We start from the raw sequence: 56,709 nt of genomic DNA on the forward strand, positions 1-56,709 counted from the left end.
TGAGGGTGGGGCAACTGCTGCTGCACGGCGGCAGGGTAGGCAATACCCAGGTCATTCCCTCAGCCTGGATTCGGCAAATGCTGGGGGAGTCGCCCCTGTCGGCTACCTTTGGCATGCATATCTGGCTGAGGGCGCGCACGATTGACTATCCCGAGGTGAATGTGGCCTCCTCGGCCCCCTTTGCGGCCGCCGACACCTTTTACCTGGACGGCCGCCACCACCAGCGGGTCTACGTGATTCCGTCGGAGGAACTGGTGATGGTGCGCATCGGCGAAGAGCCCCCCGCCTGGGACGATGCGGTGATTCCGAATGCAATCGTAGAGGGGCTGCGGAAGCCGTAGATCAAGGCCCCGGTGTTCCCGAGGGTTTGCCAACCTGAGCGGCTGTCCCTAATCAACATTGCTCACGGAGACGAAGCTTTGGTTTTCCTTAAGGCGAACTTTCCGGAGGACCGAATGTGGTTTGCTAAAGGTCTCCCATTGCCATGGTGATCGCTACCGATGCTACCGTCTCCCGATTCAGGCCTGCCGCCGCGCACCCGCCGCTTGCTCCAGCGAATTGCTCTAACCGTTGCTTTGACTTGCCTCCTGGGGCTGCTGGCGACTACAGCAGGCGGTGCTGCACCGCCGCCTGGTCCGTTCCCTGCCCAGGCGTCATCTCCAGAATAGCCCCCGTTTTAGCTCCAACATGCTGTTTGGCGATGGTTTTGTTCTGAGGCTGGTAGCCCAGCGCCTGGCCGAGGCCTGGGCCACCGGCCTAACTTGGCCCATGGGGTTGCAGGGGCTGGCGGGGCTGGTTCTGTATGGCCTGGTGGCGCTTCCCCTGGGGCTTAAAAGCGGTTTTCTGGTGCGTCAAAACGCGATCGCTGGGCCGCTGGAACTGGGGCTAGACGCGCTGCGCCGCTGCATCGCCCCGGCCCTGGTCGAAGAAGCAGTATTTCGGGTGATGCTGCTGCCCCACCCCTCCGAGGCGGTGCCCGGCGATCGCTGGCTGCTGTGGAGCACGGTCAGCCTGGTGGTGTTTATTTTGTATCACATAGCGCTCGATAAAACGTTGTACAGCGGGGCCGAAGCGGGCCTGGCTGACCCGCGTTTTTTGGCGCTGGCGGGCGGACTGGGGCTGGTGCTCATTGGTCTGTACTGGATGAGCGGATCGCTGGGGCTGGTGGTGCTGGTGCACTGGCTGGTGGTGCTGGCGTGGATCTATGGCTTTGGCGGCTGGGCGCGGCTGGGCGGGGCGGCGTTGGCTAGGCGGGGGCACAAGGCCCCTGAGGTCGATCGGTAGCGGCGGCTACAATTGTCGCGCCTGCGACGTTACGGGCGTTTGCTCCGCGATCGCGCAAAATTTTCCTGGGCACTCCTAGATTCCTGTGGCACAATACCCAGCGGAGCGCCGCAGACTGATTTTTACCGTACAGAAAGCAAGGGTGTTCCCTATGTCTTCTACCGATTTGTCCGTTCTTTCGGCTGACCAAGCTAGCTCCAGCGGGAACGAAACCGCCGCTGAGTTTACGCCCAATTCAGCCTTTTTTGGCAGCAACAGCGTGCTGAGTCTGCTGGCCGCCTTTGACCCCAGCTTTGCCGATTTTGTCGCTGATGCCGCCGCTGCCCTGCCCGAAGCAGCGGGGCAGGTGACGGTGACCGACGGCCTGTTCGACGCCAATCTGGCCCTGGCCGACGGCACCACTCTGACCGGCAGCTTCGACGCCCCAGCCACGCTGCGAGACTATGCGGACCTAGCCGCGGTGTCTGACGGCAGCGTGACCCTGAGCGGGGGAATTTTGGAGGCCGCGATCGCGACCGATGGCCAAACGGCCTCGCTCCCAGCCTTCGACCTGTCTGCCGCCGTCAGCAACCTGGTGCTCGACAGCATCAACGCCATCGATGCTACGGTGCCTTTCTCCAACGGCGCGTTTGCCCTCGATCTGGCTACGGCCCTAGGCCCCGTCAGCGGCACCATTGACGTGGCCGGGGGCGACCTCAACCTCGATTTGGCCACGCCCTTTGGCCAGCTTGTCGCCGCCATGGACTTTAGCGACGATGCCGTTATCCCCTTCACCGCCCCGGTAGCCGGGTTGGGCAACATCGACGGCGCGGTGGATTTCAACAGCGGCAGCATTGTGGCCGATGTCGGCCCATTTGGAAACTTATCCGTGCCGATTTCAGCCGTGAGCGGGGCGTTTACCCTGGCAGACGGAGTAGGTCACCTGGATGCCACACTGCCCATTGGTTCAGGCCTCAACCTGCCCGTAACCGCCGACCTCGACGTTGGCCCCTTGGCCAGCGAGTATGCAGCCGGGTTTGTTCAAGACCTCGACGGCGCTGGCACGCTCACCGACGGCGTTCTCGACGCCACCCTGGCAAGCCCCATCGGCGTATTCGACACCACCTTTGACGTAGCGGCCTTTGCCAACCAGGGGGCCGACTTCTTTGCCGGTATCGACGGCACTATCGATGTGGGCGGCGGTATCGCTACGGCATCGCTGACTACGCCCCTGGGCGATATTAACGGCAGCGTTGATCTGGCGGCAGCGGCCCCTGCCCTGGAAACTCCGATCGCGGAACTGGGCTAGTACTCGGAGGCGGAAATATGCCGATTATTCCAGCTCGCTTGGCTCCCTAGCTCCCCTGCTCCCTCGCGATTGGCAATAGTCGTCACACTTGTGCCGCAGTCTACTAGCTTGCGCTCAAGCATTAGTCAGCCAAGTAAAAGGGGAAGGCGATCGTCTTCTCCTTTTGACTTAGGCGTTGCATAACTGAACGATAAATTAGGGGAATCTGTGATGCAATGTCCGAAATGTGGGGCCACTCATAAAGTTCGAGAATGTTCCAGTCTTGTCAGGTTTATCCCTTAATTCAGCAAAGCCTTTTGTTTGCTCGGCTGTCTAGTTTGGCTCTGGGTTTGAATCGGCTGCACTACCCACAAATCTAGCGAAGGCAATGCCAAAATTGTTGGGATTGTGATTATCTTGTTTGCCAATGGAATAGATGCGCTCATTTAATTTTTCCTCAGCCGTCCCCAACACTGCCCAAAATTAGGACAATGAGAGCTGACGGTTCCCTTGCGGAGGCTAGAGGCGATCGCTCACCAACCCCATTTCACCCGGAGGACCTATGGCAGACATTCCACACGTTGTGAATATGGCCGAACTGATCTGGAAAGACGAACACCACTCCGAAGATTACACGGGTTGGTCAAAACGTCTCACCCCCGCCATGGATCATCGTCGGGGTCACATTGGGGTTGTAGTTGAGCGGTTAAAGCCCAAGAGTCTCTCCTGCCCGCACCACTACCATGTCCATGAAGATGAATTTTGCCTCATTCTCAAGGGCAAAGCGAGGCTGCGCTACGGGCATACAACCGTCGAAGTTAAGGAGGGAGACGCCATTTCTTTCCCGCGAGGAGAGCGGGTGGCCCACCAGTTTTACAACCATACCGATGATGTAGTCGATATTTTAATGGTGGGAGAAAATCTTCCCTATGAGGCCTGTTATTTCCCCGATTCAAACAAGTGGTTATCTCGATCGATCAGGGGGGTGGGCAAATTTGAAGCCACCGATTACTGGGCAGAAGAGCCTGAAATTCCGGTCATGAAGCGCGATCAGCCCGCTTCTTAAACCTGCCTGAACCGAAACCGAATACCCGAGGGCTGAAACATGCCCACCGTTCCGGATCGCTGGCTCCCTAGCTGCCCTGCTCCCTAGCCCGAAGAGATAGTCTCTAAACTTGTGCCACAGAGTACTAGCCCATGGATCGACCCATCTCAGTGATTGATCACCGGCAGCCCCAAATCATCGGCTACTGTTGGGTGACCCTGCGCTTTACCTAACCTAAATTGGACCAACCTATATTGGAAATATATTGGGCAGTCAGGTGCTAAACTCCCTGGGGCGTTTCCTGCCAGAGCTGGGTGGTCTGGCGCAGGCTGCGGAAGTCGCCGTTGCCGATGATCAGGTGGTCGAGCACCGGCACGGCGAGGATTTGCGCCCCCTGCAAGAGCTGCCGGGTCAGGGCCAGATCGTCGGGGGAAGGCTCGAGGTTGCCGCTGGGGTGGTTGTGCGCCACGATGCAGCGCACCGCGCCGTGGCGAATCACGGTTTTGAAGATTTCTCTCGGGTGGGCCAGGGTTTCGGTGGCGGTGCCGATGGTGATCACCTTGGTGCCCATGAGCCGGTGGCGGACATCGAGCAGCACCACGGCGAAGCGCTCCTGGGTCTGCCACATCAGCTCGTGGCTGAGGGCGGCGGCGGCAATCGCCGGATCGTCCACCACAGTTTTCTCGGGCGGAATCGCCTGCAAGACCCGCTTTCCCAGCTCAATGGCGGCTAATATGGTGGTGGCCTTAGCCGGGCCAACGCCGTCAATGGCCGTCAGGTCGTGGGCTGAGACATCCCGCAGGGAGGTCAGCGGGTCGCGCTGATTCTGCCCCATTTCTTGCAGAATCAGCTGGCCCAGCCCCACCGCCGACAGTTTGCCCGGCCCCTGGCCCGTGCCCAGCAAAATGGCCAGGAGTTCTGCGGTCGATAGGCTTTTCGCCCCGGAAGATAGCAGCCGTTCGCGCGGGCGATCGCTAGACGGCATGTCCAACACGCGGACATGGTAGGTCATGGTGGCACCTCTGACAGTTGGGCCTTTAGCCCACTGCTAGTAAGCCCAAACGCGCCCTCCCCAAAAACACCCAGCCCTACCCCAGCGAGCTATTTCTATGACCGTGCCGAACCCAACCGCCACCGCTGCTACCGCCGCCCGTCAGCGGCTGAACCGCTTTAGCTGCCTGACCACGCCCCCGGCCCTCAGCGACGCCGAAGCCGCCCAGGTGCGAACGGATATATGCAACTTTAACGAGTGGTCCGACTATCAAACCCTGGGCATTTGCGCCAGCACCCTGGCTGAGGGCAAGCGATCGCTCGAATCATTTCTCGCCGCCCTGGGCATTGCTGTCGATCTGGACCTGCCCGATCGCGAGGGGGCGGTGTACGTCAAGTTCAACACCCTCAAAGGGGCCTGGTACCTGGATGACTACAGCGGCCTGTCGCGAGGCGTGCTGATTACCTTTCACACCTCCGAACCCGAGATGACTGAGCTGGCGGGCACCTACGGGCCGTTTCCCTTCGATCTGTTTACCGGGTAGGGCAACATCAAGCCGCTGGGGATGCGATCCGACAGCTGGATCGCATCCCAGGGGCAGGGGACAGGCCAGAGCTACCAGCCACCACTGCCCCACTCGCGGCTGTTCTCGGGCGCGGCGGCGATGGGGATGGCGCGGGGGATATCCTGAATCACCTGCACCTGAATCACCTGGTTTGGCTCAATGACAACGGTTTGGGGAGAGGTGCCCACCACGGTGGTGGCTCCTACCAAGGCGCCGCCCACTAAACCAATGCCGCTAAAACCCGTCAACAGCAGCAGGGCCAGGGCACCCAAGCCAGCCCCGGCGGCCAGACGCGGCGTGCTGACCTCGGTGTTCCCCACGATGTAGTCGGTGGTGCTGGCAAAGGCAACTTGCTGCCCGGCGGGGGCAATCAGCATTTTGCTGACCCAGCGCTGGCCCTGGAGAGAAGGCTCAAACTGGCCAATCAGCTGGCTGCCGGCCGGGGCCACAATGCCGTTAGTAATTGGATCGCGAATATCGTGGGCCAGCAGCAGCACCTGGTTTTGGCTGGAGTTGGTGCTGAGATCGAGGGGCTCATCGCCCACGTATTGCAGCTCTAGAACCGTGCCCGCAGCCACCAGGGTATCGGGGGAGAGGGGGCGATCGGCGGGGGCAGGGTTAACAGAGCTGGGTAAGGCCGCCTGGCTACCGCCGGGCAGCGGACTGCCAAACAAAATTGGCTCTCCGGCAGAGGCAATGATGACTGGCTCATCCGGGGGCACTACGGTGCCCTGGCTGGTGGTGGTCGGGGCGGCAGGAACGGTCAGCAGGTTGGGGTCGGTGCCAGTCAGCCCCACCGGCACCGTGGCGACTGGCGGCGGCTCTTGGCTGATGGAGCTGCCCCCCTCAATGGTACTGGGCTGGGCCGCGATCGCGTCGGCAGGCTGCCCTGGCTCTGGCGATGCTGTCACGGTCGAGGGCACGGCAGCATCGGCGCTCAAGTCTGGCAGGGCCGGAGGGTTTTCGGCAATTACTGGGGCAGGGCGGCTAGACTCGGCGGCGGGGGCTGCCGGGGGATCCACCGCGATCGCCCCAGGCGATGGGGTGGGTAGGGCTGGGGCAGGCAGGTCTGGAGCGGTAACCGCCGGGGTCGCTGGTGCCGGGGCCGCTGCCGGGGCCGCTGGTGCCGCTGGTGCCGCTGCCGTCACCTCTGGCGGCGTTACCGCAATGGGCACACCGCTGGCCTCGCTATCTCGATCGATGGGGGATAAATCCGCAGGCTGGGCTGCCGGGGGCGCAGCAGGGCTGGCGGGCTGGGCTGCGACGACTTCGGATTGAGGGGCGGCGGTGGGCGGTTCAGGGGCCGCCGGAGCGGTACCGGGGGTAAGGGGCGGCTCCTGGGTCAGGACCGAACCTGTCCCGCCAGCGGGGGAGGCAACCGGCGATCTGGCGATCGCCCCCGGCTGGCCGGCGGCCCCGCTGGTTGGCGGTTCCAGCTGGGCCGGACTGGCTCCCTGGGGAAGGGCCGCCACAGGGCCGACGGCGGCATCGAGTTCGGCCAGGCTGGGCACCGAGACTTGCTCCCCAGGCCGCCCCAGGTTGAACGGATCGACCGGCAGAGCATCGGGCAAATTTGCCAGATTATCGATGTCGCTGGGCAGCATCAGGTTGGCTGCCGAGGTGCTCAACCGCCCGGCCCCTGCCTCTGGAAAGCCCAGCCGAGGGTCATTTCCCGGAATTATCGGTAGCTCTACAACCATGTCAGCAGTGCCTGGGGCAGCCGCTGCTGGGGTACCGTTGGAGTCAGGGGCCAGGGCCGTGAGTATCCAGCGGGTTTGGCCTTCAGCGGCGACGGACACCAGGCTTGGGCCATCTGCTGCGATCGCGCTGTTTGCCGCCAGTTCGAGCACCACCACGGTGTCGCCGCCGACCTGGCTGAGGCTGATCTGACTCACAGCACTACCGCTGTAGGTCTGCTGGGCTGGCACCGCCCCCAGCTCAGTTTGGGGCAGGGTGAGCACGATGCGGGCCGGGTCCGTCTCGACGGTGTAGTGAGGGGTAATGCCGCTGGGCAGCGTCAGGGTCAGCTGCTGGGTGGCCGGGTCAAACTGCCAGGCAGATAGGGTCTCTGCCCGTGCGGCAGGGCTGATGACCAGCAGGGTAGACACCATAAGGCCCGCCCCGGCCCAGTTACCCAGGCGATAACCCGTTGTGGGTCGGTCCGTTGTGGGTCGGACCGCTGTGGGTCGGCCCGCTGTTGGTCGGCCCGATCGAGCGAAATGGTGGATTGGGTGTTCCATGGGTGATGTCTCCCTCTGGGGCGGTGTGAGTGTGGAGTGAGCGGGTAGCCAGCGGTTTCTCGGCGCAAACGCTAGATGCAGCGTTAAGGCCGGGTCGAGCTAGCCTAAATACAGCGTGAACCCAAAGCCTAACTAAGGATACGCACAATCTTGAAAATTGCAAGTGGGGCGCTGAAGATTTTGAGGCCATGACAGGACTCAGGCCGGTGGAGCAGATCCGGCGAGCGGGGGAACTTGTGGGGCGGCGATCGCGTCGCGAACTACTGGAGAATCGCTGTGATTGGGTTAAGCACCGTTGCGGGCTGGTCCACGCTTCAGCCGCCGGGGCACCCTGGGCAAAGATATCCTCACACCCAATGATCGATTTTTGGAGGCAGCACACCATGGCCCGTTCTATGACCGGTACGTTGACTAGGTTCCTCATGGGCGGGTTAGCCACCGCGCTACTGACCGGGCCGCTCGGGGCCGTAGGGCAGGCCCAGACCCCCGAGAGCAGCCCCGAAAATACCCCCGAAAATACTCCAGAAAGCGCCCCTGAAACGACGCCCACCGAGGCCGATGCCACCCCTCGCTTTACCTGTCAGCTCCAGAACGGGCAGTACACCGTCATGTATTCTCCCACCAGCCAGCCGGGTCAGGCCTACCCCTGGGCCGTCCCCGAGGACATGGGTAGCGCCTGGCCCGCCGAGCGCCGCTGCGCCACGATCAGCGATCGCCTCGAGCAGTACCGCCCCGACGGTCTGCTGGCCCTGGAAACCGCCGTGGAAAATGGCTACAACACGGTCTGTGTGACCACCGAAACCGTACCCGGCTGCCGCATTGTCTTTACCGTGCCCCCAGGGCAAGACCCCGCGCAGACCCGCGATCGCGTCTTTGACAACCTAACCATCGCCGATCGGGGCGACCAGACCCAGGGGGTGAATACCTTTACCGGCGGCAATAGCGACGTGCTAGGGCAACTTGGCAATATCCTGGGCCTGCCCGGCACCACCCCTGGCAGCTCGCGCCCCGGGGGCATTAACCTGAAACCCTTTTTAGATCCTGCCGATGGCGGAACCGGCGCTCGCCTGGGCGGTGGCACTTCCTCCGGTCGTTCCCTCAATCCCGACGCCTTTCGCTAGGGGCACCCCCCCCGGCGATCACGGTGCCTGGGCCATGCCTCCACGAACGGGCATGGCCAGAGCCTGGCTCCGACCAAAAGCCCGGCTAGGGGCTAAAGCAGTTGAGGTTGGGGCCATCTGCCGCCAGCTGATGACAGCCCCTCGCTCCCAGGGTAGTGGGCAAGCGGGCGGGCTTCGTGGTAGTCAGAAGGCAGTAACACCATGGTTTTATGTTTATTCCCCCCGGTTTTAGCCAGCGATCGGTGCCCCTCAGCCTGGGTACGGTAGCCTACGTCGAGGCCGACGCCGATTTTTGGGCGACGCCCCCAGCCGATGCGGTGCCGCTGCTGTTCGTCCATGGATTTGGCGGTGGGTCGTCGAGCTACGAGTGGTCAAAGGTGTATCCGGCCTTTGCGGCAGAGCACCCGGTGCTGGCCCCCGACCTAATTGGCTGGGGCCAATCTGACCACCCCGATCGCCCCTGCACCACCGACGACTACCTGGCCCTGCTGAGCGAGATCATCGAGAAGCTCTGCCCCCGACCGCCGGTCGTGATCGCCTCTTCCCTCAGCGCGGCGATGGTGGTTCGGGTCGCTGTCAAGGCTCCCGATCGCCTGCGCGGGCTGATTCTGGTGGCTCCGGCAGGGCTGGCCGACTTTGGTCAAGATCCCAGCGGCTCGGTCATCAACCAGATCGTCAAGCTGCCGGTGGTCGATCAGCTAATCTATCGCGGGGCGATCGCCACCAGCGAGGGCATTCGGCTGTTTCTAGCCCAGCGCCAGTTTGCCGACTCCAGCAAAATTGCCGACGATATCGTTGCGGCCTACCTCCAATCGGCCCAGCAGCCCAATGCCGATGTCGCTGCCCTGGCCTTCGTGCGGGGCGATCTGAGCTTTGATCTAGCTCCCTACCTGACTCAGCTCACAACTCCCACCGTCATCCTTTGGGGCGAGGCCGCCCAGCTAACGCCGGTGGAAACCGGACGCCGTCTGGCCGCCCTCAATCCCACCGCTATTCGCCGCTTTGAGGTTCTGCCCGGCATAGGCCTAACCCCTCAGCTGGAGCAGCCCGGACTCACCAGCGGGTTGATTCAGCAATGGCTAAGGAGTGATCTTGGGGGTCTCTAAAAATATTGGCAGGGTATTGGGCCGCCAGGGCTATTCCAAATCCTTGAAGCCAGATCCGGTGAGTAAATTGCCCTCAGGGTCGATAAATCCCCAGCGGTTGTCAATCTGCACCCGCGCCCGCCCCTCCGAAAACGGTCCGGCATTGCTGTAAAAGGGGGCGATCGCCCAGTCCCCCTGGGGGGTGATGTAGCCGTAGCGACCATCCTGCTGCACAGCGGCCAGGCCCTCCGAAAAATCGGCGGCGTAGGCAAATTGGGGGGTAATAACGACCCGGCCAGTGCGCTCGATATACCCCCACTGGCCCTCGATCAGCACCGCAGCCAGCCCCTCCGAAAAATCTGAGGCAAAGGATAGGGAAGGCTCAATGACCATGGTGCCAGCGGAGTCGATAAAGCCAAAATGCTGGCCCTGGCGAACCCGCCCCAGTCCGTCAGAAAAGCTAAAGGCGCCGTCGTAGCTGGGGGGAATGACCATCGCGCCGCTGGGGTCGATGTAGCCGTAGAGCCGGTCTAACCTGGCCACCGCCAGACCGCCGGAAAAGCTCCAGGCATCCTTAAGCGTCAGCGGGATAGCCGGGCGGCCGTCGGCATCGACGTAGCCGTAAGCGTCCCCCAGCTTAACCATGGCGCGACCGTTCACAAACTTTTCGGCCAGGTCAAACTGGGGCTCAATCACCCATTCACCCTGGAGATTGATGTAACCGTATTTGGTGCCTCCCTGTACCGCCGCCAGATCCTCCGAGAACGACCCGGCCTGGCGAAACTGCACGGGTATTGCCCACTCTCCCCGGCGGTCAATGTAGCCAAAGTAGCTGCCCGCCTGGGCCACCGCCAGCCCTTCGGAATAGTCGGCAGCTACGGTGATATTGCTGTCGGCCACCCGGATATCGAGCCTGCCGTCGCGATCGATATAGCCCAAGTTTGATTTGAGGCGAACATGGGCCACTCCTTCGGAAAAGTCCGACACCGTATCGAAGAGTAGGGGGCTGATCATGGCGCTGGCCAAGGCAATGGGCTGAGGGTTTATGAACTGTATCATTGTGGTGGCCTGCCGGGACAGGCGATCGAACCCCTCCGCCAGGAGGCCCCAGGCCGCCACCGCCGTCAGTCCCAGACCAATTAAGCCTCCCCTTCCCCAGCGCCAAGCCCGGTGCGCCATAGTTCCCCCTCAGCCAGCCAAATGCCCTGGGCAAAACAGATCTGCTCTGCAGTATTGCTCTCGCTTCTGTCACCATGACGGATCTTTCTGCCGTCGTGGAAAAATTTCCAAAAAAAGCTAGGATTGGCGCGCCAAAGACCGATTAGCTGGGCCGTCGTTACTGCCGCCCGGCGCTGCCCGTGCGCTCAGCCGCCCAGCCTCAATCGCCCAAATTCAGCGACAGCTGGGGTGGGTGCAGCTCTCGGTAGAGGGCTTCCAGGTCGCGGCGGCGGTACATGTGGCGGTTGCCGCGCCGCGAGGTGCGCCGCTCGCAGTCCTGGGCGTCTAGCCGTTGCTGTAGCTCAAGGCGCGGGTGGCCAAAGACCTTGGCCGCCTCCCTCAGGGGCACCCACTGGTCTTCAAACTGCTGGCGCAGCGTTTCGTCAGAGGTGTTGTCTAGGCGTTCTAGCAGCAAGTTGGCCAACAGCCAGCAGGCTTTGGTGTCGGCCATGGCCCGATGCGATCGCCCCACGTCAAAACCAAAGTGGCGCACCAGCTGGGGTAGACTGCGGGAGGGCAGATCGGCCAGCAGCAGCCGCGACAAAATCACGGTGCAAAATTGCTCTGCCTGGGAGCGTTGATACCCCTGGCCCAAGCGCTGGTACTCCGCCTGGATAAAGCTGTAGTCAAAGGCCAGGTTGTGGCCGGTGAGCACCCCCTGCGCGAGGGGCGATCGCAGGGCCTGCCACACGGTATCGGCCGCGGTGCCCTGCTCAACCATGGCCGTAGTTATGCCCGTCAGGCGAGTAATGGTGGCTGGCACCCGCACCTGGGCGTTGACCAAGAAAGTCGCTTCATAGGTAATCCCCTGCGCCAGGGACCCCTGCACTACGGCAATTTCAATCACCCTCGATTCTGGGGGACGAGAGCCAGTAGTTTCCACATCGACTACCGTCAGCACGGCCTTGGGCAACTGTCGGTAGTAGGCCAACAACTGGTCTGTAAAGAGCGCAGACTGAGCAATGCCGCCCACCGACACAGGAACCATAGTTCTACTACCGCAGGGAACCCTCCTAAGGTGCCACATTTTGTCCAGCGTCATCGCCCTAGGAGACAAAAAATTGCTCCGGCAGACGTGGAATCTGCCGGAGTCGGAGCGGCGGCATGCCGCCGCTGAGTTTGTCCTGCCTAGACCCGGCGAGACACAATTTCGTCAGCCGCAGGTTTACGCTGTAGGCGGGCCAGGCGCTCCTTAACCAGCAGCCACAGAAAGGGGAAATCGTCTAGCAGATAGCGCTTCCACAGTCTGCCTGGCTCAGTGCTAAGCCGATAGAGCCACTCCAGACCCAGCTTGCTAAGGAGTTCGGGCGACCGAGGTTTGTTGCCCGCCTCAAAGTCAATAGCGGCCCCTACGGCCAGGAAAATATCGATATTGGGCAGCTGATCGCGGTATTTGGCAATCCACTTCTCCTGCTTGGGTGCCCCCACACCCACCACCAGAACATTGGCGGGCGACTGGCGAATCATGTCTAGAATGCGATCGCATTCAGCCTCGTCTTTTTCAAAGCCGAAGGACGGCGAGTGGGCCTGCACAATGATCTGTCGGCCAATGCGGGCGTTGATGCGCTCCATGGCCTGATCGGCAATGCCCTCAGCACCGCCCATCAGGAAGATCTTAATCGCTTCGTTGTGGCGGTGATGCTCACAGAACATCGGAAACAGGTCGGAACCCGAGATCTTGGCCTTTAGGGGCGTACCTAAGAACTTGGAGGCAAACATCAGCACCTGGCTATCGCAAACGCGGTAGTCGGCTTTGCTGTAGGCCTTCACAAAGTCCATATCTTTTTGCAGCTTCATCAGGTGGTCGACGTTGGGGGTAAACACCACACCGTGCTTGAGCTGGCTTAAAAAGTCGTTAACCGAAATATTGTCAATGGGGATGCTGAGAATCTCGACCTGATTTTGAATGTGCTCGTACTGCTGTTTACGCAGTTCTCGAGCAGTAGACTCAAGGGCGGCCTTACGAAACTGCCTGTAGAGCTGCTTTACCTCCGTTGCTGGAACCGGCTGCTTGGTTTGCCCGCCTCCCGTGCCATCGACAGCTGGCGAAACAGGGGCAACGTCCAGTCGCCCATGGCTGATCCCAAACCTTTGCTCTACAGCGCCATTGACTACCGCGTCATTGATTACCGCGTCATCAACAGCTGGCGTAAATACCTGTCCGGTAGACTGTGACTCCATAGGATTATCCAACTTCAAGTACCAGAGAGATAACCGATTAGCTAGAGCGCTTGGACAGGGCCAACTCCGTGTCAGGGTGGACCCACTCCACGACTCAACTCTGCGGTCCGTTAGTCGGGGCAGATACGATTGTTGCTCCAGGCTAACTCAGTGTTACATAAATAACCAGCCATCTCAGTATAATTGCGGGCTTCAGGGAAGGTGCTCATCGAGCTGAGCTATATCCAAGGGAAAACCCATTGACCATCGCCCTTTGACCATAGATTGAGCGGGTTGCCAACCATATCGGCTGGCTCATTCATACTAGGGTAGGGTGCGAGAAAGCACGGGCATTCCCAAGGCGGTTCATGAAAGCTGAATACCTCTGTAAAGCTGACACTGACCCTGCGGCGAGCCTAAAATCTAGGCCATAGACACCCTCTCAACCAGGATGCGGCTCCTGATCCTTTAAAATTGCAGCAGCCCTACCCGTTGGGTTTCTGTGCCGCCATGCCGAGTACAGATTGCCCGGAGTGCCCCCTAAACCTGCCCTTACCCACTGCCCATGACTTCCCCCCCTCGCGACGTTCAGCTTTACGCTATGGCAGCCGGCACGACGGTACTGCGCTGCCGCAGCTGGAACCGCCTCAGGTTTGAGATTGAATACGGTCTCGAGCGAGGCACCACAGCCAATAGCTATCTCATCCAGGCCGATCGCACAGCGCTGATCGACCCACCTGGAGAGTCATTTAATGAAATATTTTTGGCAGCCCTAGAGCGCCATATTGACCTGCATCAGATCAATTACATAGTTTTGGGGCACATCAACCCAAACCGAGCCGAAACATTAAAGATTTTACTAGAACGGTTGCCAGAAGTTACGGTAGTGTGCTCAAACCCTGCTGGGCTGGCCCTGAAAGATCTGTTGCCCGATGTATCACCCCGCCTGCGCATAATTCGCGGCGGTGGCGATCGCCTCGATCTGGGTCAAGGACACGATCTTCAGTTCGAGCTAATCCCGACGCCGCGCTATCCCGGTGGACTGGCCACCTTTGACCCCTACTCCGGGGTGCTGTACTCCGACAAGTTTTTTGGTGCCCACCGCTGCGATGACACGGTCTTTGATCTCAGCTGGCATGACCTCTTAGAGGACCGGCGTTACTACTTTGATTGCCTGTTTGCCGCCAGTGCTCGCCAGGTGTTGGCGGCCCTAGGGCGACTGACTCCCCTGCCGTTCCAAATTCTGGCTCCGGGGCATGGCCCGGTGGTGCGCTACAGTCCCCGCGAACTGGTGCAAAGCTATCGCGACTGGGCCCAGGCCCAAACGAGCCAGGATCTCTCGGTGGCACTCATCTACGCTTCGGCCTACGGCAACACCGCCACCATTGCCCAGGCGCTGGCCCGGGGTATCACCAAGGCGGGGGTATCGGTGGAGTCGATCAATGCTGAGCAGGCTAGCCCCGACGATATTAAAGCCGCTGTAGAAAACTCTGCCGGGTTTCTAATGGGCTCGCCCACCCTGGGGGGCCATGCCCCTACGCCCATGCAGACAGCCCTGGGCATTGTGCTGTCGACCGCCTCTAAGGCTCAGCCCGCCGGGGTGTTTGGGTCGTTTGGCTGGAGTGGTGAGGCCATTGATCTGCTGGAGAGCAAGCTCAAGGACGGCGGCTACAGCCTGGCCTTTGACCCCATTCGGGTTAAGTTTAAGCCCACCGATGTCACCCTCAAGTACTGCGAAGAGGTGGGTACCGACTTCGCCCAGGCCCTGAAAAAAGCCAGGCGCGCCAAGCAGCCCCGCACCCCGGCCTCGGCGGTGGAGCAGGCCGTGGGGCGAATTGTCGGCTCGCTGAGCATTGTCACGGCCTGCCAGGGGGAGGTTTCGAGCGCCATGCTGGCCTCCTGGGTGTCGCAGGCGTCGTTTACGCCGCCGGGGTTTACGGTGGCGGTGGCCAAAGATCGGGCGATCGAGTCGCTGCTGTATCCGGGCCATCCTTTTGTCCTGAATATTTTGGCGGAGGGGCGGCATCTGGGGCCAATGAAGCATTTTCTCAAGCCGTTTGCCCCCGGTGAAGACCGCTTTGCAGAGGTTGAAACGGAGATGGCTGAGAACGGCGCGCCAATTTTAACCGAGGCGATCGCCTATCTAGAGTGCACCGTAGACCAGCGCATGGAGTGTGGTGATCACTGGTTGGTCTACGCCACGGTGCAGGCAGGGCGGGTGCTAGACGGCGAAGCAAAAACAGCCGTTCACCACCGCAAGACCGGCACTCACTATTAAGCTGCGTGAACGACTGGCGCTGAATTGGCTACGCCATAACTGAATATGCTACCAGTAGGGATACTGGCTAAAGGGCTGAGCGGCTTAACTGGAGCACGTTTCAGCCCGTTATAGGGCCTAGGCCTTAGGCTCAGTGGGTCAGGGTAGATGTGGTCATGGCGCTGGTGGTTTGGGCCTTCAAGGCCTGGGGCACCGGGGCGGTTCGGCACGATTTAGCCCACACCGCCCAGCCGTGACGTTAAGCAAACCGCTTTAAAATCCCAAGGTGTATGCCCGTTGTTTCTCACTGCTCCGATCGCGGCCAAACGCTGCAATCGGTATATCGGTTTTTAGATCGTCGGCTCGGTCAGGCGAGGCAGAGCCATCAGCCCCAGCTGGTGACGCTGAGTTTTGATATTCCTCTGGTAGACCCATTGCAGGTGCTGGCCCAGTTGGCCCCCGGCGGCGATCGCCACCTCTACCTGGAAAATCCTGTGGCCCAGACTTCGGTGGTGGGCTTTGGCACGGCGCTGGTGTACGAAACCGCTGGCATCTATCGGTTTGCCCGAGCCCGTCGGTTTATCGAGCAGTGGCGCGACAAAACCCACTGCTACAGCGCAGCGGGCTCAACCACCTCCCTTAGCGGGGCCGACTGGGCCCGATTTTTTTGCGCGTTTACCTTTTTTGCGGACCAGCGGCGAGCTGAGTCGATCTTTCCGGCCGCGCTGGTGCTGCTGCCCCAGTGGCAGATCGTGCGTCAGGCACACCAGGGCGTCTTAACGCTAAACCACCTGATTACCGCAACCACCGATGTGGGGGCCATCATCGATAGCCTGGCCGACCAGTTGCGGGCGTTGGAGCGTCTGGGCGCTACGCCCTGGCGAGATCCCCACATCCTGGCTAGGCGGCCTGTGCAGCCGGCCTCTGGGGCAGGGCAGCGGTTTAGATCGACGGTAAACCGCGCTCTGGGCCATATGACCCAGCACCCAGTGCAAAAAATTGTGTTAGCCCACGCCCTTGACTGGGTCAGCACCGAACCGATTCAGCCCCTGGCCGCCCTGGGCCGTTTGCGACAGCGCTATCCCGACTGCCATATTTTTTCGGTGGGGCAGGGCAATGGCAAAACTTTTATGGGGGCGAGTCCTGAACGGCTGTTGAGCCTCACCCAGGGACAGCTGGTGACCGATGCGCTGGCGGGGTCGGCCCCTCGGGGTACGACCCCGCCCCAGGACGACTGCCTGGCCCAGGGGCTGCTGCACAACCCCAAGGAGCGGGGCGAGCACCGCCTGGTAGTGGAATTTTTGGCGCGGCAGCTCCAGGGGGTGGGGCTGTGGCCCCAGTACCAGCCCTGGCCTGGAGTACGGCGACTGTCCAATATTCAACATTTGCATACCCCCATGCGGGCCAGAGTCCCCCGCCATATCCATCCGCTGCAGATCGTGGAGGCGCTGCACCCTACCCCTGCTGTGGCCGGTGTACCCACCCGAGAGGCCTGTGCCCAAATTTTGCGCTTTGAAGATTTTGATCGGGGCCTGTACGCGGCTCCGCTGGGGTGGGTGGGAGCCAACGGCGACAGCGAATTCATCGTGGGCATTCGCTCGGCCCTGGTGGCCGATACCTGGGTGCGGCTGTACGCTGGGGCTGGTATTGTGGCAGGGTCTGACCCCCATCGCGAGTGGGCTGAAATCAAGCTCAAACTGCGCGCCCTGGGCGAGTCGCTGGTGTAGGCCATTTGGCCGCTGTTCCCTGGCCGCTGTCCCCTGGCCTCGACCCTGATCTATGACCTTTGACTTTCGCAATACCAACACCCTGTGGGCGTCGGTGCTGGCGGCCACCCTGGCCCGGCTAGGGCTGAGCACAGCGGTGATTTCCCCTGGCTCGCGCTCAACGCCGCTGACCGTGGCGCTGGTGGCCCATCCTGGGATCGAAGCGGTGCCAGTGCTGGATGAGCGATCGGCGGCCTTTTTTGCTCTCGGGGTGGCCCGGCGCACAGGGCTGCCGGTGGTGCTGGTGTGTACCTCCGGCACCGCCGGGGCCAACTACTACCCCGCAGTCATTGAGGCCAGGGAAAGCCGTATTCCCCTGCTGGTGTTGACCGCCGATCGCCCGCCAGAACTGCGCGACTGCGCCTCGGGGCAAACCATCGATCAACACAAGCTGTTTGGATCGTTTCCGGTTTGGTATGCGGAGCTGGCGGTGCCGGTGGCGGAGGAGGGTATGCTGCGCTACCTGCGGCAAACCCTGGTGCAGGCCTGGGAGCGATCGCTGTATCCGGTGGCGGGGCCGGTGCACCTGAACTGTCCCTTTCGCGATCCCCTGGCCCCCATTGCCGACAACTCGGTGGCCCATCTGGCGGGAGCGCTGGGCGAGGGTTTTCTGGCGGCAGTGGGGCCGCTAGCGGCGGCGATCGCCCCGGCGGCAGAGAGCATGTTAGCCCCGGAATCGACCATAGCGCGGCTGTTAGAAACCTGGCAGGGCTGCGATCGCGGCCTGATCGTGGCTGGCCCGGCCCAGCCCGTCGATCCCGCCGCCTACTGTAAAGCGGTCGCCGAGCTGTCCCGCCGCCTGGGCTGGCCGGTGCTGGCCGATGGACTTTCTCCGCTGCGCAATGCGGCGGCCCTCAACCCCTATTTAGTCAGCACCTACGAGCTGGCGCTTGAGCCAACCCACCTAGCCGCCAAAACCCTGGTGCCCGACCAGGTCGTTCAGCTCGGCCCGTTACCCACCGGCAAACGCCTGCGCGAGTGGCTACAGATAAACCAGCCCCGCCGCTGGGTAATCGACCCCCTGGGGGCTAACCTCGATCCGCTCCACGGTCCCGCAACGCCAGTACCCCTATCCCTAGAGGCGCTGGTGGAGAGGCTTTCCTCCGGGCCTGCCAGCACCGGTTCTGCGTACCTGGAGCGGTGGCTGCGCCTAGAGCAAAGGCTGCGCCACCATCTCGATGCTGCCCTGGGTCAGCTGGAAACGCTTTTCGAGGGAAAGGTGCCGTGGCTGCTGGCCCACTGCCTGCCCGCCACTACCCCGGTAGTGATTGCCAACAGCATGCCCATCCGCGATGTGGAGTGGTTTTGGCCCCCCGGCGATCGCGGCCTGCGCCCCTACTGCAACCGGGGCGCCAACGGCATCGACGGCACCCTGTCCACGGCCCTGGGCATTGCCCACGGTGGCCCCCCAACGGTGCTGGTGACAGGCGATCTGGCCCTGCTGCACGACACCAACGGCTGGCTCAGCCTGCCCCGCCTGCGGGGGCACCTCACCGTAATCGTGCTCAACAACCAGGGCGGCGGTATCTTCGATCGCCTGCCGGTTGCCACCGTGCCCGCCGCGGGCGAACGCTGGTTTGAAGATTTCTTTACCACCCCTCAGAGCGTCGACCTCAATCGCCTCTGCGCCGCCTACGGAGTCAACTACGAGCGGGTCGAAACCTGGGGTCAGCTGGAGGCGGCTCTCAGCAGCCCGCTGGAGCGGGGCGTTCGGCTGCTGGAGGTGCGCTGCGATCGCAAACAATCCCATGCCATCCGCCAACGGCTTCTGACGCCGCCCGCAGATCTTCTGCCCTCAGCCCCGTAGGGCCACTATTTACCCACTCCTCAAAATGCGGTCGCCTGGGGCAGCCAAAACGTAAACTCGCTGCCCTGCCCCAGCTGGCTCTTGACCTCGATCTTGCCCCCCTGCACCTCCACGAGGCGACGGCAGATGGTCAGCCCCAGCCCCGTTCCTCCAGAGCTGCGGGTGCGAGAGCGATCGGCCCGCCAGAACCGCTCAAAGACGTAGGGCACATCTTCCTCGGCAATGCCAATGCCGGTGTCGGCCACGCTGACGTAAACGCGCCCCGGCTGAGCCCAGGCGTTGACGGTGACCGACCCCTTTTCGGTGTAGCGCAGCGCATTGCCCAGCAGATTGATCACAATTTGCTCAATGCGGCTGGGATCGGCGTGGACAAGGGGCAAATTGGGCGGGCACTGGAGGGTAATGGCCACCCGCTCGGCACTCACAAACTGATCGGCAAAGGGACGCACCACCGCCGTCAGGAGGGGGCACAGCGCCACCATTTGGGCCTGAATGGGGAGATAGCCTGCCTCTAGCTTTGAAAGCTCCTGGAGGTCGTTGACAAGGCGCTGAAGGCGCGTCGTTTCACCCGCTAACCGCTGATAAAGCTCTGGCTCGGGAATAACGGTGCCGTCGGCTAGCCCTTCCAGGTAGCCGTGAATGATGGTTAGCGGCGTGCGCAACTCGTGGGTGAGGTCGCCAATCAGCTCGCGGCGATGTTCCTCGACCCCCTCTAGGTCGGCGGCCATCCGGTTAAAGCTGCTGGCCAAGCGCTGGATCTCTAAAATTTCTGAGGGCGGCACTCGGGCATCCAATCGCCCCGACGCAAATGAGCGCGTGACCTCAGTCATTTGATCCAGGGGGCGAATAATTCGCCGCGATACCCAGTAGCTCAGCCCACCCGCTGTACCACCACCAACTAGAATGGCCCACAGCATGCCCCGGCTCCAGGCGGCCTCAAACCCCTTCACCAGCTGGGTGCGGCGCTGCACGCTCAGCACCCCATTCTCGTAGCGCTCTAAGGAAATGATAAACAGCCTTGGTGTGTAGAGGCGGCCAATTACAGCCAGGGTTATGATGCCAATTCCCATCACCGCCAGGTGAGAGAGAAAAAGGCGACTGCGCAGGCTAACTTTGGCCATAGTTTAGAGACTTCAAGGCTGAGCCTAGGGCATCGGTATCTGAGCCCCCCAGACTAGACCAGGCTAGCTAGGGGTGTTTTGTAAATCGGGCTGCTCGTCAGGCAAAATTGCCCCCTCTACCGGGCATACCTGGAGACAAATGCCGCAGTCAATGCAGGTCGAAAAATCAATCCAGTACCAGTCGGTACCCTTGCTATTTTTGCCTGGACCCGGCTGAATACAGGCTACCGGGCAGGCATCGACGCAGTCGGCTACCCCTTCACAAACGTTTGTCACAATAGTGTGGGCCACAATCTCTCCTTACGGGCACAGCTCAGTCAACGGGAACCTAAAATTCCCTGGTGCAAATGATTAACCACCAAGCCTTATCCCCATGGGGAATTGAGCCAGGGGGCAGTCACCCCCTACGTTAGTTCAGGGCTTCGATATCTGGCAACCCGTCAGGGCCAATCCAGGCGATGCGACTGATACGGCGCTGGCGAGCCAGTTCGCGGGTGGCGGCAGGGGCTTCGTGGGTAGCCAGGTGCACCTCTGCGCGCACGAGGCTCGCAGAGGCCCGCAGGGTTTGGGCATAGGTAAAGGCTGCCGCCACCGCCTGGGGCGCCGTAGGGACCACGAGCCAGTCGCTGGGAGGCGTATCCTGGGGCAAATGGCTGGTAGTCAGCAGGGCCTGGTGGAGGGCGTCGATGTCCAGCACAAAGCCGATGCCTGGAAACCCCTGCCCCTGGCCCTGAAATACCTCTAGCAGGTGGTCGTAGCGGCCCCCCTGCCCCAGCACCTGACAGCCCTGGTCGGGGCCAGTTACGACTTCGAACACCAGGCCGGTGTAGTAGTCGAAGGGCTGAATTAGGCTGAGGTCTAAGGTCAGGGCTGGAATCGACTGGGGGCTGCCCTGGGCTGGCCTTTGCCCGTTACCCGAAGAACTGTTGCCTGAAGAACTGTTGTCCGGACCAGTATTCGCGCCCTGGGTTACCTCTCGCACCAGGGCTACCAGCGACTTCAGCCGCTCGACTGCCGCTTGGGTGTCGCCGTCTAGGGGCAATTGCCCCAGGGCCTGGAGGACATCCTCTGGATGCCCCCGCAGATCGAGCAACTTGAGCGCGTGCTGGTGTAGCGCCGCGGGCAGATCCATGGTTTCCAGGGCAACGCGATCGAGGGCGGCCAGGGCCTGGCGTACCGCCTGCCGCTGGTCGACGGCAAAGGGGGCCAGCAGCGCCTGTGTGAGCTGGGCATCGCCCAGGATCAAACACCAGGAGTCAAGGCGAAGGCTGCGCAAACAATCGAGCAGCAGCAGCACAATTTCGGCATCGGCTACCGTAGCTCCGGCCCCCAATAGCTCTACGCCAGCCTGGTAAAACTCCTGCTGGCCGCCGTGGCTGGTCTGGGTGGCCTGGCGAAAGACATTGGCATTGTAGTAGAGCCGCTGGGGATAGGTGACTCGGGCCAGACGGGTGACGGCTGTACGGGCGATCGATGCGGTAAGCTCGGGCCGCAGCCCCAAACGCTTGCCGGCTACCGGCTGAAGCTCAATTACCGCAGCCTGATCGATGGCTCCACCCGCCATCAGGGTATCCATGCGCTCCAGGGTAGAGGTGATGATGCGGTGGTAGCCCCAGCGCTGAAACACCTGTTCCAGGCGGTTTTCAATCCAGTGCTTCTGGGCTACATCCAGGGGCAACAGGTCGCGCGCCCCGGCGGGAGGGTGGTAGGTGGTCACTTCTTCTTGCCTCCAAACAGACCAAAGAAACCGCCGCCCTTATCCGCTGGTTTAGGGGCTTTTGCACTGGCAGCCTTAGCGCCGCTGGAGGAGGACCCCGCCCCCGATTTATCGACCCGGCTCTGAACCGCGATCGCCCGCTCGTCCTTGGGGTTGATCTCAAGGGCACGCTTGGCGTGGATGCGGGCCATGGTACTCTGACCTGCTTTCAGGTACAGCGCCGACAGGTAGCTGTGGCAGGTGCCGTCGTTGGGATAGGTTTTGAGAGCCTCCCGCAGCTCTAGAATGGCGCGGCTGTAGTCTTTGTCGATCTCGTATTCCTGGGCGCGGTTGACGTAGCTATCCAGAATAGCGGCCTTGTTTTGGCGCGGCGGGGACGAGACGCTGGGGCTGGTTGCAGAGGGCTGGGTCTGCCCCGAAGCGGCGGTGGCTGAGGCAGCGGGAGGCCTTGCTGGCGCGCGATCGCTGGCGCTGCTGCGGTACAGGTAAACCAAATTCAGCTCGCTGAGCTTACCAATCACGTCAGATACCGTCTCTAGCTGATCAAACTGCCGCTCGGCCAGGCCGTTGACGGCTTGGCGGTAGGCCGCTTCGACGTGGGCAGCCTTGAGCAGGTCTTGGGCAGGCGCTGAGGTCACCGACGGGGCCGTTCCCACCTGGCGGAGGGACTGGCTCTTGAGCTTGAGCATCAGCATATGCTCGGTGTTTGATTTCTCTTGGTTGAGGGCTTCGTAGGCGGGATTGACCAGCTTGGAGAGCACCTCACTAGCTCGCTGAGCCTCTGCGGCCGAAGCCCCAGACAGGCTGTCGGGATGCAGTTTGCGCGCAATGCTCAAGTAGCGCTTGCGCACGACTTTAGTATCGGCGTTGATGGGGACTCCCAGCACCGCATGATGGTCATCAAAATCAGATTGAAACAACCCTTGATCTGGTTTCATGGTCACCTACCGGAGGGACGGCTCAGGATATACGCGATTGCGGCTTATAAGTACTCTTCACTCTACCCAGCCAACCTCAGTTTAACCAGCCCCAGGAAGTTTATTGGGTCTAGAGCTGACTAAACTTATCAGCGATCGCTGGCGAACCTAGCTCAAGGCGGGCAGCGTCAGGGGTTGAATCTGCCCCAGCGTGTGGCTCATGGCCTGGTGCAGGTGGCCATTGGTGGCCAGCAGGCGACCGGCCATAACGTCCACGGGGGCACCGTCGTAGGCGGTAACTTTGCCCCCTGCCGCTTGCACTAGGGCAATGCCAGCGGCAATATCCCAGGGGGACAGCCCCCGCTCCCAGTAGCCATCCAGCCGCCCGCAGGCCACGTAGGCCAGATCGATGGCGGCAGCCCCGCCCCGACGCACGCCCTGGGTGAGGTGGGTAAAGTGGCAAAACTCAGCGTAATTGTTGTCGGAGGTTTCGCGGCGATCGTAGGCAAATCCGGTAACCAGGAGGCTGTCGGCCAGGCGATCGGTGGCCGACACATGGATGGGGCGGCGGTTGAGGGTGGCCCCCAGCCCAGCCGCAGCGCGAAACAAGTCCTGGTGAACGGGGTCGTAGATAACCCCCAACACTGGCTCCCCCTCGGCGAGCAAACCAATGGAAACCGCGCAGAACGGGTACTGGTGGGTGTAGTTAGTAGTGCCGTCCAGGGGGTCGATCGCCCACAGCAGGCTGGCTTCGCCACCTCTAATCACCCCCGACTCCTCAGCCAAGACGCCATGGGTGGGGGGTAGATGGCGTTCTAGAACCGCCATCACTGCCGCTTCGGCTTTCCGGTCGGCCTCGGTGACCAGATCGCCCGATCGCCCCTTTTCGTCAATGCTATCCAGGTTGCCCCAGTGGTGTTGGAGCACGGCTCCGGCAGCCAGGGCGGCTTCGGTAGCGCTGTCTAGCCAGCGCTGTAAATCGGACTCAGGGGGAAGTGCCATGACACAAGCGTAGGGAGGACTCTGAAAACAGCAGCTGGAGAAAGGCCAAGGCAACAGCCGTCGAAGGAGTAGTCATCTAGTCATCCTCCAGCGGCAGGCCCATGCGGACTTTGCCCTTGCCAAAGTAGCGCCCAAACTGGAGCTCGTAGACCTCATCTTCGTCCTGGGTTTCAGCCTGAATGCTGCTGCGGGCATAGCTGACGCACAGCAGAGCGTAGCCCTGGCGGCGCAGATCGGGCGAAAGCCCCATGGCCTCTGGCTGATCGACCTCGCCTTCTAGCAGGCGGACGGCGCAGGTGGTGCAGGCGCCGTTGCGGCAGGCAAACGGCAGCTCTACCCCCTGGCTTTCAGCGGATTGGAGAATATAGCGGTCCTCGGGCACCTCTACGGTATAAATTCGCCCGGTTTGGCGATGGTGAATTGTCACGGTGTGAGTGCGGGCCATGGCGTATCTAGGGAGGGGCGTTGGGGAAATGGGCACGGCGTGGCCTGGCATCACCGTCAGCTTAAGGCGCGATCGCGGCTCTGCCTGCCGTTGCTATGCTCTCACGAAAAATTGCCCGGCGGCAAATTGCCCCCTCTGCCGCCCGAATCCAGCCCTGCCCCTGTTATCGCGCCTCATTGTTTGCTACGATAGCCTCTGCGGTAAAAACCGCCCCCTGGAGAGATGGCCGAGCGGTTGAAGGCGCAGCACTGGAAATGCTGTTTAGGGGTGACTCTAACGAGGGTTCGAATCCCTCTCTCTCCGTTTTACTAGTTTGGTACCGCAGCTCAATGCCATTGCCCGGTGTTAGCGGGTACGGCGCTGCGCCGTTTGGCCTGGCGCCGCTGGCTGGCCAAGCGCTCTAGGCTGAGCGAAATTACCCCCAGGGTAACCAGAATGACCCCCATCCACTGAATAAACAGCAGAGCTGACTTTTCGCCGGGGGTGAGGATATAGGCCAGAATGGCGGTCACCACTGGCCCGCTGGCGGCCACAATCGACGCCTGCGAAGCCCCCAGCAGCTTAACGCCGTAGTTGTTGAATAAATACCCCAGCAGGGTCAGCAGCCCCAGCAGCCCAGCTCCAATGTAAAGCCCCAGAGAACTGGTGGGCGCACCGGGGTCAAGCCCAAAGAACGAGCCCACGATCAGAATCAGGCTCGTGAGAATGAAAATGGTCGAGAACTGTAGCAGGCTCACCGATACCGGGTGAAGCCGCTTAAAGCTCAGCTGCATAGCGATTAAAAACAGCGCGAAGGCAACACTGGCCAACAGCGCAGCCCCTACCCCCCACAGCGACACCTCGCTGCCAGCCAGATCGTTATAGATCCGAGGCAGGGCGGTAAACACAATGCCCATGCTAATCGCAAACATCACCACCAGTCGCAGGGGAGTGGGGCGATCGCCAAACAAAAACCAGGCCAAGGGCACCGTGATTAGGGGATACATAAACAGCAGCGTCACGGCTACCCCCGGTCCTACATCGGCAATGGCCTTATAGATCAGCACCTGGGATAAAAACAAAAAGCCACCGCTGGCCACCACCTGAACCAAAGGACGCTTGTCGGCATTTTGGAACAGCTGCCGCAGATCGCTCCCCACGCGGGGATAAAGGCGAGGGGCCACCAGCGCTAGCAGAGGTACTACCACCACCATGCGCAGCCACAGCAGCAGCAGCGAGCTGGGAATGGTCAGGGGCAGTATCCCCTCCACGGGAATTCGCCCCAGGATTTGCCCGCCGTAGCCAATGACGCCTACGACTACATTGTGCAGCGATAGCGCCAGGGTAGAGAGCACCACCATTAGCAGCCCCGTCTGTAGCTGGGCCTGGGTTGGGGCGCTGCCCGCCTCGGTGGCTCCAGGGACGCCGGTCTGCGGTTGGGGACGAGGCTGGGGCGCCGGGGGATAGAGAGGCGCGGGTGGCGGCGCTGGATTTCGGTAGGCCTCGGCTATCTCTGGACCTGGCTGAGGCAGGGGACCACGGTAGGTTCTGGGCGGCAGTGCTGGCCCCGACAGAGTACCGCCGCCGGCAGGCGCGTGGCCATTGCGGATTGCTGGCGGCGGCACCATCTGCCCCTGTAGCTGCTGGCTGAGGCGAGCGACAAGGGCTTCTAAAATGGCCTCCCCCTGCTGCTCTACGGTCTGCATGCGATTGATTTGCTGGGAGAGGTTGCTGTGGTAGCTCGTCAGATCCTGCTGTAGTGAGGTCAGGGTGCTCTGGAGGGTCGCATCTAGGGCGGCCAACCCCTGGCTGGCGGTGGTCAGAGGGGAGATGGCCTCTGCATAGGAGGTTGACGCCTGAAGGGCGCTGGGATGAGCCGTGGCCAGGGCAGCCTCTAGGCGGCCTTGCAGATGGGTAGCCAGGGCTATGGCTAGGCGCTTGGCCCAGGCCTGCTGCTGGGCAAGCTGCTGCTGGGAGAGACCTTCTGCGTGCGTGGTTTGGAGCTGCCGATGCTGGCTCTGGAGTGCTTCGTAGTCCCCCTCTAGGGCCTCAATGTCGGCCATAAGCTGCTGCTTTTTGGCCTGAAGATGGGCAATATCGTCGGTCAGGTAGCCTGAAACCTGGAGGCGCAGTGCCTCTAGGTCGTGGCCTAGAACCTGCAAAACAGCCTCAGCCGACGGTGGATCAGGCTGGGGAGTCGAGGAATCAGGTAGATGGTCAGAGGGCCCCATGGGTATCTGTCTCTCAGGGTGCGATCATCGAATACGGCAGTTAGCGCATCACTGGCGAATCACAGTCTGCATTGTTGCGAATGCTAGTATTGTGCTCAAAAAATCCAAAAAGATCTCTAGTAGAGCCACATTTAAGATGGGTTGGCCAGGTCCGAAGTTAAATACTATGGGCGAGTTTTTAAGTGCAAGGCTTTCTAAACGCATTGCCTACTGGGTCTTTTTAAGCATTGTTGTAATCGAAGCCGTGATCTTAGTGCCTTCGGTCATGCGGCGGGAGCGCGAACTTTTGAACTACCTCCGATCGCTGTCTACGGCCCAGGCGCTGGGACGGCTCGATGCGACTACCCTGGCCAACCTGAAGGACGCCATGCTGATCGACTACCTCAAGGGCCTGCAAACTAACCAGGTCATTTTGGGGGGCGCCATCTATGACCTAGACGGTACCCAGGTTGGCACCTTTGGCGAAGCTCCCCAGCTCACCCTAAAAGAAAGCGAGCGCGGCTGGACCCCCGATCGCTACTATCGACTCCAGCAGCGCTACGACGCCCCCTGGGATATGCCCCCCCTGCGCGATCGCTACGTGCTGATTGTGCGCCACGATGCCACCGGGGTGCAGCGGGAGTTCTTTGCGTTTATCGGTCGCATTGCCGGACTGGTGGTAATTATTTCGGTGTTTGTCACCGGGGCCACGCTGGTGGTACTGCGGCAGCTGCTGATTAAGCCCATTATGCTGCTGCGGCAGGATTTAATCACCGCAGGGCAGGCCATCGGCAATGACTCCGACACCCAAACTCTGACCTTTGCCTCGCTGCCCTACGCCCGAGCCGACGAGCTGGGCGATGTGATTGCGGCCTTTGAGCAAATGTTTGGCCAGATTACCGCCGCTGTGGCCACCCGCAAGCAGAGCGAAACACGCTTTCGCACCCTGGTCGAGCAGGCGGTGGACGCTTTTTTTGTCGTCGACGCCACCGGCCGAATTAGAGATGTCAATCAAAATGCCTGCGACAGCCTGGGCTACAGCCGCGATGAGCTGCTGCGTCTGTCCGTCGCCGACATTCAAACCACCCACAGTCAGGCTGACTTTGAGGCCATTTGGCCCCAGCTGAGGCCTGGGATGCCCTACACCCAGGAGGGCTGGCACCAGCGCAAAGATGGCACGGGCTTTCCGGTGGAGGTGCGGCTGGGGCTGCTCGATCTGGGTGGGGAGCGCTACGGGCTTGCCCTGGCCCGCGACCTGCGCGATCGCAAAGCCTCCGAAGCGGCCCAAGCTCGCCTGGCCGAAATTGGCGAGCTGGCCGCCATGATTGTCCACGAAGTGCGCAGCCCGCTGACCACGGTGCTGCTGGGGCTCAACGCCTTTCGGTCCCTGGAGCTTCCCGAGCGCTTTCAAACCCGCCTCAGCCTTGCCCTCGAAGAGTCCGAGAGATTGCAAAAGCTGCTCAACGGTATTCTGCTCTACTCCCGCGACCCGGCGCTGGAACCAGAAGCCATTGAAATCAATGGGTTAATCAAGCATCTGGCCGCTACCCTATGGCAGGAATCAGAACAGGGCTCCGGCGAGCCGCCGCCCCTGAGGGTAGAAACGCTGCCCTACTCTGTCACCGTGCAGGGCGATCGCGACAAGCTCAAGCAGGTTTTCATCAACCTTCTGGCCAACGCCCGTGAGGCCAGCCCCGTAGCAGGGGTAATCACCTGGAGAGTGAGGCCGCCCGCCGCTGGCAGCGTCATCGTCAGCATCCACAACAGCGGCGAACCGATTGATCCTGAGGTGCTGCCCAAGCTTACTCAGCCCTTCTTTACCACCAAATCCACCGGCAACGGGCTGGGGCTCGCTATCACCAACCGGATTGTAGAAGCGCACCAGGGCCAATTGATCATTACCTCCACCGCCGCCGCTGGAACGGAAGTCATGGTGAAACTACCCCTACTCAGCCCTGACTGACAAGCGGGGCACAGGCGCACTGAGGCGGAATAGGGGTGTGGTGGTTAAAAAGCGTCTAGATCGAGCGCTTTAGAGCCGCCCTCTTCAATCATCAACAAAATCTTGCCGAGCTGCGACCAGATCAGCCAACCGCTCAGCACGGTCATGGGTATGCCCATGGCGTAGGCTGCCTTGGCTGAAAAGCCAAACAGCTCAATTCCAGAGGCCAAAAACACGCATACGCCCGCACAGATGCCCAAAAAAGGAACCTGTAGCTGAGGGCCCCGCAGGGTTGCCAAAATACGGGTCGAGCGTTTGCTGTTCCATTCGCTGACAGACTGTTGCAGTGCGGTGCTAAAGGCATAGCCTGACGTTACCGCAGCTAAAAAGCCAGCCAAAAGCAAAACGTAGGGCGGTTGTGGATACACAGGCTTAGGAAAACGAAACAATAATTTACTCCCCTGATTATAGAGGAGAGCGGCCCCCTGGCCGATAGCTGCCGACAGCTAGGGAGGCGAAAAACCTACCCCTGCCCCACCCCCTTGGCTCAACCCTAAGATCGCAGCACCTGACGCAAGCCGCCCACCGCCGGCACCAGCTGCTCAGCCTGCTCCAGAGAATAGCTGGCCAATGCCCCCCAGGCGACCCCCCACACCCGATCGAAGGTAATCTCATCCTTCACCAGAGCCCACAGGCGCTGCACCTCTTGGGTATGGAGGCGATCGTCCTCGGTCAGGGCCAGCACAATCATTTGACGGAGGTGTGCACCTTCCTCAGACATCAAATAGCGAATGCCAATGCCAGCGGTTGGCAGCAGGTCAAACCCCGTATCGCCGCGCGCGATCGCCAGCATATTCTCCAACCGATTCCACTGTAGCTGTCCGTTCTGAAACAGCACCTCAAGCAGGCGCTGCCGGAGGGCCGGGGTTTCGCCTATCAGCAGACGGCGGGCCACGTAGGGATAGGCGACGTTAACAATCTTGAAATCGGGATTGAGGCTCAGCGCCAGCCCCTCCTGGGTCACCAGGGAGCGAATAATCAGGGCAAACTTAGCCGGTACTCGAAACGGATACTCATACATCAGTTCTGAAAACTGATCGGTGATGGTTTTGAAATTAAAGTCACCGACCCTGGCCCCCAGAGCATTGCCCAGCACCCGATTGAGGGCCGGTATAATGGGGCCGAGATCCGTATCAGGGGTCAAAAAGCCCAGCTTGACAAAGTCTAGCCCCAGGCTGTCAAAGTCCTGGTTGATCAGGTGAACTACCGCATCGACTAAGGTTTCCTTGGTGGTTTGGTCAAGCTGATCCATCATGCCAAAGTCGATGTAGGCCATGCGGCCATCGGCTAGGGCAAACAGGTTGCCTGGGTGGGGGTCAGCATGGAAAAAGCCAAACTCCAGCAACTGCCGCAGTCCGGCGGTCACACCAATCTCGATCAGGCGATCGGGATCGAGATTGTCTTTTTGAAGGGCGGCCATATCGGTGAGTTTACAGCCGTGAATCCACTCCAGGGTGAGCACCCGCTGACTACAGTAGGGCCAGTAAATGACTGGTACCTTAACGGTGGCGTCGTCTTTGAAGTTGGCGGCGAACCGCTCGGCATTGCGGCCTTCGTTTAAATAGTCGATTTCCTCAAATAGCTTGGTGCCAAACTCATCCACAATCAGGGTGAGGTCGTGCCCCAGGTTCAGGGGTAAAAATATACCCAGCCAGCCCGCAGCCCAGCGCATTAGATAGAGGTCGCGGCAGAGGACCGGGCGCAGGTTTGGCCGCTGCACCTTGACCGCTACCTCCTCACCGGAGAACAACTGCCCCCGATACACCTGTCCGAGGCTGGCTGCCGCCACCGGCAACGGCGATAGAGTACTAAAAATTTCCTTTGGGCTGTAGTCGAGTTCCGCCTCAATAATCGCCATGGCTTCGGCGGTGGGGAAGGGCGGCAGCTGGTCCTGGAGCTTGGTCAGCTCATCGAGAAAATCCTGCCGCACGAGGTCGGGCCGAGTTGAAAGCGCCTGGCCTACTTTGATAAATGTGGGGCCTAGGTTAGTTAGCACCTGGCGCAGCTGGGCCGCCCGGCGGGGACGATTCTGGGCCTCTTGCCCTAGCCACCGATCCATCTGAAGGCCGAGGACAAAGGTGCCCAGCCACCACAAAATTTGAAAAACCCGCCAGCCTAGGGTGCCTAGCCGCCAGCGAAAGTAACGGGCGATCGCCGCTGCATCATAGGTACCTAACAAAGCTGGATCTATTGGTGCCACTGCGTCAACTGCCCCCTACGTCACTGTGCGGTGCTGCCCTCGTCGGTAGAGCTATCGCTAGCCAATGGCTGCCAACAACCGGCCAAGACTGTGTGGCGGCAAGCGGCGATCGAACCCCTAAACGGTTTAATCTACCTTAAATAGAGTATACAAAACTACAAACAATCTGGATGGCCAATCTGGCTAAGACAGAGAAACAGAACCAAATCTCTTACTCAGCGTCTGATGGCCCGACCCAATGCCCCCAAGCTTTTGGGTTAGCAGTATTGAGCAGCCTTTAAGCCCACTTGGGTTAAGGCATTTTTCAGCGTCTGTACTACCTGGAGCTGAGCAGCTTCTCCCAATTCTGGAAACATGGGCAGCGATAGGACCTGATGGGCTACGGCCTCGGTCTGGGGCAGATCGCCGGGCTGATAACCCAAATGGCGGTAGACAGGCTGTAGATGCAGAGGCAAAGGATAGTAGACCATGCAGACCACCCCTGCTTCACGCATGAGTTGCTGGACCTGATTGCGCTCCTGGTTGTCAGCGGTGGCCTGGGGCAGCCTGAGGGTGTACTGATTCCAGACTGAGCGGCCAAAGGTCACAGGTAGTGGGCGTATTACCTCATTCACCGGGGCCAGGAGGCGGTGATAGCGCTCAGCGACCTGCTCCCGCTGCTGGTTCCAGGTGTCCAGATGTCGCAGCTTAATAGCCAAAATAGCCGCCTGTACCGAGTCTAGACGGCTGTTTATGCCAATGGCTTCATGGTGATATTTGATCCGACTGCCGTGCTCTTGCAGCATGCGAGCGGTGGCGGCCAGGGAGTCGTCGTTGGTGGTCAAAGCACCGCCATCCCCACAGCCTCCCAGATTTTTGGTGGGGAAAAAGCTAAAACAGCCGATCGTCCCAATCCGCCCTACCTGCTGCTCCATCCACTTGGCTCCGGTGGCCTGGGCGCAGTCCTCAATGACCGTGAGGTCATAGCGAGCCGCTAGGTCCATCACCGGCCCCATATCCACCGGGCGACCAAACAGATGCACAGGCATAATGGCTCGGGTGCGATCGCCGATCGCCGCCTCAAGCTTGGCAACATCTAAATTAAACGTATCGGGATCGATATCTACAAATACCGGCGTTGCCCCGGCGGCGCTAATCGCCTCTGCCGTAGCAATAAATGTAAAGGGCGAGGTGATCACCTCATCTCCAGGCCCGATATTTAAAGCTCGCAGAGCCAGATACAGGGCATCGGTGCCAGAATTACACACAATGCAGTGCTCGCTGCCCACGTAGTTACCAAACGCCTGGGCAAACGTCGCCACAGCAGGCCCATTAATATACTGACCAGAGGCCAACACCTCAGCGACGGCGGCGTTTACATCAGATTGAATTGCTCGAAACTGCTCCGTAAGATCAATAGGAGGAATTACACTCACTCGCTCACACTCACCTAGTGGATAGGCCTAGTTTACCTCAACCCATGGCTGCACCGGGGTCAGCGGCAATCCCTGGGATGGGTCAACCCACCGCCCCATCTATGGCCTCAACGGCCGAGGAGATTTGCTTGATTGACCTGCCCCCCCTACCCTTTGACGCCTCATCTCCCAAAGATGAGCAGGCTCGGTGGATACGCCGCTGTTTGGAGCTAGCTAGCCTGGCCGCTGGCCAAACTGCCCCCAATCCGATGGTGGGCTGCGTTGTGCTCAACGCCAATGTAGTAGTCGGGGAAGGCTTTCACCCAGGGGCCGGGCAGCCCCATGCCGAAGTTTTTGCCCTCGCCCAGGCTGGCGCCAGGGCAAAAGGGGCAACCCTCTATGTCAATCTAGAACCCTGTAACCACACAGGGCGCACCCCTCCCTGCACCGAGGCCGTGATCCAAGCCGGCGTCAGTCGAGTGATCGTGGGCATGGTTGATCCCGATCCCAGAGTGTCGGGCAGGGGCATTCAGCGCCTGCGCCAGGCCAACATTGAGGTCACCGTTGGGGTTGAGGAAGCCGCCTGCCAGCGCCTGAACGAGGCCTTTGTGCAGCGGGTTACCCACCAACGCCCCCTGGGGCTGCTGAAGTATGCCATGACCCTAGATGGCAAAATAGCCGCTACCGGTGGCCACAGCACTTGGGTCACAGGGCCGACCGCCCGAGCGGCTGTTCATCAGCTGCGAGCCACCTGCGACGCGGTGGTGGTTGGCGGCAATACGGTGCGCCACGACAACCCGCGGCTAACCAGCCATGGCCATAGCCCTCACAATCCGCTTCGGGTGATCATGAGCCGCAGTCTCAACCTCCCTTCCGAGGCCAACCTCTGGAACACCAAAGAGGCTCCAACAGTAGTATTTACAGGTCCCGAGGCCGATGCAACTCAAAAACAGCTGCTGCTGGCCCAGGGGGTAGAGGTGATAGTGCTGCCCGCCTTGACTCCCCACTGGGTGACCAGCCAGCTGTACCAGCGGGGCTGTGCGGCTGTGCTTTGGGAATGTGGAGGACAGCTAGCCGCCGAAGCCATTAAAGATGGTGTAATCGACAAGCTGTGGGCATTTGTGGCCCCTAAGCTGGTTGGCGGCAAGGCATCTCCTGGCCCAGTCGGCGAACTAGGCATTCGGCACATGGGGCAGGCCCTAGTTTTGGAGCACGCCACCTGGCGGGTTTTGGGCAATGATTTGCTGCTGGAGGGATACCTCAGCCGCCCAAACCCATCCCAGGGATAGGTTTAGGGATAAATGCGCACCAGCCGAGGAATATCGTAGGTTAGTTCGCGATCGCGCATAAAAGCTTCCAGCGTCAGCCGCAGGTCATCTTTACCGCGAAACGACTCAACCCTTTGACACACCTCACCGCGATCGAACAGCAAAAGAGTCGGCAAGCTGGAGAGTCGGTAAGTATTTGCTAGCCTCAGATTCTCATCGGCATTGATATCAACCAACTGCACTTGCCCCTCCCACTCACCATAAAAACTTTGTAATACCGGAACAATGAGCTTACAGAGCCCACACCAAGGAGCCCAAAAGTGGACTAGTACAGGTAGTTCAGACTCAAGTACAGTTGTTCTGAACGTAGCTTCGCCAACAGACATTGACATCGACTATAAAAAAAAAGAGCTTAACTGACCATCTAGGTTGAGGGGATATATCATGCCACACGTCTGGAGGGAGTCCAAAAATAGGCGTTTGACATTGGGATCATTGTAGACCAGTTGAGAATGGAAGTTAACGGCCAGGATAGGGGATTGTACTAGATCCGTAACACAGCACGCTTTGCCTTAGCCGTGGGCTAGACATCTAAATATATCGGTAGAGAGATAGGTAGGCGACGCCTTAGGCTAGCTTAACCTCTAGCATCCCAAGAGCCGGGGCTGATGGAGCAGGTCAAGAGCATTGGCAGCGGGCAAAGGTTTGGCAAAGAAATAGCCCTGCCCATAGTTGCATCCCTCCTGACGGAGGATAGCTACCTGGGTAGCAGTTTCTACGCCCTCCGCTACAACTTCCATGCCCAGTTTCTGCCCCAGGGTCAATATAGTGTTGATAATCGCTCGGTCTTCGTTACTCTTCTCTAGGCGGCCCACAAAGGATTTGTCCACCTTGAGGGTGTCCATAGGAAATCGATGTAAATAGCTGAGAGAAGAGTAGCCCGTGCCAAAGTCATCGATAGCCAGCTTTAAATCCAGGGATTTCAGCTTCAGCATTAGGTCAATTGCGGCATCCACATCGCCCATCACCATACTTTCGGTAATTTCTAGACGCACGCAGCTGCCGTCGACCTGGGTTTCCCGCAGAGCAGCCTCAATCTGGCTAACCAGATCAGCTTGACCAAACTGCCGATTAGACAAATTTATGCTCATTGTCAGGTGGCGATAGTGGGGAAATAAAATGTGCCAATGGCGCAGCTGCCGACAGGCCTCTCGGAAAATCCACTGTCCCAGGGCCATAATCAATCCAGTTTCTTCCGCCGCTGGGATGAATGCGCTGGGCAGCACAAATCCTCGATCTTTTTGGTGCCACCGCACGAGAGCCTCAAAACCCGCCAGTTCTCCGGTTTCGAGATTAACGATAGGTTGGTAGTACAGTAAGAACTCCTGATTGTCGAGGGCGCTAATCAGGTCGCTTTCGAGCTGAAGGCGGTTGACAGCCTCCGTCAGCATGCCAGCCGCAAACACCTCAAAGCGTGACTTACCCAATGCCTTAGCCCGATACATGGCGGTGTGGGCATCGCGCAGTAGATCGGCCGGTTTATGATCTAGGCCAGGCTGGCTAATAGCCATCCCAATACTGAGCGTGCTGGGCAGTTTCTGTCCATGCAGGGTGAGAGGTTCTGAAAGGGCATACTGTAGCCGATCCATCAGCTCACCAGCGGCAGTGCTGGATAGGTGGGCAAGCAGCAGCGCAAATTCGTCGCCTCCCACCCGAGCCACCTTAGCTTCGGCTGGTATGTGCTGCACCAGCCGCTGGGCGATCAGGCATAGCACCTCATCTCCCACCTGATGCCCCAAACTTTCGTTGATGATCTTGAATCGATCAATCCCCATGAAAGCTACAATCACGGGCTGATCGGTGCTTTGGCGGTAGTGGAGAGCGTGCTGGATAGTGCCGATGAAAGCTTCGCGGTTGGGCAAGCCGGTGAGGGAGTCGTGGGTAGTGCGATACAGGAGCTTGTAGGCCAGGACTGCGGCTATGACGGCCACCATACCGATAGCAGGTTCTGCCAGGGGAAACCACACCAGTTCTTTGATGGCTAACCAGCCCCCTAGCCCTAGCCCTGCCATCAGCAAGCTGTTAGACAGCAGAAGACCACTGGGGCGCTTAACAACCCAGACAAGGGTACCTGCCGCCAGACACCACCCCCATAGCCATAGTCCCTCGGCCCAAGGGCTTAGAAACCTATACTGAGCCGATTGGCCTGTGACAATATCCAGCAATTGTCGAATCATTTGCCCATGGATGACCACGCCGGGCATAGTCAGCTCACTATCTTGATTGAAGCTGAAGGGCGTGTAAAAGCGATCCTTGAGGCTGGCGGCCGTGGTGCCAATCAGAACAATGTTGCCGCTGATCCAGCTAGGATCGAACTGATTGCTGAGCACCTGGCTAATAGATAGATGTCGAGCTGGCATTTGGTCGGTGTGATAGTGCAGCAAAATCTGATAGCCGCGACTGTCCACGTTCTGATAACCGCCGTCCTGGGAGGAGAGTATGCGAATGGCGCGATCGCCCAGAAACAAGTGATCTTCTTGGGCTTTTAAGGATTCGGGGGTATAGCCTTGGTAGGCCATAACGGTTCGCAGAGCGAAGGAATAGTAGCCGCCATCTGGGCTGCGCACATAGATTAAGTTGCGGCGAATTACCCCATCGGAGTCGGTGGGAAAATCGTTGAATCCGACCCGTTCTGGTCCAACGCCCGGAGGGGGAGGGACTTCGCCCTGTCCCTGGGTAGCCCCCACGTTCATAATGGCAATGAGGTTTGAAGCCGCCAGGGCCTTAGTTAAGTCATCAGACCCTGGCGGACGAGACGTACTGCGGTAGAGATCTAAGCCGACAACTTTAGGATTGTGGACCTGGAGGTTTTGAATAACCTGGGCTAGTAACTGGTCGCTAAGGGGCCAGCCATACTGGCGAATGTCGGCTTCAGTGATGCCCACAATAGTCATGCGAGGGTCGAGCGATCGCTCCCCAGGACCGGGCTTTGACCACCGCACTAGCTGATCAAATAAATACAGTTCCGCTGGTTCCAGAACGTTCAGCGCCTTGACTCCGGTGACCAGAACGCTTGCCAAAACACTGGCTAACAGCACTATTTTCCCCCCAGTGGGCAGGGGGGGGAGTCCCCACCAGTGGAGCACCTTGGGCACCACACTGTAGCGCAGCCGGTGGTTTATCCTAGTAATCGTCGCTTTCACAATTGCTGGGCCTTTGAAAGACAAGAAACTAAACGACGGAACATGTCTCAGGTAGCTCACCCAGGGTCCTATCCCTAGAGCATCGGCTAGGGCATAGGACTGTTGTTAAGCATGCCCAGGCGGGAAATGGTTTTGCCAGGGTGATAGCTTTCTTATTGACTCAAATTGATTCAAGTTGGCTCCACTGGGGCAGTGGCTGAGCTCTAAGTGAGTGGACCAATTCAAGTTCAGAGTGGGTTAGCGATAGCATAACCCCTGGGGACGTTGGGTTTCATGCCTCAACCCAGCCCGTATCGGTATGGCTGATAATGACGCGACTGTTGGCCGGTCGCGGTCTTAGCAGCCTTTGAAGACGATTGGTTCGAGCCATGGGGCTGTGTGGGTCTGAAACTTTGGAGCCTGAGCTGGATGTCGAAGCTGGCCTAGGATTGGGCTGTGCCTCAGAAGTCGGCTGGTTTTGTAGAGCCGTCATAGCCTCTGAAGCAGAGTGAAAACGGGCGTTTGAAGATGGCTCCAGCATCTTTTCGAGCCATTTAATCCAGTGGTTCGAAAGCTGAGGATGGCCTTTTAAGTTGAGTTTGGGTGTGCCAGTCAGGCAGGGCTCTGGGCTGTTGCCGGTAATCAAAAAAAGCAGCGTTGCGCCCAAGCCATACAAGTCTGAGTTCAGGCAAGCTTTGCCGTAAAGCTGCTCTAAGGGAGCGTAGCCGTAGGCTCCCACAAAGGTGCTGTCGATAGATTGAGCGGCAGACCGATTGGTATTGACAGAGCCAAAGTCAACCAGAAAAATTTTGCCGTTTCGCGATCGCAGTAGATTTTGCGGCTGAATGTCTCGGTGAATAATCGGAGGACTCTGCCGCTGTAGGTAGCTGATATCAAGTCCGCTTAATCGACCGCACTATGGCCTTAGAAGAAGCAAGGGTTAGTGGCCTACAATTCTTGGGTTCATTAGCCGGACTTGATATGAGAATGCTAAGCACCTGATGCGCAATATTCTTTAGCCCAGCTTCATCGGTGTGCCAGCCATGCTCAACTAGACTGGCCAGAGAGTCGCCCCTAATTAACCTGAGTTCGGGATAAGGAAAGGAGGGGCTCTGTAAGCTGATATCACGTAAATGATTCAGCAGGCCCCCCTATGGATAGTCTAGAAGAGCTGTTTTGCCACATTGATGATTTCTGCTGTCAGTTCGAGCCGAAATGGCACCAGATGCTGCTGGGTGAAGGCGTTCAACACCGTCAGCGCCAGCGATCGCTGAGCTTAAGCGAGGTGATGACAATCTTGGTGTGCTTCCACCAGCAGCACTATCGCAACTTCAAGGCGTTCTACAACAAGCATGTCTGCGTGCACTGGCGAGAGGCCTTTCCTGGCCTGGTCAGCTATCACCGCTTTGTGGAGTGGATGCCGTCGGCTCTGCTGCCCTTATGCGTGTACCTGAAGCACTGTTTTGGCGCTTGTAGCGGCATCAGCTTTATCGATAGCAGCAGCCTCAAGGTGTGCCACAACCGTCGGATTCGACGCCACAAGGTGTTTCGCGGCCTGGCGGCTCGGGGCAAAACCTCAGTTGACTGGTTCTTTGGCTTCAAGCTCCACCTGGTGGTTAATGACCAAGGGGAGTTGCTCAACATCCAAATCACGCCGGGCAATACCGACGACCGCAAGCCCGCCTGTGACTTGCTTCAAGGCCTCTATGGCAAGGTCTTTGCTGACCGGGGCTATGTCTCCAAAGCACTGGCAGAACGCCTCTTTGAGACCTGTGGCATCGAGTTCTTTGCCAAACCCAGGCGCAACATGACAAACCACTTGATGCGGCTCACCGACAAGTTACTGGCCCGCAAGCGCGCCATTGTCGAAACCGTCATTGACCAGCTCAAGAACATCTCCCAGATTGAGCATTCCAGGCATCGCAGCCCTACCAACTTCATGGTCAATGTCATCTGTGGCTTGATTGCCTACTGCCATCAGCCCAAGAAGCCTTCCCTCAATCTTGACTTCGCTCTTCCTCCATCGGCTTAACCCGAACTCAGGTTAATTAATTTTTGAACCAGGTAAAATGCGCGATCGCGGTGGGTATCGACATAAAAATTAGTCAAGATACCTGGGTATGGCCGGGTGGTCGAGCCCAGCCAGGACCTTGGCCTGCCGCTCCAGCAGTTCTAAGTCCTTCCAGTCAGCCAGATGCTTGAGGGAAATAGCTTTAATAGCGACGAACTTACCGTCAGCAAAATCTTCAGCAATGTAGGTGTTACTACAATTTGGCTCACATAAGGCAGCTGTAATTCTATAGCGTGCTTCAACAATGTCGCCTGGGATGTGTATACCCATACTGAGCCTGACAAAACGCGGTCTAAAGACGACCCTACAGCTCTTTTTCGTCTGCGCATTTATCTTTTTGAAAAGTTTATCATTGCCAAAAAAACAGGGACGATGCGGATTGCCCTCTCTAGATTTGGCATAGGCTAAACTGGGGAAAAAGGGCAGGCTTACATGCGCTCTAGCACCCGAATGCCGAGTAGCCCTAAGCCTAGTTTAAGGGTTTTAGCCGTCAGGTCGCAGAGCAGCAGGCGGGACGTGCGCTGGGGTTCTTCGGCCTGAAGGACGGAGCAGCGATCGTAGAACTGGTTGAACTTTTGGCTCAGCTCAAACAGGTATTGGCAGAGGCGGTTGGGGTAGAGCTCCTGCACCACCTCTCCCAGCACCTCGTCTAGCTGGAGCAGATGGCGGGCCAGGGCAAACTCGCTGTCGTCTTCGAGGTGAATGCGGGCCTCGGGGGGCAGGTGGTCGAGGTCTACTTCGCCCCTGCGGCTGATACCCTGCACCCGCACGTAGGCGTAGAGCATGTATGGGGCGGTGTTGCCCTGGAGGGCCAGCATTTTGTCGAAGCTAAAGATGTAGTTGCTGGTGCGGTTTTGGCTGAGATCGGCGTACTTAACAGCGCCAATGCCCACGGCTTCGGCCACGTTTTGAATAAATTCTTCGGTTTCCTGCCGCTCTTCGGCCTGAATGCGGGTTTCCAGGTCGGTGCGAGCGCGGCTGACCGCTTCATCCAGCAAATCCTTCAGCCGAATCGTCTCGCCGGAGCGGGTTTTGAATTTTTTGCCGTCTTCGCCCTGAACGACCCCAAACGGTACGTGGGTGAGTTCAACGCCAGCTGGAATCCAGCCCGCCTTGGCCGCTACCTGAAACACCTGGGCAAAGTGATTGCCCTGCCCGGCATCGACCACGTAGAGCACCCGCTCGGCCCCGTCCTGCTGGGTGCGGTAGCGGATAGCGGCCAGATCGGTGGTGGCGTAGTTGTAGCCGCCGTCGGTTTTTTGAATAATCAGCGGCAGAGGGTTGCCGTCTTTGTTGGTAAAACCATCCACAAAGACGACTTTAGCGCCCTGGTCTTCGACCAAAAGCCCCTGCCGCTCCAAATCCTTCACCACGTCGGCCAGCAGCGGGTTGTAGAAGGATTCGCCCCGCTCTTGAATTTGGATGTCGAGGCGATCGTAGATTTTTTGAAACTCCTGGCGAGATTGCTCGCACAGGGCTTGCCAGGCTTTGTGGGCGGTGGGTTCCCCCGACTGCAAGCTGACGACGGCCTCGCGGGAGCGGGTCTTAAAATCGTCGTCGGTATCAAAGCGCTTTTTGGCCTCTTTATAAAACGCTACCAGATCACCGATATCGACCTGGCCACCGACTTTTAGCGCTTCGGGACAGGCCTCCTTGAGGTGAGTAATCAGCATGCCAAACTGGGTGCCCCAGTCGCCCACGTGGTTGAGGCGCAGCACGTCGTGGCCCATAAACTCTTGCACGCGGGCAATGGAGTCGCCAATGATGGTCGATCGCAGGTGGCCCACATGCATCTCTTTGGCGATATTTGGGGCAGAGAAATCGACGATCACCTTTTGGGGCTGCTCTGCGGGGGCCACTCCCAGGCGCGGGTCGGCCTGCATCGCCCGGAGTTGATCTTCTAAGTATTGAGTTTTAAGGCGCAGATTGATAAAGCCAGGGCCAGCGACTTCGGGCGGATCGCACAGATCGCTAACGTCTAAGTGCTCGACGATTTGGACAGCGATGTCGCGGGGCTTTTGCTTCAGCGGTTTGGCTAGCGACATGGCTACATTGGCCTGATAGTCGCCAAACTTGGGATTAGTGGTGGGTACAAGCATGGGGTCGGTGCCAGCTAGGTCGTTGCCAAAGGCGGCCACGAGTGCCTGGTCAAACCGTGCGGTGAGTTGTGCGAGTGTAGACTTCATGGTGTGTTTACCGTAACCCCTCTGACTCTCGAATAGCTGCCAAAATTACCGAATTCTCTCCGCCGCCTATGACTAGTCCCCACCTGCCCCATCCGCTGCTCACGGCCAGTGCGATCGCCGCTCTGCCCGCAGATGTTTTTGTTCACCCCCTCAATCCTAGGGCAATCCGCCACGGCAAATCGCTGGGGGACGAGACCGGATTGCACCACCTGGGCATTCACCTGGTGCGGCTAGAGCCGGGCCACGACTCTACCCAGTACCACGTGCACCAGGCCGAGGAAGAGTTTATCTACATTATCTCAGGGCGGGGAATGGCGGAGCTGGGGGAAGAAACCGTGGAGGTTGGCCCCGGCGACTTTATGGGCTTTGTGCCTGGGGGGCTGGCCCACAACCTCAGCAACCCCTTCGCGGAAGACCTGGTGTATTTGATGGGGGGCATGCGGCTCGATTTCGACATCTGTGACTACCCCAAAGTCAACACCCGACTGTACCGCCGGGGGCTACAGCGGCAGTACGTGGATCTAGAGGAATGAGCAACGCCCCGTTCCATCGCTTTCTGGGGGTCGACCTGGGCTGGCAGAGCGGCCCCACCGGACTGTGCTGCCTGCATTTGGAGAATGAAATGCTCACTCTGGTAGCGCTAGATCGGCTCCAGGCCACAGGCGACATTCTAGCCTGGATAGGCCAGTGGGCCGAGGGGTCTGCCAGCGCGGTGGTTGCGGTAGACGCACCCACCCTGATTCCCAACGAAACGGGTATGCGTCTGCCCGATCGCCTCGCCCACAAGCACTTTGGCCGCTACGACGCGGGCTGCTACCCGGCCAATCGGGGCCGTCCCTTTGCCGAAAAGCTGATCGCCTTTGGTCTGGCGCTTGAATCCCTCGGATTTGCCCATGCGCCCCATAGCCCAGCCCGGCCCCAGGGGCGCTTTCAGCTTGAAGTGTTTCCCCATCCGGCCACGGTCCATCTGTTCGGCCTAACGCGCATTCTCAAGTACAAAAAAGGGACTCTGGCCCAGCGCCGCCCCGAACTCGACAAGCTGCGCCAGTACCAGCTCTCGGTGCTGCCCACCCTGGAGCCTGCTTTGATGCTGAGGGAATCCGATTTGCCCGAAATTCCCACCAGTGGAAAAGCTATGAAAGCCGTAGAAGACCAGCTCGATAGTCTCACCTGTGCCTATGCGGCGGCCCACTGGTGGACCTGGGGCCCAGAGCGAAACTGGGTGCTGGGCGACGTTGCCGAGGGCTACATTGTCGTGCCTGGTCCGCTCGGCTCTCCCCATGTCTAAACTATGGTGTGAGCATTTGCACGCTGTAGCTCCCAGCGATCGCGGCGTTGACATTACTGACCCAGCGCGATCGCCTCAACACATCCGTTTTCCGCTGCCCGTCTAGTAGTTCTAATGCCCACTTCTGTCGATATTGATAGCTTTTTGCAGGGCTCTGGCCCTATTCTCGACGTGCGCAGTCCGGGAGAGTACGGCCACGGGCACATTCCCGGTGCGGTGAGCCTGCCGCTTTTTACCGACGAAGAGCGATCGCGGGTGGGCATCTGCTACAAACAGGTGGGGCGCGAAGCCGCCGTAGAGCTGGGGTTTGACATCGCTGGCCCCAAGTGCGGTGAGTTTATTCGCGCGGCTAAGACCCTGGCCCCCAACCGTCACCTGCGGGTGCACTGCTGGCGCGGCGGCATGCGCAGCGGCGGCATGGGCTGGATTTTGGAGCTGGCCGGATTCACGGTACACACCCTGGAGGGCGGCTACAAGGCCTACCGCCGCTGGGTGCGCGAGACCCTGGCAACGCCTAAGCCAATTATGATTTTGGGCGGTATGACGGGCAGCGGTAAGACGCTGATTTTGCAGGAGCTGGCGGCCCTAGGCGAGCCGGTACTGGATCTTGAAGCCCTGGCCAACCACCGGGGCAGCAGCTTTGGGGCGCTGCTGCTGCCGCCCCAGCCTTCGACCGAGCACTATGAGAACCTGCTGGCGGAGAAGTGGGTGAATTTCTCGGGGCAACGCCCCATCTGGCTGGAGGCGGAAAGCCGCCGGGTGGGCACCTGCCGCATTCCCAACGAGCTGTTTTTGCAGATGGAGGCAGCCCCCGCTATCGAGGTGGTGCGATCGCTCGACGAGCGACTAGATCTGCTGGTGGCTATCTACGGAGAAGCCTCTGCGGAGGAGCTGGTGGCGGCGACCGAGCGAATTCGCAAGCGACTGGGGGGCGATCGCACGCAGGTGGCCGTCGCCCATATCCAGGCTGGCAACCTGCGCGCCGCCTGCGCGATTATTTTGGACTACTACGATCGCGCCTACCGCCACGATCTGGAGCGTCGTCGCCGGACTATTCCCCAGGTTGACATCTGTGGCCTATCCCCCGCCGCCAGCGCCCGGTGCCTGGTTAAACGTCAGCCTCAGCTAAGTGCTCAGCCTGCCCCCTCCACCCCGGCGGCCTGAATCTAGACCTGTCAAAAAAAAACGCCAGAACCACAGATTTAGCGGTGTTCTGACGTTTTTTGTGCCGTTCTGGTCCGGGTCTGAGCCAGGGCGGCTAGGCGTTGGGTTCAGCGGTGACGTTGGTGGCACCATCTACCGTCATCGCAATTTTCTTGGCCTGCTCCAGCACGCCAGCGGCATCGGGATTGTACTTCAGCACTACGGTAGAACCAGTTTGGGCGACCCACAGGCCAACGTTGTCAGAAATATTGGCTTCGTCGAAGGCCAGCGCGACCCGCTTGGCCAGACCGCTCTCATCGAACTGGCCGTCTAAACCGACCTTAGCGGGATCGATCTGAGCCGCAGAGGCCGCCTGCTTCACGTTGACTTTGGGAGCCGACTTTGCCTTGTCTTCTTCTTTTTTGCCAAATAGCTTGCCTAAAAAACCCATGACATATCTCCTAATAAATCCAACCAGCTTCTCCTGGGGCGGCCTGGCTTTGGTCAAGCCTCATCATGCTTGACGGGAAGCTCTAGCCACACCAGTTCGGAACTTATCAGGAAATGGTAAAGGATTGATAAAGAAACGCCAAAGCCCGATCGATGCAGTTGTCCCTCTGCGCCCCCAGCCTTTAGGGATATTTCGCTGGGCCATGGGGCAGAGGCTTTGGGCTAAGATAGATAGCTGGCAACGCATTTGCCCAGTTTTCACCGTTATTGCCCATAGGTCTGCCATGAGTAAGGGTACGCTGTTCGACAAAGTTTGGGATTTACACACCGTTGGCACCCTGCCCTCGGGGCAAACTCAGCTTTTTATTGGGCTGCACCTGGTGCATGAGGTCACCAGTCCCCAGGCCTTTGCCATGGTGCGCGAGCGACAGCTGACGGTGATGTATCCCCAGCGCACCGTGGCCACCGTTGACCACATCGTGCCCACCGAGAGCCAGGCCCGTCCCTTTGCCGACCCCCTGGCCGAGGCCATGATGCAGGCGCTGGAGCAAAACTGCCAGGAACACGGCATTCGCTTTTACAACATCGGCTCGGGCAGCCAGGGCATTGTCCACGTGATTGCCCCCGAACAGGGGCTGACCCAGCCGGGTATGACGATCGCCTGCGGCGACAGCCACACCTCTACCCACGGGGCCTTTGGCGCGATCGCCTTTGGCATTGGCACCAGCCAGGTGCGCGACGTACTGGCCTCCCAAACCCTGGCCCTGGGCAAGCTCAAGGTGCGCCGCATTGAGGTCAACGGCGAGCTGCCGCCCGGCGTTTATGCCAAGGACGTGGTGCTGCACATCATTCGCAATCTGGGGGTCAAGGGCGGCGTGGGCTATGCCTACGAATTTGCTGGCACCGCCGTAGAGGCGATGTCGATGGAAGAGCGCATGACCCTCTGCAATATGGCGATCGAGGGGGGAGCCCGCTGCGGCTACGTCAACCCCGACCAGATTACCTACGACTACCTCCAGGGGCGCGACTTTGCCCCCAAAGGTGCCGCCTGGGACGAGGCCGTGACCTGGTGGCAAACCCTGAGCAGCGAAACTGACGCCGAATACGACGACGTGGTGGTATTTAGCGCTGCCGATATTGGTCCCACTGTGACCTGGGGCATTACCCCAGGCCAGGGCATTGCCATTCATGAAACTTTGCCCCAGCCCGACAGCCTTCCAGATGAAGAGCAGGTGCTGGCCCAAGACGCATTTGCCTACATGGATCTCGCCCCTGGCCAAAGCTTGAAGGGCACCGCCATTGATGTGTGCTTTATTGGCAGCTGTACCAACGGACGCATCAGCGACTTGCGAGAGGCCGCCAGGGTTGTGCAGGGTCACACGGTGGCTGAGGGGGTAAAAGCTTTTGTCGTGCCCGGCTCTGAGCGCGTCAAGCAGCAGGCCGAGGCGGAGGGGCTAGACCGGGTATTCACCCAGGCGGGCTTTGAGTGGCGCGAAGCGGGCTGCTCCATGTGCCTGGCCATGAACCCCGACAAGCTCCAGGGGCGGCAAATGAGCGCATCCTCCTCCAACCGCAACTTCAAGGGACGGCAGGGGTCTGCCTCGGGTCGAACCCTGCTGATGAGTCCAGCCATGGTGGCGGCAGCGGCCCTGGCCGGACAGGTTACCGATGTGCGCGACTATCTCTGATCTCCCGGGTAAATGCCCCCCGGCAGCTGGCCCCCTGGGTGCCTGAGCCCTGGCTGCCAGGATCTTAGGCTCTGCGGCAAACGTATTGCAGACAGCCAAACGGGCAGAAATTGGTGCGGCAGATCACAAACGTTAACGAACTATTTCCCTGGGCTTAACCTGTTCTGGGGAGTTTCTTAAGTTAAGCCGCTGAAGATGGGGCTGGGTAGACTGCTGCCGCCGATTGACCATTCTCAGCAACGGCATGGCTTCGGCCTTCAACCCCGCGATCGCTCTGGAGTGCGGCAGCTCCCTTGTGGGCTAGAAGCGGCGGGCTGGCGGTTTACCCCGGCGAACTCTAGGTACCCCAGTGTCTGTAACCGCAACTTCCGCTGCCCGCGATGCTGCCATCGACCCTCGCAATCACCAGACCTTTATTCAGCTGTTGGAGCAGCTGTACCGAGAGCGCGCGCTGGTGCCCTACGGGGCAGGACGGCCAATTCCCCTGCGAACCGAAGAGGTGCTGGTAATTTGTCGGGGCATTGTGCAGCTCTTCACCATTCAGCAAGACGGTAGCGAAACCCTGCTGGGTCTGGCCGGCCCCTCTATGCCCGTTGGTTTACCCCTCACCACCGTCGATCCCTACTGGGCCAACGCCCTTACCGATGTGGATGTGCTGTCGCTGCCCATGACCGAAATTGAAGGGTCGTCGGTGCTGATGGCGGGCATGTTTCGCAATATTACCCTGCGCATGCAGCAGGCCGAGGCCTGGCTGGCGCTTTCGGGGAAGCGCCTGGTCGCCGATCGCCTCAAGCACTTTTTGCTCATGCTGGCCAAGGATTTTGGCCATGTGGAACCCAGCGGCATTCGCATTCCCATGCGGCTGACCCACCACCAGCTGGCCACCGCCATCGGCACCACTCGGGTCACCGTCACTCGCCTGTTGAAGGATTTTAAAACCGAGGGCTGGCTTACCATCGACCAGCGCCATGTGGTGCTTCAGCTCGATCCCAGGTTTCCTGCTAACCAGCTCTTAAATCCCATGGCCCAGCGCTAGGCGACGGTTCTGCGGACCCTGGTCATTCCTCAACCCTGAGGCTCTGAGGGGCCTGAATTCCGGATCTTTCGCCAGAATCACAGCGGCCAACCTGACACTCAGCCCCTACGATTGGCGGCGCGATCGCGGCTCGCTGCCAGGGCGATCGCAGCCGCGTAAATGCGGTGCTCCTGTCCCTGAATACGGGCCTGGAGGTCGGCGGCGGAGTCGGCTTGGTCCACCGGCACCACCGCCTGCATGACGATCGGGCCACTGTCGACGGCCAGCTCTACCTGATGCACCGTGCAGCCCGCCACTTTCACTCCCGCCGCCAGGGCCTGCTCAACGGCCCGCAGCCCCGGAAAACTGGGCAGCAGGCTGGGGTGAATATTCAGCACTCGCCCCGCAAACCCATCGATTAGCACCGCCGTCACGCAGCGCATCCACCCCGCCATAATCACCCAGTCGGTCCCGTGGGCGTGGAGGGTTTGCACAATGTCGTGGTCGAGGGCTTCGCGGCTGGCATATTGGCGGTGGTTGAGCAGTACCGCTGGCAGCCCCAGTCGGGCCGATCGCTCGACCACCCCAGCCCCAGGATTGTTGTACACCACCACCTGAATCTGGGCGTGCAGATCGCCGCGCTGAATGGCCTGGGCGATCGCCTCCAGGTTGCTGCCGTTGCCCGAGGCTAAAACACCCAACCCTAGCGGCTGCTCAAACCGGGGCCAAACCGCAGGCAGCGGCGGCGAAACAAGGGCAGAGACAGTCTCCAGCATGGCGGCGGAAAAATTGACATTGGGGTCTATCATATGACAACACAAAACGCCGCTGGCTCAGGGGCATAAGGAGTGCACTTGGTGAAACGGGGCATAGGACTAGGACTGATGTTTTTCTGCGGGCTGGCGATCGCGGCGGCGGTCTCGGTGGGGTGCGGCAGTCCGGTGAGCGCCTATGCCTGGCCGCCCGCAAGCCTCTACGCCCAGGCCGATAAGACCGTTTCAGATGGTAGCCCTGCCCCCAATGCCGCCGTAGATATTGCCCCGCCCGAAGCGGGCGGCCCCAAGCCCTTTGACGATGTCGTCAAAGGGCTAACCGTATCCCAAGGGCTGTTTACGGTCTACCACGATCTTCAGCGCAATCGGGCGCTGCTGGGGCTAAAGCCCGATCAGCTCAACCAAAACCTGTTGTTTATTGCCACGCTGGAGTCAGGATTGGGAGAACTAGGCCTGTTTCGCGGCTGGCCCGTCAACGATCTGATGATTCAGCTGCGCCAGATTCCCGACAACCGCATCCAGGTCGCGGTACCCAACCTGTACGTTCGCAATCCCCAGCCCCAGGCCCAGCAGCTGCTGAGAGAATCCTTCAGTGACTCGATTTTGGCCACCCTGCCCATCCAAGCCATCCACGCCGACACCGGAGAGATTCTGCTCGATCTAAAGGATTTTTTGATCAGCCGTGACCCGATCGATCTGTCAAGTCAGTTCCCCTCGGCGCTGGGCGGCTACGCCGTCAACGCCGACGCCTCGTACCTGGGGCCAGTTAAAACTTTTCCTGAGAATGTCGAACTCGAAGCGGTGCTGGGGTTCTCGGGCGGGGCCAGCCCAGACTCCCCCTTTTTCTTTGGGCTGGGGAGCATTCCCGACAGCCGAGGGTTTAATCTGCGGGTCCGCTACAGCCTCTCGGCCATTCCCAATCACCCCACCTTTCAGCCCCGCCAGGCCGACGAGCGGGTGGGGTATTTCCTCACCGCCTACCGATCGCCGGGCCGCCCCGGCCTTTCAGACCCCTTCGTGCGCAACATTCACCGCTGGCACTTAGAAAAGCAAGACCCCACCGCCGCCCTGTCCCCGCCCAAAGCGCCGCTGGTTTTCTGGATTGAGAACACCACCCCGCCGGAATACCGAGCCGCCATTGCCGAAGGCATCGAGTGGTGGAATGCCGCCTTTGAGCGGGCGGGCTTCACCCAGGCGATCGAGGCTCGCCAAATGCCTGCCAACGCCGATTGGGACCCCGCCGACGTTCGCTATAACGTCATTCGCTGGTCAGACTCGCTGTACCCCTGGGCCAGCGGGCTGGGACCGTCACGGGTCAATCCGCTCACGGGCGAAATTCTCGATGCCGATGTCATTCTCGATGCCAGCGTGGTGGGCGATCTGACCCTGGAGTACGACACTCTGGTAGCGGGGGCAGCGCCAGGGGCACGCGACCTATCCCCTTGTGGCCATCCCCTGAGCGATCGCCTGCTGGCGCGCCTTGCCGCTAGCCCCAGCCCAACCCAGCCAGCCAGCGCCCCCCCACGACCCGATGCACCCAGGCTAGATGTAGGGGACTACTGTGCAGGCCTGCGGGGGACTCAAACCATGGCCTTTGGGTCCCTAGCGATTGCCACCCTGGCCCCGCCTTTCTCGAGCCGTGAGGCCAAAGCGGCCTATATTCAGCAATACCTGAAGGTGCTGACGGCCCACGAGGTGGGCCATGTTCTGGGCTTACGGCACAATTTTCTGGGCAGCACCCTGCTGTCGCCCTCAGAGCTAGCCGATCCGGCGGCGATTCAGGCCCAGGGTATGACCAGCTCTGTCATGGATTACCTCCCCCCCAACCTGGCTCCCCCCGACCAGACCCAGGGCGACTATTTCCCCACCCAGCTGGGTCCCTACGATCTGTGGGCGATTGAGTACGGCTATCGTCCGGTCAGCAACCGAGTCACGGCCCAGCGCGAGCTTCAGCCCATTGCCGATCGCGCTCGGGTCCCCGAGCTGGCCTATGCCCCCGACGAAGATGTCTTTGCCCTGCTCGATCCCAAGGCCAACGCCTGGGATATGAGCAGCGATCCCCTGGGCTATGCCGAGGGCCAAATGGCGATCGCCAAGACGATTTGGGACCGCCTTGACTGGTTTTCGGTCAACCCTGGCGAGGGCTACGGTCAGCTGCGGCAGCGGGTCAACCTGGTCTTTTTCCACTACGACATGCAGGCAACGATTATCTCTAACTACATCGGTGGTCAGAGGTTTATCCGCACCGACCCCTGGAGTTCTGGCGGGCAAGCCCCCTTTGAACCCATCGCGGCGGCGGAGCAGCGGCGTGCCCTGGCTGTACTCAACCAGCGAGTGTTCGCCCCCGACGCCATCACCCTATCCCCAGATCTAGTCAACCGTCTGGCCCCCAATCGCTGGATGGACTGGGGGCAGGATCCCTTTGTCGATCGCATCGACTACCCCATTTACGATCGCCTCTTGTTTACCCAGGCTTTCACCGTCAGCAACCTGCTCGAAGGCGATCGCCTGCTGCGGCTGCGCGACAGCGAATTCAAACAGCCCAGCGCTGAGGCCTTTACCCTGACGGAGCTGTTTGACACCCTGGGGCAATCGATCTGGTCTGAGGTGCTCACCCCACCCGCCAGGGCAACGGCTATTTCCAGCCTGCGCCAGGGGCTTCAGCGACACCACCTCAACACCCTGACCAGCCTGGTACTGCGCAACCACGGCTCTGGCGAAGGCGTTACCGATCTGCTGGGGTATGTGGCCCAGGAGTTTACCTCCGGCGCCCCCGAGGAAGCCCGGGTGCTGGCCCGCTACCAGCTCAAGCAGCTCCAGGGCGCGATCGCCCAGCACCTCAGCCGTCAGGGGAAACAGCTGGACACAGCTACCGTTGCCTATCTACAGGATGCGGGCGATCGCATCGCCAAGGTGCTCGATGCTCCCCTGCGAGGGCAGTAAACCTAGCTAGGAACTCTATAAAGATTCAATGATTTTCCCCAAAGCGCAGCAAAATACCCAGGCCCCTGAGGTGGTATTGTGGATCGGGTCAATATAGGATTGGTCCCACTGGCCGCGATTTGCTCTAAAATTGCAGCGCTAATGCTGAACAGCCCCTGGCCTGCTCAGTATTAGCCAAACCCTTCAGGCCAACGGAAACCGTTGCCAGGGTTGCCATCTACTGCTTCAGGATTTTTACGACCTGGGCATACTGAATTCATTAGTATTTTGGTCGTTCCGCGGGTTATCCATGCTGAGTGCGTTAGTCGCTTTCACCCTTTCTCCCCTGTTTGCCCAACTGCCCCAGGGAGCCACCGCTCCCACCGCCGAAACTAAAACAGTGGTAATTCCCCACAGTGGCGACTACTCCGAGGTAATCCGCTATCAGGAAGTGCGCCCCCTCCCCGGTGGCCTAGACGACATCCCTGTTTTCAACAGCAACAGTCCCGAGGTTGTGCAGCAAAACGGCATTTTGCTCTCCACGTTTCCCAAAGACGGCATGGCTTTTCCCGATGCCCACCTCGACTATGCCTTCAACGGTCGCTTCGACATTTTCTCTCACCATATTGCTCGGGGCGTAAGCCCCGACGACCGCCGCACTCTGTTTCTGGGAGTCGTAGCCTACAACCCTGGCACTGAGCCCGTCGACATTACCATTCACCAGGGGGTCAGCTACCTGAGCCAGGAAGCCCCCTTTGTCAACCTGCCCGACGTGCGCTTAACCAGCAACGGCAGTGTCTATGCCGGCCCCGGCAGCCGCACCACCACCGATATTTTGCGGGGAGCCAATCAATCGCACTGGCCCGATCACATCACAATTCCGCCGGGGCATGTACAGCTGCTGATGAATGCGCCCATTCCCCTGCGCCAGCTAACGGTGCCCGTCGACGGTAGCTATCCCCAGGGAAGCACTATCCCTAAACCACCGGTACGCCCCGTCACCCTCACCGCCGCCGATGCCCAAATCAACCCAGAAACCGGCGAAAGCGAGTCTGACAGCCCGCCGCGACCCCTCGCCCCCCGCCCCATTCCCAGCAATGGTCGCACGACCATGATGTACCTCTCGAGTACTGGCCCTGTACATGTGGCCAGCCTGGCCCGCTATGCCGACGTCCTGCCCAACGGCAACGAGCGCGTTCCCACCCTGCAAGACTGGCTAGAGGTGCTCAAGCAGGGCAACCTAGCCGGTCCCCGCGATATTCCTCCTACGAACCCAGAAACTTACCGCTTTGGGCGGTTTTACTATGGTCGGGTGGCTGGGGTAGCCAAGGGCTCGAGCTGGAAAGCCACGGTCACCGATTCTCCCGATGCCGACGTTCTGACTATTCCGGCGCCGGGCAATGCGTTCTCCTACGTGATCAGTTCCGTAGACCGCAACACCTTTGGCACGGGGCAAATTCAAAGTGCGCCCATGGTCGCTCGCTACCCCGACACCGCCTACCGTGCCCACGGCAACTACGGCGTGTACTACAGCCTCAAGCTCCCGTTTTACAACAATCGGGGAACGGAGCAGACCATTACCCTCAAGTTTCAAACGCCTATTCGCGACGAAGATCTTGTCCAGGGACTGCGGTTCCGGCGTCCCCCTGAGGACCGCATTTTCTTTAGGGGAACCGTACGCCTAAAGTTTAAGAACCAGCTGGGGGTAGAGCGCACCCACTATGTCCATCTGGTTCAGCGCCGAGGGCAGGAAGCCGAAGCCCTGCTAAAGCTCAGCATTCCCGCCGAGGCCCGCCAGGATCTCGAAGTCGATCTGGTCTATCCCCCTGACTCTACACCGCCCCAGGTGCTGACCATACTCAACGGCGGCAGCCCCGAGGTGTTTGAGGCTGAAAGCAGGGAAACTCCCACCAGGGAAACGCCCCCCGTGGAAACCCCCTCTGTCCCCACTCTCAGCCGCGATCTCTAGAATCTTTCGCCTGCCCTGACCAGGGAGTGAGACTTTCACCCCAGCGTAAGACGCCCGCATCAGTTTGGTGAAAGGCCCTCAATCAAGGGCCTTCCAAAGCTGATCTGGGACTGTGCGGGGCTTGCGAGAAATCAGGTTGGGTTTGAAGACGGCCGGATCGGAGGTGAGGTCAACGGTTACAAAGCCCGCCGCGATTAGGTCATCTAGCAGAGCCTGCACGAGGGTAGGCTCGGTGCCCAGGTGGACGGCAATCTCGGCGATCGATGCGCCGCGCTGGCGCACCAGCCAGTTTACCAAAGTGCGTTCTGGATCGGCCAGCAGCAGCAGGTCGGTCATCGTTTTTGGTCCGGCACCAGCGGACTGCTGCTGCCGGGGGGCGGGGGGGTCCCCGTGGGCGGGGTGACTCATTGCGCTACTCCGCAGCGAGCAGCTGGCGGGCCACCGTATGCACCTCTTGACTGAAGGCATGGTCGGGGTGGTGAAGCCAAAAAATACCGCCGCTGGCCAGCTGTAGCATTTCGTCGTTTTCGTAGAACAGTCCGCCTACGGGCACTCCATACTGGCTCTGCACCTTATCGATGAGAGTTTCGCGGGGATAGATATCGGGGGCTTTATTGACCAGTAGGGTAATGTCGGGCACATCGAGCTTTTGGGCCACTTCCAGGGTAACGGCGGTGCCTAAAAAGTCCTGGCGATCGGGGCGCAGGATAATCACCATGCGATCGGAGATGGCGATGGAAAGCAGGGTTTCCTCGTTCAGGCCAGGGTGGGTGTCGATAAATAGGTAGTCAAGGTCGAGCTGATCGATCAGATCGTGGAAACCGTCGTTGAGTAGACCTACGTCGTAGCCCTCCCGCAAAATTTTGGCAATTTCACCGGCTTTGAGGCTAGAGGGCACTAAGTATACGGTGCCGCTGATGTTGGCGGGGGTGCCGCTGCCAGTAATCACTTGGGCCGTAACGTCGTAGGCGGCATCCTTAGCGCTGCACTTGTCCCACAGGTAGTCGTTGAGGGAATGGGTAAAGTCTTCTTCGTCGAGGCCAAACAGCACGTGAATGCCGGGGGATTGAATATCGGTATCTACGATGGCGACCCGTTTTCCCTGGCTAGCTACCGCCGTGGCAATGTTAGCGGTTAGGTTCGATTTACCAGTGCCGCCGCGAAAGGAGTGAATCGAAATAACTTGCGCCATGGGAATCTCACCTCTATCGGTAAACAATGAAGTTCTACGTTAGACTGCCCATTTTAGAGCCGATAGAACTAGGTACAGTATGGGAATAATAGCCGCGAAACTAACGGGCTACACAAAATTACCTATGGAAAAACTCACCTATGCTCCAGGCGATGTCATCTATCGAGAAGGGGACGAAAGTCAGCAGGTCTATTTGATTAAGTCAGGCCGCATTGATCTGGTAGACACGTATCCGGAAACGGGCCAAGTGGTGGCAAAATCCTTGGGCCCCGGCCGAGTTTTTGGGGAGGTAGAGCTGATCGATCGCCGCTCGCGATCGTCCACGGCCCAGGTTGCTGAAGCAGCCAAGATTGTAAGTTTTTCCCATGACGAAATTATCGACATGGTGTTCGAAAATCCTGAGAAAAGCCTGATTTTAGCGCGCGATGTGTTCGATCGCCTGCGTCAGCTTTACAGCGCCGACAGCCTGGATAGCGAGTTGACCAAGCTGCGCGAAGAAATGCATGAGACGATCAAGTCAGCGGTAATTAGCCACGAGTCCAGAGTGGTGAAGAGCCACAATGGCATGGCTGCGATCGCGATTCCAGTCGTTTTGCTCATCGCCATTGTGGTTGGCATGCAGGTGTACTTACACTAAGCGACACCCCTGCCCGGTGTAAAATTGGCCTTAAATGGGCATTAAGCTCAAAGAGCTGCAAGGTGGTTTCACTTTGCAGCTCTTGTGACTTAATTGTCTTAATAGCGCTATGAACTAAAAACCTGCTGCCGAAACGTACCTTAATATTTCCAGGCAAGGTAAATAACGGAAGCAAAGGCAACTAGAGTGGCTATGCCAATGTAGACCATTTTAAATTCGTGGCCTTCGATGGCATGTTCTATTTCGTCGTTTAGGTGCTGACGAAACTGCTGAATTTTCTCGCCAGACTGGGGATCGTTTAAGGATTTGTAGGCGCGTTTCACCATTGTCTGTGTTCTCCAATACGCTCCAATAGCGTACCCATAAATTCGTGCGAATCACGGCATCTGGCCTGATAGTCATCGCTTTCCAGGGGGAATGTTAGGGGCAACTTTTGATTGCTCTGATCGATTTGTCCGTAGCCCTACCTAACTTTTGGGAAGCATGACCCTCAAAGCTATTACCGCCAAGACCAATACCTACAGTTTGGCCGTCGCTGCCCTGCTGCTGCTGTTGGGGGGATGGGGGGTATACGCCCTGCGATCGCACCTCACCCAGGCCGCGCCCTCTCCCCCTGTCGCCGCCCCTGCCCCGGTGCCCACCGTTGCCGCTTTAGGCCGAATTGAACCCACCTCATCGGTAATTAAGCTGTCGGTAGCCAATGCCCAGGACAGCCGGGTAAACCAGCTTTTGGTGCAGGAGGGCGATCGCGTCGAGGCCAACCAAGTCATTGCCACTCTCCAGGGGATCGAAAAGCTCCAGGCCGAAGTAGCCGAGGCCGAGCAAAATGTGGCCCTACAGCAAGCCATGGTGGTTCAGGCCCAAACCGCCGCCGCCACCCCCGGCCAAAAAAGCGCCCAGCAGGCTACAATCCGTCAGCTCCAGGCCGAACTGCGCACCACCGAGCAGCAGAATCAGGCGGCGATCGACAGTGCCGCTGCCACCCTGCGTGCCGCCCAGGCCGACTACGATCGCTACCGCCAGCTTTACGACCGAGGTGCTGTCAGCGCCACCGACCTAGACAGCCGCCAGAAAACCCTGGATACCGCCCGCGCCAGCCTGAAGGATGCGGAGGCACAGCTAACCGGCAGCCGCCAAAACCTGACCGCTCAGATTCAGTCGGCTACCGCTAGCCTTGCCCAGCTGGACGAAGTTCGCCCGGTCGATGTCACCGTTGCCCAGGCCGAAGTGGCCTACGCCCAAAGCCAGGTCGATCGGGCCATGGCCGATCTGGAAGATTTTTACGTGCGGGTGCCGGTGGCCGGGCAGATCTTGCGGGTCAACACGCGGGTGGGTGAGCGGGTCAACCCTGACCAGGGCATTGTCGATCTGGGTCAGACTGACCAGATGGTGGTCATTGCCGAGGTCTATGAGACCGATGTGCCCCAGCTGGCCGTTGGGCAGAGGGCCGAGATTACCAGCGAAAATGGTGGCTTTACCAACATCCTAAAGGGTGAAGTCGAATCCATTGGGCTACAAATTCGCAAGACCGATGTGCTCAACTCTGACCCGGCGGCAGACAGCAACGCCCGAGTCGTGGAGGTGAAAATCAAGCTCGATCCGGCGGACAGCGCCCAGGTGGCAGGGCTGACCTATATGCAGGTGCGGGTGAAGATTCGCGTCGATTCGGCCCGGTGATCAACGCCCCTGCCATCGCTGGCCCTCCTTTTGGCCCCCTGTTTAGGGGAAGAGAGGTCTGGAGGAACAGGGCTAAATAAATTTCGACTCAATTCTTTATGAGGGGCAGTTCATGGTCTTTGGTAGAATCCCTCGGCTTCGCCGGGAAAAGCCCCTGGCCTGGTCTCAGCTCTCCCACCAGCGGGTGCGGCTGCTGGTGGCGCTCTCGGGTATTTCCTTCGCCAATATTCTAATTTTTATGCAGCTGGGGTTTCGCTCAGCCATGTTTAGCGGCACCACCAATGTGCCCGCCAGCCTCGATGGCGATGTGTTTTTAATCAATGAAAAGTCTCAGTTTTTGGGCAACGAAACCTTTGATAAATCGCAGCTCTACCGGGCGGCGGCGGTCCCTGGGGTAGCTACTGCTCGGCCTTTTTACTACAGCACCGCCAGCTGGGTCAACCCCGACAACCGCAAAACGACTAGCGTCACCGTCATCGCCATGAACCCGGCTCAGCCGGTGATGGCTGTGCCCGCCATCAATGGGCAACTGGCCCAGGTAGAGCAGACCGATCGCCTGCTGTTCGATACCAAATCGCTGCCGTCTCTGGGGGCGATTGCCTCGGCTTTTGCCGCTGGCCAAGACCTGCCGATCGAGGTGCAGGGCCGCAAAATGCGGGTGAACGGCACCTTTGCCCTGGGCAGCAACATCTTCAAACGCGGCCATATCGTCATCAGCGACGTGAACTACCTGCGACTGTTTGGCGCTGAGCAGGCCAACCAGATCCATGCAGGGGTGCTGAAGCTCGAACCGGGTGCCGACCCCCAGGCAGTCATGGCTGAACTAGAGCGCACTTTGCCCAAGGAAATTAGCGCCCTCAGCCACACTGAACTGATTGCCCTGGAGGAGAGCTACTGGGCCAAGGAGCCAGCGGGCATTATTTTCGACTTTGGCACCATTATGGGCTTCGTGGTGGGGGTGGTGATTGTCTATCAGGTGCTGTATTCCGATGTCAACGACCACCTCTCGGAATACGCCACCCTCAAGGCCATTGGCTATTCCGACGGGCAGCTCCTGCTGGTGGTGTTTCAGGAGGCCACTATTCTGGCGGTGCTGGGGTTTATGCCGGGTATTCTGTGTTCTCTGGGCCTCTACGGCCTGCTCAGTAACCTCACCGGGGTAGCGGTGCTGATGCGTCTGGGGGTGGGGCTACAGGTATTTTCGATGACGCTGGTGATGGGGCTGCTGTCCGCCGCGATCGCGGTGCGCAAGCTGCGATCGGCAGACCCAGCAGATGTGTTTTAGAAAAGCTGAGTTTAAAGTTTGAAGCTTGAGTTTTGCAGGGGAGAAGCGAGCGTGGAACCAGTCGTTGACATTCAGGGCCTACACCATGCCTTCGGCAAGGGACAGTTGAGCAAGCCAGTATTACTCGACATCAATCTTGCCATCCAGCCCGGTGAGATTGTGATTTTGAC

At 59.7% G+C, this 56,709-nt stretch carries 49 protein-coding genes and 1 tRNA gene (2 of these 50 cut by a window edge); 26 read left to right on the forward strand and 24 right to left on the reverse strand.

What is annotated here, in order from left to right:
- The 5 genes from LEPTO7104_RS0122030 to LEPTO7104_RS0122045 form a co-directional block, all read left to right on the forward strand.
- A protein-coding gene (locus tag LEPTO7104_RS0122030; protein ID WP_083887109.1) for a serine hydrolase domain-containing protein crosses the window boundary here: on the forward strand, positions 1-341 show its 3' end. It extends 826 nt beyond the left edge of the window; 341 of the gene's 1,167 nt are visible here — the last part of the coding sequence; its start codon lies beyond the left edge, outside the window; the stop codon is at positions 339-341.
- Between the two features lie 159 nt (positions 342-500).
- On the forward strand, positions 501-668 hold the full coding sequence (locus LEPTO7104_RS41265) for a hypothetical protein (protein WP_196358141.1): 168 nt from the start codon (positions 501-503) through the stop codon (positions 666-668).
- A 19-nt stretch (positions 669-687) separates the two neighbouring features.
- Positions 688-1,284: a CPBP family glutamic-type intramembrane protease gene (locus tag LEPTO7104_RS0122035; protein ID WP_017300762.1), complete on the forward strand. Its 597-nt coding sequence runs from the start codon at positions 688-690 to the stop codon at positions 1,282-1,284.
- Between the two features lie 151 nt (positions 1,285-1,435).
- Entirely contained in the window at positions 1,436-2,572 is a 1,137-nt protein-coding gene (locus tag LEPTO7104_RS0122040; protein ID WP_017300763.1) for a hypothetical protein, read from the forward strand.
- 541 nt (positions 2,573-3,113) lie between these two features.
- Positions 3,114-3,617 (forward strand): cupin domain-containing protein, encoded by a 504-nt coding sequence (locus tag LEPTO7104_RS0122045; RefSeq protein ID WP_026072965.1) that lies wholly within the window; start codon positions 3,114-3,116, stop codon positions 3,615-3,617.
- 259 nt (positions 3,618-3,876) lie between these two features.
- Here the strand turns inward: LEPTO7104_RS0122045 and radC are convergent, their stop codons facing one another.
- Positions 3,877-4,608, reverse strand: a complete 732-nt coding sequence (radC, locus tag LEPTO7104_RS0122055; RefSeq protein ID WP_017300766.1) for a RadC family protein — start codon at positions 4,606-4,608, stop codon at positions 3,877-3,879.
- Between the two features lie 97 nt (positions 4,609-4,705).
- Here radC and LEPTO7104_RS0122060 point away from each other — a divergent pair, with 97 nt between their 5' ends.
- Positions 4,706-5,131, forward strand: a complete 426-nt coding sequence (locus LEPTO7104_RS0122060) for a DUF1824 family protein (RefSeq protein ID WP_017300767.1) — start codon at positions 4,706-4,708, stop codon at positions 5,129-5,131.
- Between the two features lie 71 nt (positions 5,132-5,202).
- Here LEPTO7104_RS0122060 and LEPTO7104_RS0122065 read toward each other — a convergent pair whose 3' ends face one another.
- Positions 5,203-7,392 (reverse strand): AMIN domain-containing protein, encoded by a 2,190-nt coding sequence (locus LEPTO7104_RS0122065; protein WP_083887110.1) that lies wholly within the window; start codon positions 7,390-7,392, stop codon positions 5,203-5,205.
- Between the two features lie 383 nt (positions 7,393-7,775).
- Between LEPTO7104_RS0122065 and LEPTO7104_RS0122070 the strand changes: the two genes are divergently transcribed.
- Positions 7,776-8,513 carry a COP23 domain-containing protein gene (locus LEPTO7104_RS0122070; RefSeq protein ID WP_225887027.1) on the forward strand — a complete coding sequence of 246 codons (738 nt, stop codon included), beginning with the start codon at positions 7,776-7,778 and terminating at the stop codon, positions 8,511-8,513.
- A gap of 209 nt (positions 8,514-8,722) precedes the next feature.
- Positions 8,723-9,619 carry an alpha/beta fold hydrolase gene (locus LEPTO7104_RS0122075; protein ID WP_017300769.1) on the forward strand — a complete coding sequence of 299 codons (897 nt, stop codon included), beginning with the start codon at positions 8,723-8,725 and terminating at the stop codon, positions 9,617-9,619.
- Positions 9,620-9,649: 30 nt separating this feature from the next.
- On the opposite strand, the gene LEPTO7104_RS34875 is transcribed toward LEPTO7104_RS0122075, so the two are convergent.
- From LEPTO7104_RS34875 to LEPTO7104_RS34880, 3 genes are all read right to left on the reverse strand, one after another.
- Positions 9,650-10,777, reverse strand: coding sequence for a WG repeat-containing protein (locus LEPTO7104_RS34875; RefSeq protein ID WP_017300770.1), 1,128 nt, complete (start codon positions 10,775-10,777; stop codon positions 9,650-9,652).
- 199 nt (positions 10,778-10,976) lie between these two features.
- Positions 10,977-11,804 carry a 3'-5' exonuclease gene (locus LEPTO7104_RS0122085; protein WP_017300771.1) on the reverse strand — a complete coding sequence of 276 codons (828 nt, stop codon included), beginning with the start codon at positions 11,802-11,804 and terminating at the stop codon, positions 10,977-10,979.
- Positions 11,805-11,944: 140 nt separating this feature from the next.
- On the reverse strand, positions 11,945-12,997 hold the full coding sequence (locus tag LEPTO7104_RS34880) for a WecB/TagA/CpsF family glycosyltransferase (RefSeq protein ID WP_017300772.1): 1,053 nt from the start codon (positions 12,995-12,997) through the stop codon (positions 11,945-11,947).
- 544 nt (positions 12,998-13,541) lie between these two features.
- Here LEPTO7104_RS34880 and LEPTO7104_RS0122095 point away from each other — a divergent pair.
- The 3 genes from LEPTO7104_RS0122095 (at position 13,542) to menD (ending at position 18,806) form a co-directional block, all read left to right on the forward strand.
- Positions 13,542-15,254: a diflavin flavoprotein gene (locus LEPTO7104_RS0122095; RefSeq protein ID WP_026072969.1), complete on the forward strand. Its 1,713-nt coding sequence runs from the start codon at positions 13,542-13,544 to the stop codon at positions 15,252-15,254.
- A gap of 269 nt (positions 15,255-15,523) precedes the next feature.
- Entirely contained in the window at positions 15,524-16,960 is a 1,437-nt protein-coding gene (locus LEPTO7104_RS0122105; protein WP_017300774.1) for an isochorismate synthase, read from the forward strand.
- A 52-nt stretch (positions 16,961-17,012) separates the two neighbouring features.
- The gene (gene menD, locus LEPTO7104_RS0122110; protein WP_017300775.1) at positions 17,013-18,806 is read left to right on the forward strand and encodes a 2-succinyl-5-enolpyruvyl-6-hydroxy-3-cyclohexene-1-carboxylic-acid synthase; all 1,794 of its coding nucleotides are present in this window, start codon (positions 17,013-17,015) and stop codon (positions 18,804-18,806) included.
- Positions 18,807-18,826: 20 nt separating this feature from the next.
- On the opposite strand, the gene LEPTO7104_RS0122115 is transcribed toward menD, so the two are convergent.
- From LEPTO7104_RS0122115 to LEPTO7104_RS0122140, 6 genes are all read right to left on the reverse strand, one after another.
- Positions 18,827-19,927, reverse strand: a complete 1,101-nt coding sequence (locus tag LEPTO7104_RS0122115; RefSeq protein WP_017300776.1) for a sensor histidine kinase — start codon at positions 19,925-19,927, stop codon at positions 18,827-18,829.
- A 63-nt stretch (positions 19,928-19,990) separates the two neighbouring features.
- On the reverse strand, positions 19,991-20,218 hold the full coding sequence (locus LEPTO7104_RS0122120) for an indolepyruvate ferredoxin oxidoreductase subunit alpha (protein WP_017300777.1): 228 nt from the start codon (positions 20,216-20,218) through the stop codon (positions 19,991-19,993).
- A gap of 118 nt (positions 20,219-20,336) precedes the next feature.
- Positions 20,337-21,644 (reverse strand): ATP phosphoribosyltransferase regulatory subunit, encoded by a 1,308-nt coding sequence (locus tag LEPTO7104_RS0122125; protein WP_017300778.1) that lies wholly within the window; start codon positions 21,642-21,644, stop codon positions 20,337-20,339.
- Entirely contained in the window at positions 21,641-22,582 is a 942-nt protein-coding gene (locus LEPTO7104_RS0122130; RefSeq protein ID WP_017300779.1) for a J domain-containing protein, read from the reverse strand. Before LEPTO7104_RS0122130 ends, LEPTO7104_RS0122125 begins: the two co-directional genes overlap by 4 nt.
- 147 nt (positions 22,583-22,729) lie before the next feature.
- Positions 22,730-23,563 (reverse strand): inositol monophosphatase family protein, encoded by an 834-nt coding sequence (locus LEPTO7104_RS0122135; RefSeq protein ID WP_017300780.1) that lies wholly within the window; start codon positions 23,561-23,563, stop codon positions 22,730-22,732.
- Positions 23,564-23,639: 76 nt separating this feature from the next.
- On the reverse strand, positions 23,640-24,008 hold the full coding sequence (locus tag LEPTO7104_RS0122140) for a 2Fe-2S iron-sulfur cluster-binding protein (RefSeq protein WP_017300781.1): 369 nt from the start codon (positions 24,006-24,008) through the stop codon (positions 23,640-23,642).
- Between the two features lie 216 nt (positions 24,009-24,224).
- Between LEPTO7104_RS0122140 and LEPTO7104_RS0122145 the strand changes: the two genes are divergently transcribed.
- Positions 24,225-24,311: transfer RNA gene (locus LEPTO7104_RS0122145), tRNA-Ser, on the forward strand.
- 23 nt (positions 24,312-24,334) lie between these two features.
- Here LEPTO7104_RS0122145 and LEPTO7104_RS0122150 read toward each other — a convergent pair.
- Positions 24,335-26,218: a DMT family transporter gene (locus LEPTO7104_RS0122150; RefSeq protein ID WP_083887111.1), complete on the reverse strand. Its 1,884-nt coding sequence runs from the start codon at positions 26,216-26,218 to the stop codon at positions 24,335-24,337.
- 166 nt (positions 26,219-26,384) lie between these two features.
- Here LEPTO7104_RS0122150 and LEPTO7104_RS0122155 point away from each other — a divergent pair, with 166 nt between their 5' ends.
- Positions 26,385-28,160, forward strand: coding sequence for a two-component system sensor histidine kinase NtrB (locus LEPTO7104_RS0122155; RefSeq protein WP_017300783.1), 1,776 nt, complete (start codon positions 26,385-26,387; stop codon positions 28,158-28,160).
- Between the two features lie 44 nt (positions 28,161-28,204).
- On the opposite strand, the gene LEPTO7104_RS0122160 is transcribed toward LEPTO7104_RS0122155, so the two are convergent.
- The 3 genes from LEPTO7104_RS0122160 to LEPTO7104_RS0122170 form a co-directional block, all read right to left on the reverse strand.
- Positions 28,205-28,567, reverse strand: coding sequence for a hypothetical protein (locus tag LEPTO7104_RS0122160; protein WP_026072971.1), 363 nt, complete (start codon positions 28,565-28,567; stop codon positions 28,205-28,207).
- A 125-nt stretch (positions 28,568-28,692) separates the two neighbouring features.
- The gene (locus tag LEPTO7104_RS0122165; RefSeq protein ID WP_017300785.1) at positions 28,693-30,378 is read right to left on the reverse strand and encodes an ABC1 kinase family protein; all 1,686 of its coding nucleotides are present in this window, start codon (positions 30,376-30,378) and stop codon (positions 28,693-28,695) included.
- Positions 30,379-30,656: 278 nt separating this feature from the next.
- Positions 30,657-31,814, reverse strand: a complete 1,158-nt coding sequence (locus LEPTO7104_RS0122170; protein WP_017300786.1) for a DegT/DnrJ/EryC1/StrS family aminotransferase — start codon at positions 31,812-31,814, stop codon at positions 30,657-30,659.
- Between the two features lie 101 nt (positions 31,815-31,915).
- Here LEPTO7104_RS0122170 and ribD point away from each other — a divergent pair, with 101 nt between their 5' ends.
- Positions 31,916-33,082 (forward strand): bifunctional diaminohydroxyphosphoribosylaminopyrimidine deaminase/5-amino-6-(5-phosphoribosylamino)uracil reductase RibD, encoded by a 1,167-nt coding sequence (gene ribD, locus LEPTO7104_RS0122175; protein ID WP_040697267.1) that lies wholly within the window; start codon positions 31,916-31,918, stop codon positions 33,080-33,082.
- Positions 33,083-33,084: 2 nt separating this feature from the next.
- Here the strand turns inward: ribD and LEPTO7104_RS0122180 are convergent, their stop codons facing one another.
- The 3 genes from LEPTO7104_RS0122180 to LEPTO7104_RS43715 form a co-directional block, all read right to left on the reverse strand.
- On the reverse strand, positions 33,085-33,453 hold the full coding sequence (locus LEPTO7104_RS0122180) for a thioredoxin family protein (RefSeq protein ID WP_026072973.1): 369 nt from the start codon (positions 33,451-33,453) through the stop codon (positions 33,085-33,087).
- A gap of 252 nt (positions 33,454-33,705) precedes the next feature.
- Positions 33,706-36,141: an EAL domain-containing protein gene (locus LEPTO7104_RS34885; protein ID WP_155523734.1), complete on the reverse strand. Its 2,436-nt coding sequence runs from the start codon at positions 36,139-36,141 to the stop codon at positions 33,706-33,708.
- A 394-nt stretch (positions 36,142-36,535) separates the two neighbouring features.
- Positions 36,536-37,135: a protein kinase domain-containing protein gene (locus tag LEPTO7104_RS43715; protein ID WP_083887113.1), complete on the reverse strand. Its 600-nt coding sequence runs from the start codon at positions 37,133-37,135 to the stop codon at positions 36,536-36,538.
- A gap of 261 nt (positions 37,136-37,396) precedes the next feature.
- Between LEPTO7104_RS43715 and LEPTO7104_RS0122190 the strand changes: the two genes are divergently transcribed.
- Positions 37,397-38,275, forward strand: a complete 879-nt coding sequence (locus LEPTO7104_RS0122190; RefSeq protein WP_017296738.1) for an IS982 family transposase — start codon at positions 37,397-37,399, stop codon at positions 38,273-38,275.
- 467 nt (positions 38,276-38,742) lie between these two features.
- Here the strand turns inward: LEPTO7104_RS0122190 and argS are convergent, their stop codons facing one another.
- Positions 38,743-40,500 (reverse strand): arginine--tRNA ligase, encoded by a 1,758-nt coding sequence (argS, locus tag LEPTO7104_RS0122200; RefSeq protein ID WP_026072974.1) that lies wholly within the window; start codon positions 40,498-40,500, stop codon positions 38,743-38,745.
- 68 nt (positions 40,501-40,568) lie between these two features.
- Between argS and LEPTO7104_RS0122205 the strand changes: the two genes are divergently transcribed.
- The 3 genes from LEPTO7104_RS0122205 to mnmH all read left to right on the forward strand — a co-directional run bounded on the left by LEPTO7104_RS0122205 (position 40,569) and on the right by mnmH (position 42,952).
- Positions 40,569-41,033, forward strand: a complete 465-nt coding sequence (locus tag LEPTO7104_RS0122205) for a cupin domain-containing protein (protein WP_017300792.1) — start codon at positions 40,569-40,571, stop codon at positions 41,031-41,033.
- Entirely contained in the window at positions 41,030-41,788 is a 759-nt protein-coding gene (locus LEPTO7104_RS0122210) for a DUF429 domain-containing protein (protein ID WP_017300793.1), read from the forward strand. Before LEPTO7104_RS0122205 ends, LEPTO7104_RS0122210 begins: the two co-directional genes overlap by 4 nt.
- Before the next feature lie 114 nt (positions 41,789-41,902).
- Positions 41,903-42,952: a tRNA 2-selenouridine(34) synthase MnmH gene (mnmH, locus tag LEPTO7104_RS0122215; RefSeq protein WP_017300794.1), complete on the forward strand. Its 1,050-nt coding sequence runs from the start codon at positions 41,903-41,905 to the stop codon at positions 42,950-42,952.
- Between the two features lie 94 nt (positions 42,953-43,046).
- Here the strand turns inward: mnmH and LEPTO7104_RS0122220 are convergent, their stop codons facing one another.
- Positions 43,047-43,382, reverse strand: a complete 336-nt coding sequence (locus tag LEPTO7104_RS0122220; protein WP_017300795.1) for a hypothetical protein — start codon at positions 43,380-43,382, stop codon at positions 43,047-43,049.
- A gap of 283 nt (positions 43,383-43,665) precedes the next feature.
- Between LEPTO7104_RS0122220 and leuC the strand changes: the two genes are divergently transcribed.
- The gene (gene leuC / locus LEPTO7104_RS0122225; protein WP_017300796.1) at positions 43,666-45,069 is read left to right on the forward strand and encodes a 3-isopropylmalate dehydratase large subunit; all 1,404 of its coding nucleotides are present in this window, start codon (positions 43,666-43,668) and stop codon (positions 45,067-45,069) included.
- Between the two features lie 349 nt (positions 45,070-45,418).
- Positions 45,419-46,105: a helix-turn-helix domain-containing protein gene (locus LEPTO7104_RS0122230; protein ID WP_017300797.1), complete on the forward strand. Its 687-nt coding sequence runs from the start codon at positions 45,419-45,421 to the stop codon at positions 46,103-46,105.
- 98 nt (positions 46,106-46,203) lie between these two features.
- Here the strand turns inward: LEPTO7104_RS0122230 and purN are convergent, their stop codons facing one another.
- Positions 46,204-46,893, reverse strand: coding sequence for a phosphoribosylglycinamide formyltransferase (gene purN, locus LEPTO7104_RS0122235; RefSeq protein WP_017300798.1), 690 nt, complete (start codon positions 46,891-46,893; stop codon positions 46,204-46,206).
- A gap of 75 nt (positions 46,894-46,968) precedes the next feature.
- On the opposite strand from purN, the gene LEPTO7104_RS0122240 reads away from it, so the two are divergent.
- Positions 46,969-49,800 carry a zinc-dependent metalloprotease gene (locus LEPTO7104_RS0122240; protein ID WP_017300799.1) on the forward strand — a complete coding sequence of 944 codons (2,832 nt, stop codon included), beginning with the start codon at positions 46,969-46,971 and terminating at the stop codon, positions 49,798-49,800.
- 289 nt (positions 49,801-50,089) lie between these two features.
- A complete protein-coding gene (locus LEPTO7104_RS37240) occupies positions 50,090-51,748 on the forward strand; it encodes a DUF3370 domain-containing protein (RefSeq protein ID WP_017300800.1) in 1,659 nt (552 codons plus the stop codon).
- A 78-nt stretch (positions 51,749-51,826) separates the two neighbouring features.
- Here LEPTO7104_RS37240 and LEPTO7104_RS0122250 read toward each other — a convergent pair whose 3' ends face one another.
- A complete protein-coding gene (locus LEPTO7104_RS0122250; RefSeq protein ID WP_017300801.1) occupies positions 51,827-52,156 on the reverse strand; it encodes a MarR family transcriptional regulator in 330 nt (109 codons plus the stop codon).
- 4 nt (positions 52,157-52,160) lie between these two features.
- Complete coding sequence (locus tag LEPTO7104_RS0122255; RefSeq protein ID WP_017300802.1) at positions 52,161-52,940, reverse strand: MinD/ParA family ATP-binding protein; 780 nt, start codon at positions 52,938-52,940, stop codon at positions 52,161-52,163.
- A 124-nt stretch (positions 52,941-53,064) separates the two neighbouring features.
- Here LEPTO7104_RS0122255 and LEPTO7104_RS0122260 point away from each other — a divergent pair, with 124 nt between their 5' ends.
- Positions 53,065-53,577 (forward strand): Crp/Fnr family transcriptional regulator, encoded by a 513-nt coding sequence (locus tag LEPTO7104_RS0122260; RefSeq protein WP_017300803.1) that lies wholly within the window; start codon positions 53,065-53,067, stop codon positions 53,575-53,577.
- Positions 53,578-53,717: 140 nt separating this feature from the next.
- Here LEPTO7104_RS0122260 and LEPTO7104_RS0122265 read toward each other — a convergent pair whose 3' ends face one another.
- A complete protein-coding gene (locus tag LEPTO7104_RS0122265) occupies positions 53,718-53,903 on the reverse strand; it encodes a hypothetical protein (protein ID WP_017300804.1) in 186 nt (61 codons plus the stop codon).
- A gap of 157 nt (positions 53,904-54,060) precedes the next feature.
- Here LEPTO7104_RS0122265 and LEPTO7104_RS0122270 point away from each other — a divergent pair, with 157 nt between their 5' ends.
- The 3 genes from LEPTO7104_RS0122270 to LEPTO7104_RS0122280 all read left to right on the forward strand — a co-directional run.
- A complete protein-coding gene (locus LEPTO7104_RS0122270) occupies positions 54,061-55,254 on the forward strand; it encodes an HlyD family efflux transporter periplasmic adaptor subunit (protein WP_017300805.1) in 1,194 nt (397 codons plus the stop codon).
- A 112-nt stretch (positions 55,255-55,366) separates the two neighbouring features.
- On the forward strand, positions 55,367-56,539 hold the full coding sequence (gene devC / locus LEPTO7104_RS0122275) for an ABC transporter permease DevC (protein ID WP_017300806.1): 1,173 nt from the start codon (positions 55,367-55,369) through the stop codon (positions 56,537-56,539).
- A 51-nt stretch (positions 56,540-56,590) separates the two neighbouring features.
- Positions 56,591-56,709 carry the 5' portion of a DevA family ABC transporter ATP-binding protein gene (locus LEPTO7104_RS0122280; protein WP_017300807.1) on the forward strand. It continues 583 nt past the right edge of the window, so the window shows 119 of its 702 coding nt (coding positions 1-119); it begins with the start codon at positions 56,591-56,593; its stop codon lies off the right edge, out of view.

The organism is Nodosilinea nodulosa PCC 7104 (assembly GCF_000309385.1).
In the GTDB taxonomy this organism is placed as follows: domain Bacteria; phylum Cyanobacteriota; class Cyanobacteriia; order Phormidesmidales; family Phormidesmidaceae; genus Nodosilinea; species Nodosilinea nodulosa.

Coding starts and splice junctions, on each gene's coding strand:
- LEPTO7104_RS0122240 (WP_017300799.1), top strand. CDS start 46,969: ATGTTTTTCTGCGGGCTGGCGATCGCGGCGGCGGTCTCGGTGGGGTGC.
- LEPTO7104_RS0122255 (WP_017300802.1), bottom strand. CDS start 52,940: ATGGCGCAAGTTATTTCGATTCACTCCTTTCGCGGCGGCACTGGTAAA.
- LEPTO7104_RS0122085 (WP_017300771.1), bottom strand. CDS start 11,804: ATGGTTCCTGTGTCGGTGGGCGGCATTGCTCAGTCTGCGCTCTTTACA.
- LEPTO7104_RS0122270 (WP_017300805.1), top strand. CDS start 54,061: ATGACCCTCAAAGCTATTACCGCCAAGACCAATACCTACAGTTTGGCC.
- leuC (WP_017300796.1), top strand. CDS start 43,666: ATGAGTAAGGGTACGCTGTTCGACAAAGTTTGGGATTTACACACCGTT.
- devC (WP_017300806.1), top strand. CDS start 55,367: ATGGTCTTTGGTAGAATCCCTCGGCTTCGCCGGGAAAAGCCCCTGGCC.
- LEPTO7104_RS0122220 (WP_017300795.1), bottom strand. CDS start 43,382: ATGGGTTTTTTAGGCAAGCTATTTGGCAAAAAAGAAGAAGACAAGGCA.
- LEPTO7104_RS0122070 (WP_225887027.1), top strand. CDS start 7,776: ATGGCCCGTTCTATGACCGGTACGTTGACTAGGTTCCTCATGGGCGGG.
- LEPTO7104_RS0122035 (WP_017300762.1), top strand. CDS start 688: ATGCTGTTTGGCGATGGTTTTGTTCTGAGGCTGGTAGCCCAGCGCCTG.
- LEPTO7104_RS0122140 (WP_017300781.1), bottom strand. CDS start 24,008: ATGGCCCGCACTCACACCGTGACAATTCACCATCGCCAAACCGGGCGA.
- LEPTO7104_RS0122040 (WP_017300763.1), top strand. CDS start 1,436: ATGTCTTCTACCGATTTGTCCGTTCTTTCGGCTGACCAAGCTAGCTCC.
- LEPTO7104_RS41265 (WP_196358141.1), top strand. CDS start 501: ATGCTACCGTCTCCCGATTCAGGCCTGCCGCCGCGCACCCGCCGCTTG.
- LEPTO7104_RS0122135 (WP_017300780.1), bottom strand. CDS start 23,563: ATGGCACTTCCCCCTGAGTCCGATTTACAGCGCTGGCTAGACAGCGCT.
- LEPTO7104_RS0122130 (WP_017300779.1), bottom strand. CDS start 22,582: ATGAAACCAGATCAAGGGTTGTTTCAATCTGATTTTGATGACCATCAT.
- menD (WP_017300775.1), top strand. CDS start 17,013: ATGACCTTTGACTTTCGCAATACCAACACCCTGTGGGCGTCGGTGCTG.
- LEPTO7104_RS0122265 (WP_017300804.1), bottom strand. CDS start 53,903: ATGGTGAAACGCGCCTACAAATCCTTAAACGATCCCCAGTCTGGCGAG.
- ribD (WP_040697267.1), top strand. CDS start 31,916: ATGGCCTCAACGGCCGAGGAGATTTGCTTGATTGACCTGCCCCCCCTA.
- LEPTO7104_RS0122260 (WP_017300803.1), top strand. CDS start 53,065: ATGGAAAAACTCACCTATGCTCCAGGCGATGTCATCTATCGAGAAGGG.
- LEPTO7104_RS0122095 (WP_026072969.1), top strand. CDS start 13,542: ATGACTTCCCCCCCTCGCGACGTTCAGCTTTACGCTATGGCAGCCGGC.
- LEPTO7104_RS0122065 (WP_083887110.1), bottom strand. CDS start 7,392: ATGGAACACCCAATCCACCATTTCGCTCGATCGGGCCGACCAACAGCG.
- LEPTO7104_RS0122210 (WP_017300793.1), top strand. CDS start 41,030: ATGAGCAACGCCCCGTTCCATCGCTTTCTGGGGGTCGACCTGGGCTGG.
- mnmH (WP_017300794.1), top strand. CDS start 41,903: ATGCCCACTTCTGTCGATATTGATAGCTTTTTGCAGGGCTCTGGCCCT.
- LEPTO7104_RS0122150 (WP_083887111.1), bottom strand. CDS start 26,218: ATGGGGCCCTCTGACCATCTACCTGATTCCTCGACTCCCCAGCCTGAT.
- LEPTO7104_RS0122115 (WP_017300776.1), bottom strand. CDS start 19,927: ATGGCCAAAGTTAGCCTGCGCAGTCGCCTTTTTCTCTCTCACCTGGCG.
- purN (WP_017300798.1), bottom strand. CDS start 46,893: ATGATAGACCCCAATGTCAATTTTTCCGCCGCCATGCTGGAGACTGTC.
- LEPTO7104_RS0122190 (WP_017296738.1), top strand. CDS start 37,397: ATGGATAGTCTAGAAGAGCTGTTTTGCCACATTGATGATTTCTGCTGT.
- argS (WP_026072974.1), bottom strand. CDS start 40,500: ATGAAGTCTACACTCGCACAACTCACCGCACGGTTTGACCAGGCACTC.
- LEPTO7104_RS37240 (WP_017300800.1), top strand. CDS start 50,090: ATGCTGAGTGCGTTAGTCGCTTTCACCCTTTCTCCCCTGTTTGCCCAA.
- LEPTO7104_RS0122105 (WP_017300774.1), top strand. CDS start 15,524: ATGCCCGTTGTTTCTCACTGCTCCGATCGCGGCCAAACGCTGCAATCG.
- LEPTO7104_RS0122155 (WP_017300783.1), top strand. CDS start 26,385: ATGGGCGAGTTTTTAAGTGCAAGGCTTTCTAAACGCATTGCCTACTGG.
- LEPTO7104_RS0122205 (WP_017300792.1), top strand. CDS start 40,569: ATGACTAGTCCCCACCTGCCCCATCCGCTGCTCACGGCCAGTGCGATC.
- radC (WP_017300766.1), bottom strand. CDS start 4,608: ATGACCTACCATGTCCGCGTGTTGGACATGCCGTCTAGCGATCGCCCG.
- LEPTO7104_RS0122045 (WP_026072965.1), top strand. CDS start 3,114: ATGGCAGACATTCCACACGTTGTGAATATGGCCGAACTGATCTGGAAA.
- LEPTO7104_RS0122060 (WP_017300767.1), top strand. CDS start 4,706: ATGACCGTGCCGAACCCAACCGCCACCGCTGCTACCGCCGCCCGTCAG.
- LEPTO7104_RS34880 (WP_017300772.1), bottom strand. CDS start 12,997: ATGGAGTCACAGTCTACCGGACAGGTATTTACGCCAGCTGTTGATGAC.
- LEPTO7104_RS34875 (WP_017300770.1), bottom strand. CDS start 10,777: ATGGCGCACCGGGCTTGGCGCTGGGGAAGGGGAGGCTTAATTGGTCTG.
- LEPTO7104_RS0122180 (WP_026072973.1), bottom strand. CDS start 33,453: ATGTCAATGTCTGTTGGCGAAGCTACGTTCAGAACAACTGTACTTGAG.
- LEPTO7104_RS0122250 (WP_017300801.1), bottom strand. CDS start 52,156: ATGAGTCACCCCGCCCACGGGGACCCCCCCGCCCCCCGGCAGCAGCAG.
- LEPTO7104_RS0122075 (WP_017300769.1), top strand. CDS start 8,723: ATGTTTATTCCCCCCGGTTTTAGCCAGCGATCGGTGCCCCTCAGCCTG.